The organism is Microvirga sp. (genome assembly GCF_014699075.1).
Lineage (GTDB): Bacteria > Pseudomonadota > Alphaproteobacteria > Rhizobiales > Beijerinckiaceae > Microvirga.
Genome location: NZ_JACXAB010000005.1, coordinates 167,089 through 223,573, shown reverse-complemented (window position 1 = coordinate 223,573; position 56,485 = coordinate 167,089). Strand labels below are relative to the sequence as shown.

Genomic DNA, 56,485 nt, shown 5'->3' with positions numbered 1-56,485 from the left:
GCGGTCATGCGGCCAAAAGGCTTCTCGGCCGCATCAGCTTCCTGCTCGACGAGTTCGAAGCCGTCCTTGCCTGCCCGCACGAACGGCACCGGGGCAAACGGCGCGAGACGCTCGGACAGCACCACCGGGCCGGAACCCGGACCGCCGCCGCCGTGGGGCGTCGAGAAGGTCTTGTGCAGGTTGATGTGCATGGCATCGACGCCGAGATCGCCCGGCTTCGCCTTGCCGACGATGGCGTTGAAGTTGGCGCCGTCGCAGTAGAAGTAAGCGCCCGCATCATGGATCGCCTTGGCGATCTCCGCCACCTGAGGTTCGAAGAGACCGCAGGTGTTGGGGTTCGTGAGCATGATCGCCGCCACGTCGGGGCCGAGGCGCTCCTTCACGTCCTCCACATGCACCCAGCCGTCCTCGCGGGCCGGCACCGGCTTCACCTTGAAACCGATGAGGGCCGCGGTCGCCGGGTTCGTGCCGTGCGCGGAATCCGGCACAAGCACCACGTTGCGGGTCGCGCCTTCGCCCTTGGCCTCGATGGCGGCCTTGATCGCCATCATGCCGCAGAGCTCGCCATGGGCACCGGCCTTCGGCGAGAGCGCCACGGCGGTCATGTTGGTGAGCGTCACGAGATAGCGGCCGAGCTCGTTCATCAGCTCCAGCGCGCCCTGCACGGTGGAGACCGGCTGCAGCGGATGCACGTCGGAGAAGCCCGGCAGACGCGCCATGCGTTCGTTCAGGCGGGCATTGTGCTTCATGGTGCACGAGCCGAGCGGGAAGAGGCCGGTATCGATGCCGTAGTTCTGCTGCGAGAGGCGCACGTAGTGGCGCATGGTCTCGGGCTCGGAGAGGCCCGGCAGGCCGATGGCCTCCTTGCGTTCCAACCCGCCGAGGCGCGGCTTGAAATCCTCCGGCTCGTCGAGATCGACGCCGGTGGTGTCATAGCGGCCGATCTCGAAGAGCAGCGGCTCGATCTGCGCCAGCGCCTTGTTGCCGGTGAAGGTCGGATGCTCGGTGGTGCCGGCCTGGCCGGCGGAAGAGGGTCGTCCCTGGCGGTTCAACATCACAGAACCTCCTTCAAGGCGGCACAGAAGGCCGCGCGATCATCATCGGTGTTCACTTCGGTCGAAGCGACGAGCAACAGGTTGTCGAGGCCGGCACCCGGCAGGAGGCGCGACACGGGCACGCCCGCGAGCACGCCTTTCTCGACGAGACGTTCCACCACTTCAGCCGCGGGTTTTGCGAGCCTCAACGTGAACTCGTTGAAGAACGCCTTGTTAAGCACTTCGACGCCCTTCACGGAAGCCAATTGGTCAGCCAGCTTCACGGCGTTCGCATGGTTGATGCGGGCGAGGCGCGAGAGGCCTGCTTCGCCGAGCAGCGTCATGTGAATGGTGAAGGCAAGCGAGCAGAGGCCCGAATTGGTGCAGATGTTCGAGGTCGCCTTGTCGCGGCGGATATGCTGCTCGCGAGTGGACAGCGTGAGCACGAATCCGCGGTTGCCGTCCGCATCCACGGTCTCGCCGCAGAGGCGGCCGGGCATCTGGCGCAGGAACTTCGACTGGGTGGCGAAGAGGCCCACATAGGGGCCGCCAAAGTTCAGCGCGTTGCCGATCGACTGCCCCTCGCCCACCACGATATCGGCGCCCATGCTGCCTGGGGATTGCAGCAAGCCGAGCGAGACGACCTCCGTGAACACGGCAATCAGCAGCACGCCATGCTGATGCGCCTTGTCGGCGATGGGCTTCAGGTCGCGCACGTTGCCGAACACATCCGGCGACTGCACGACGACGCAGGACACGCTGTCGTCGATCTGCGAGAGAATGTCCTCGGTGCCGGCCACGTCCGGCGCCATGGTGACGACGTCGTCGCTCGACATCTCGGAGAGCGTCCGCACCACATCGGCATAATGCGGATGCAGGCCGCCCGAGAGCACGGCCTTGCGGCGCTTGGTGACACGGTGCGCCATGAGCACCGCCTCGCCCGTGCCGGTGGAGCCGTCATACATGGAGGCGTTCGCCACCTCCATGCCGGTGAGCGCGGCCACTTGCGTCTGGAACTCGAAGAGATACTGCAGCGTCCCTTGCGCGATCTCCGGCTGATACGGCGTGTAGCTCGTCAGGAACTCGGAGCGCTGGATCAGGTGGTCGACGGTGGCCGGCACATGGTGCTTGTAGGCGCCTGCGCCCACGAAGAACGGCACTGACGAGGCCGGGATGTTTTTAGAGGACATCCGGGAGAGGATGCGCTCCACGTCCAGCTCGCCCTTGCGGCGCGGCAGGTCCACCGGCTCCTTGAGGAGCAGGTTCTTCGGCACGTCGGCGAACAGCTCATCGACGTGGTTGACGCCGATGCGCGCGAGCATCTCGCTGCGGTCGGTGTCGGACAAAGGCAAATAACGCATCGGCGAAAGAACCTTGTTTGTTAATGCGAGGGGATGCCCGCCACCACGATCTCCGTGAGCACGGAGTTGGCGATGAAGCATTCCTTGTGGGCGAGGTGGTGCATGTCGGCGATCTGCTCAGGGTTGGGCTGCTTGTCGCCTGAGAACGCGATCACCGGATCAAGAGTTACTTTGGAGACGAAGAGCTTGCCGTTCTCGTTCTTCGTCATGATGCCAAGCGCCTTGTCCTCATATCCATCGACGACGAAGCGCTTCTTGGCGGCGATCGACAGGAAGGTGAGCATGTGGCAGCTCGAAACAGCCGCCACGAACGCCTCTTCCGGATCGACAGCATCCTCCCGCGAGAGGGGCAACGGCACGACGGAGGGCGACGCGGAGCCGGGAACTGTGACGCCGCCATCGAAGAACCATGTATGGCCGCGTCTGTAGCGGTTGTCGGAGAAGCTCTCGTCTTCTCCCCGCCTCCAGCGGATTGTCGCCCTGTACTCGTGCGTCATGGCCGTGCTCTCTTTTTAAGAGATCGACTTCACGAATTCCCCGTACTGCTCTTCGGTCATGAGGCCGTCGAGCTCGCTCTCGTTCGTGAGACGGATCTTCATGAACCAGCCGCGGCCAGCGGGATCCTCGTTGACGGTGCCGGGGGAAGCCTCGAGCTCGCTGTTGACCTCGACCACCTCGCCGGAGACGGGTGCATAGACTTCGCTTGCCGCCTTCACGCTCTCGACGACGGCCGCCTCATCGCCCTTCGACAGGGTCTTGCCGACGCTGGGCAGTTCCACGAACACCACGTCGCCAAGCTGGCCCTGGGCGTAATCGGAAATGCCCACGATGCCGGCGTCGCCCTCGACGCGGATGTATTCGTGATCCTTGGTGTAGCGCGTGGTCATGATGAATTCCCTCTTGTTTGGTATCAGCGCTTGTAGCGATGGGGAGCGAACGGCATGGCTGCGACCTTGGCCGGCAGCGGCTTGCCGCGAACGATGAGATGCAGGTCGGTTCCGACGGCGGAGACGTCCTTGGCCACATAGCCCATGGCGACCGGGCCGTTGACCGTGGGGCCGAAACCGCCGGAGGTCACGATGCCGACCTCGCGCCCGTCAGGCGTGGTGATGACGCTGCCCTCGCGGGCAGGAGCGCGGCCTTCCGGCTTGATGCCGACGCGAACGCGTGAAGCTCCGTCCTTGATCTCGCGCTGAACGCGCGCGGCACCGGGGAAGCCCCCCTCCTCGCGGCGGCGCTTCTGGATCGACCAGATCAGGCCCGCCTCGATGGGCGACGTGGTGGTGTCGATGTCGTGACCGTAGAGGCAAAGCCCCGCTTCAAGCCGCAGCGAATCGCGTGCGCCGAGGCCGATGGCCTTCACCTCCGGATCGGCAAGGAGGGCGCGCCAGAGCTTCGCCGCATCCTCTCCCTTGCAGGAAATTTCGAAACCATCCTCGCCGGTGTAGCCGGAGCGGGAAACGTGGCACCAGATGCCGTCGATCTGAACGTCGGCGGACATCATGAAGGAGAGCCCGGCAGCTTCAGGTGAAAGCTTTGTCAGAACGGCTTCCGCGGAAGGTCCCTGCAGGGCCATCAGACCGAGGTTGTCCTTGCGGTTCAGGCTCACGCCCGTCGGCAGGCGCGCCTGGATGTGAGCGTAGTCCTGCTCCTTCATCGAGGCGTTCACGACGAGATAGAGCCAGCCCTCATGTCCCGGAGCGCCGACGCGGGTCACCATGAGATCGTCGAGGATGCCGCCGTCATCGGCCAGAAGCTGCGAATAGCGCTGCTGGTTCAGCTTGAGATTCAGCACGTCGGCAGGGATCAAGGCTTCCAGCGCCCTGGCCACGGTCTCGTGGCTCTTGTCCTCAGCGACGAGGAAAGCCTGGCCCATATGCGACACGTCGAACAGGCCCGCATGCTCGCGGGTCCAGTTGTGCTCGGTGAGGATGCCGGTGGGATACTGCACCGGCATGTCGTAGCCGGCGAACGGCACCATGCGGGCGCCAAGCGCCACATGCTCCGCATGGAGCGGGGTTTTCAGGAGCGGCTCGTCGCTATGCGCTGGCTCGGCCATCGGGTTCCCTCAAAGGTGCGCGTTCCATCGAGCCTTGCGGCCCGTTGCTCTGCGCCCCCTCTGTCCCGAGACCTGAGAGATTTCCCAAACGCTTCATGCGAAAGGTTACGCCCGTCGGTGGACGACGCTTTCAAACGTCGTCGCTTTCCAGAGTGCCAGCTCCCGCGCGGTCCTTTGGCCTGAGCGTTTCCGGGGCGGTTGCGCCTTCGGCGCCGGACGCTAAGTCCGGTCTCTTCCGCGGGGATCATCGGCTGGGATTAAGCTCTGAAGAGGAATTGGCCTCCTGTCAACAAAGCAAGGCCGGCCTGTTCACCCTTTAATTGACGCCACGCCCGTGAGGCTCCATCTTAGGGGCCATCTGTCACAGAAGGGGAGAAGCGCGGCCTGATCCGGTCAGCAGCTCCACGCATCGTTGCTCGAACTGATCATCGCTCTCGCTCTCGTCGCCCTTAACGGCGTCTTCGCTCTTTCCGAACTTGCCATCGTGTCAGCCCGCCGGCCTCGCTTGAAGGCCATGGCCGAGCAGGGCCGTTCCGGCGCCAACACGGCCCTCACCCTCATGGAGGATTCGGGCCGCTTCCTCTCCACGGTCCAGATCGGCATCACCCTGGTGGGCATCCTGGCCGGCGCCTTCTCGGGCGCGGCTTTGGGCAGCCGGCTGAGGGACATCTTCCTGGGCCAGGGCATGCCCGAGGGTGCGGCCGAGCCTCTCGGCTACGGCATCGTCATCGGCATCATCACCTACCTGTCCATCGTGGTCGGCGAGCTCGTACCCAAGCAGCTGGCCCTGCGCCACCCGGAGGGCATCGCCTGCGCCATGGCCCCGGTAATGCTGATCGTCTCGAAGGTGGCAGCCCCGGCCGTCTGGCTTCTGAATGCCTCCACCACCCTGATCTTCAGCCTCTTCGGCACCAAGTCCGACGATTCCTCGACCGTGACAGAAGAGGAGATCAAGATGCTCGTCGGCGAGGCCGAAAGCGCGGGCGTCATCGAGGAGGAGGAGCGCCGCATGATCTCGGGCGTGCTGCGCCTCGGCGACCGGACCGTGCGCGGTCTCATGACGCCCCGGACGGACGTGGACTGGATCGATACCGAGGACAGCGAGGAAACGATCCGCCAGCTGCTGATCGAGACCCCTCATTCGCGCCTGCCGGTGAGCGAAGGCACCCCCGACAACGTAATCGGCGTCGTTCAGTCGCGAGAGCTTCTGGCCGCCATGCTGTCCGGCCAGCCCCTCGAGATCCGCAAGCACCTGCAGCAGGCGCCGGTCATTCCCGACACGCTCTATGCGCTCGATGCTCTGGCAATCCTGCGGGACGCCGAAGTCCCCATGGCCCTCGTCCATGATGAATACGGTCATTTCGAAGGGGTCGTGACCCCGGCCGATGCCCTGGAGGCCATCGTCGGCGCCTTCCGGTCCGACGGCGAGGCGCCGGAACCCGACGCCGTCCGGCGCGAGGATGGCTCCTGGCTGCTCGCCGGCTCCATGCCGGTGGACGAGATGGCCGAGATCCTCGGCGTGACCCTGCCCGAGACCCGCAGCTATCACACGGTGGGCGGCCTGGTGATCAGCGAGCTGCAGCACCTGCCGACCACGGGCGAACACGTGGAGACCTTCGGCTGGCGCTTCGAGGTGATCGACCTCGACGAGCGCCGGATCGACAAGGTGCTGGCCGCTCCCCTCAACCAGAGAGCAGGCGCGGCCGTCCTCTATTAAGGTTTAGCCGCGGCGTCCGACCGTCGCACGGGTACCGAGACCGACCTCGATCTCGAAGTTGTTGGCCGACGCAGCCGGAACCACGATGCCTTCCTCGACGATCGAGACGGTCGTCTGGGTCTGGCCGGCCGGGATTGCGGCCGCAACCCGGCGGGAGCGGTTGGCGAAGACGGTCGAGCCGTCCTTGACGACGATCTGGACCGGAACGTCATAGCGGCCGGCCGATCCGCCTGCGCCGAGAAGCGCCCGGGCTTCCAAGCCGACCCTCACGAGGGTGCTGCCGTCCGGCTGGCCGACGCATTCACGGGCAAGGTCGCCCAGGGCGATCTGGCTGCGCACGGAGCCCGCATCGCCGGACCGGATGACCGAGCCGCCATCCATGACATCGACGGTCGGGCAATAGACGTCGCGGGTCTCGGCAGCCTGACGCGGCGTCTGGGTCGTTCCGGCCGTAAGCAGCATGTCGCCGACACCGAACCCGCCCTCGCCCGGCGCTCCGCAGCCGGCCAGGGCCGAGATCCCGAGCACGACGAAGGCCCGTCCGGCCCAGCGGTTCAATCCCTTGTTCATTTCTGTCCCCCACCCTCTCTTCATCGTTTACGGAAGGGCATCGAACCCGGCCGCGAACCCGTTCAGCGACACGGGAATCCCGATCCCCTCCTCGGGCGTCTGGAAGACGATGAAGGTGGCCTGCTGGCCGGTCTTCATCTGGTTGATCAGGTTGTCCTCCATGACGACCTCGGCGACGCAGCCCGATGCCAGGCAGCGCACGAAGCCGGCGCGGCCGATATCCGTCTGGTCGATCTTCAGGCCTAACCCTGAGGGCAGCAGAATACCCAGAGGCGCCACCACGCGCAGGAGGCGGCTTTTGCCATCGGCGGTTTTCAACATGATAATCACGAGGGTGACGTTGGGGCGGTCCTCCGCAACGACGTTCTGCACCAGGGCGCACTGCTCGGCGGTGGCGCCGGCCGGGGTCTCGCACCGCATCTGCCAGTCGCCGAAGGTGTTCCTCACCATCCCCTGAGCGCCCGCGCTGCTGGCGCCGAGCAGGGCTGCCAGCCCCAGGAAAGCTGCCGCGCTATGGCGAACCCATTGCGATGCGCCCATCGGTTTCTCCATTCCTTCAACCCTTACCAAGGGTCGCGGCATGCCGCCGCTCCAACTACAACTTTGGCCCGTTGGGACCATGTCAGGGGGCGCAATGTCAAGCGACAGGGCCGCTTTGGAAGGCTGAAACGCGTTTTGGCGGTTATGACGCACAGTTTGGAACGCTTCTACCGTTGCGCTTCCGCGCGTCCTGTGGTCTTTGACGCAGATCAAAGGTGATGGCGCAAGCCGGGCGCCGTTCTTCGCACGCCCGCGCTGTCCCCGATGCTTTCATGGCCCTGGGCCATCACATCTTTAGGAGCTTTGGAACGCCGATGCGGATCGAGACTGGACGTCGATCGGTGACCGCCCTCTCCACGGCAGCGGTCGCACTTGTGTTGGGCATAAGTGAGGCGTGGGCCGCCGCCGGGCAGCCCTCCCCATGGGAAACCGGCATGCAGGAGATGGTGACCGAGTTGGGACAGAGCGTGTCCAACTTTCACACCTACCTAACCTGGCTCATGGCCGCGATCTGCCTCTTCGTGCTGGCGCTGCTTCTCGTGATCGTTGCGCGCTTCAACGAGAACAAGAACCCGGCCCCCTCGAAGACCACCCACAACACCTTGCTCGAAGTCGCCTGGACCATCGTCCCGGTGCTGATCCTCGTGGCGATCGCCATTCCGTCCTTCCGCCTGCTGCGCGAGCAGCTCGTGCCGCCGCAGGCCGACCTGGTGGTGAAGGCGACCGGCTATTCCTGGTACTGGGGCTACGAGTACCCGGCCGATCAGGGTGGCGGCTTCAAGTTCGATTCGAACATGATCCCCGAAGACGGGAACCGGAAGCCCGACCAGCCGCGCCTGCTCGCCGCCGACAACGCGATGGTCGTGCCGGTGGGCAAGGTCGTGCGGGTCCAGGTGACCTCGGCCGACGTGCTTCATGCCTTTGCCTTGCCGTCCTTCTATATCAAGGTCGATGCCATTCCGGGCCGCCTGAACGAGACCTGGTTCAAGGCTGAGAAGGAAGGCGTGTATTACGGCCAGTGCTCGGAGCTCTGCGGCAACGGACATCCCTACATGCCCATCGAAATCCGCGTCGTGAGCGAGCAACAATATGCCGCTTGGCTGACCGAGGCGAAGCAGCGTTATGCTTCCACGGACAGCCCGGCTCCGACCAAGCTCGCGACCGCTCAGTAATCTGAAAGAAGGACCATAGAGGTCTATCATGGCACATGCAGCTGATGCCGCTCACGCGGATCACCACGATCACCTTCCGAGCTTCTGGCGCCGGTGGTTCTACTCGACGAACCACAAGGACATCGGAACGCTCTATCTCATCTTCGGCTTCACGGCCGGCATCATCGGCGGCCTTCTCTCCATCGGCATGCGCCTGGAGCTGCAGGAGCCGGGCCTCCAGTACTTCTCGAATCCGCAGGCCTACAACGTCTTCGTGACCGGCCACGGCCTCATCATGGTGTTCTTCATGGTGATGCCCACCCTGATCGGCGGCTTCGGCAACTGGTTCATCCCGATCATGATCGGCGCGCCCGACATGGCCTTCCCGCGGATGAACAACATCTCGTTCTGGCTCACCGTCTCGGCCTTCGCCCTGATGCTCTGCTCGCTCTTCGTCGAGGGCGCTCCGGGCTCGCTCGGCTTCGGCGGCGGCTGGACCGTGTATCCCCCGCTCTCCACCGTCGGCCATCCGGGCCCCGCGCTCGACTTCGGCATCTTCGCCCTGCACCTTGCCGGTGCGGCGTCGATCCTGGGCGCAATCAACTTCATCACCACGATCCTCAACATGCGCGCTCCGGGCATGACGCTGCACAAGATGCCGCTGTTTGCCTGGTCCATGCTGGTGACCGCGTTCCTGCTGCTCCTGTCGCTGCCGGTTCTCGCGGGCGCGATCACGATGCTGCTCACCGACCGCAACTTCGGCACCACCTTCTTCGATCCGTCGGGCGGTGGCGATCCGGTGCTCTACCAGCACCTGTTCTGGTTCTTCGGCCACCCCGAAGTGTACATCATGATCCTGCCGGCCTTCGGCATCGTGTCCCACATCATCTCCACCTTCTCCAAGAAGCCGATCTTCGGCTATCTCGGCATGGCCTACGCCATGGTGGCGATCGGCGTGGTCGGCTTCGTCGTGTGGGCGCACCACATGTACACCGTCGGCCTCTCGCTCCAGACACAGGCCTACTTCGTGTTCGCCACCATGGTGATCGCGGTTCCCACCGGCGTGAAGGTGTTCTCCTGGATCGCCACCATGTGGGGCGGCTCCATCCGCTTCACGGCGGCCATGCAGTGGGCCGTGGGCTTCGTGTTCCTGTTCACGGTCGGCGGCGTCACCGGCGTCGTGCTCGCGAACGCGCCCGTCGACCGCTACATGCACGACACCTACTACGTGGTGGCCCACTTCCACTACGTCCTGTCGCTCGGCGCGGTCTTCGTGATCTTCGCGGCCATGTACTACTGGTTCCCGAAGATCACCGGCTACGTGATGCCCGAGTGGATCGGCAAGCTGCACTTCTGGGTCGCCTTCATCGGCTCCAACGTGCTGTTCTTCCCGATGCACTTCCTCGGGCTCTCGGGCATGCCGCGCCGCTACGCGGACTACCCGGACGCCTTCGCGGGCTGGAACCTCGTGTCGTCCATCGGCGGCTACGTGTTCTTCGCCGGCCTCTTCATCTTCATGTTCGGCGTGGTCTATGCCTTCATCCGCAAGGAAAAGGCTGCTGCGAACCCGTGGGGCGAAGGTGCGACGACGCTGGAATGGACCCTGTCCTCCCCGCCTCCGTTCCACCAGTTCGAGACCCTGCCGCGCGTCATCGACACGCACCACTAAGACAGCTGAGCTGGGCGGCCATCGCCGCCCGGCTCCTCCCCAGAGGGCTTGCACGAGTTCAAGCCTTCCGGCGAGGAGCCGACCATTGGAGGCCGTTTCGGCCTCGTCACGGCATTTCGGAATTTTGTGATGAGCACCATGTCGAACTCTCTGGCCGAAACCCACGTCGAGAGCCTTGCCACGGCAGGCCTGTCGCAGGGTGACGTGTCCGACTTCTTCGCCCTCCTGAAGCCGCGGGTGATGTTTCTGGTCGTCTTCACGGCGCTCGTCGGCATGGTCGTCAGCCCGTCCAACGTTCACCCCATCGTGGCTTTCGTGTCGCTCCTCATGATCGCCGTCGGCGGCGGCGCCTCCGGGTGCCTGAACATGTGGTGGGACGCGGATATCGACGCGATCATGACCCGCACGGCCAAGCGCCCGATTCCGGCCGGCAAGATCCAGCCCGGCGAGGCCCTGGCCTTCGGGGTGACGCTTTCCGTCGGCTCGGTCATCATCCTCGGCCTCGTCAGCAACTGGCTGGCCGCAGGCCTCCTTGCCTTCACGATCTTCTTCTACGTGGTCGTGTATTCCATGTGGCTGAAGCGCACGACGCAGCAGAACATCGTCATCGGCGGTGCGGCGGGCGCCCTCCCCCCGATCGTCGCGCAGGCGGCCGTCACGGGTCACGTGGCCCTGGACAGCATCGTGCTGTTCGCCATCATCTTCATGTGGACGCCGCCTCACTTCTGGGCGCTCGCTCTCGTCAAGTCGGGCGACTACCAGCGCGCCGGCATCCCGATGATGCCGAACGTGGCGGGCCCGGACGCGACCCGTTTCCAGATCCTCGCCTACACGATCCTGCTCGCCCCGCTGGGCATGGCTCCGGTCGCCTTGGGCTTCGGCGGGCTGGCCTATGCCATCATCTCGCTCGTCGGCGGCTTCGGCATGCTGGCGCTGGCCCTCCAGGTCTACCGCCTGCGCCAGGGCGAGCCTGCCATGCGGGTGGCCCAGCAGCTCTTCGGCTTCTCGATCCTCTATCTCTTCCTGCTCTTCGCCACCCTTCTCGTGGAGCACGGCTTCGGCTTCTTCCGGCCGGTGTTTGGGTAGCGCCATGGCGGACCAAAAGTCATCACGGAGCCTCACCCCTGAGGAACAGAAGCGCCGCCGCACGCGTTCGCTCGCGCTGGCGCTCACCCTCGGAGTGCTCGTGGTTCTGTTCTACGTGGTCACGATCGCGAAGCTCGGACCGGGCGTTCTGCAGCGTCCCATGTGAGGTTTGGACATGGCTGAGAATCCGCACATCCAACGCAAGATGCACCGCACGGCCTTCGCCTGCGTGGGCCTCGTCGTGGGAATGGTTGGCCTCGCCTACGCGTCCGTGCCCCTCTACGACCTCTTCTGCAAGGTCACCGGCTTCGGCGGCACGCCTGTCGCGGTCGACAGCAACGGCTCCCAGGTGGTGAACCGGACGATCTCGGTGTGGTTCGACTCCAATGTGGCGCCCGGCCTGAACTGGCGCTTCGCGCCGGAAACCCCTGAGGTCAAGGTCAAGCTCGGCGAGACCACGACCGTTCTCTACAAGGTCACCAACAAGGGCGACAAGCCGACGACGGGCATTGCAACCTACAACGTGCAGCCCGACTTGGCCGGCACCTACTTCTCCAAGCTCGAATGCTTCTGCTTCACCGAGCAGACCCTGCAGCCGGGAGAAACCCTGGAATCCGCGGTCGTTTTCTACGTCGATCCCCGCCTGGCGGGGGACCGCGACGTGAAGGACCTCTCATCCATCACCCTCTCCTACACCTACTTCCCCTCCAAGGGGGGCAAGCCGGTGGCGGAGGTGACATCATCCACCACCCCCATCTCTCAATAAGACACGTGACAACTTAAGCGGAAACGTCTTAAAGCGAGTTCACCTTCGAGGCACGGAGACGACACGAAATGGCCGAGGCCCACGCCAAGAATCACGACTACCACATCCTTGAACCGAGCCCGTGGCCGCTCATCGGCGCGGTCAGCGCGTTCCTGCTGACCTCCGGGTTCGTGACCTGGTGGAAGGACATCCACATCGCCGGGATGGACCTCGGTCCCATCGTCTTCGGCGCGGGCGTCATCGGCGTTCTTTACACCATGCTCGCCTGGTGGACCGATGTGGTGAAGGAAGCCAACACCGGCTCGCACACCCGGGTGGTCCAGCTTCACCACCGCTACGGCATGATCATGTTCATCGCCTCCGAGGTGATGTTCTTCGCCGCCTGGTTCTGGGCCTATTTCGACGCCGCTCTCTATGCCGGCGACCCGCAGCTCTACTCGCGCATCGAGTCGCTTGGCGGCGTGTGGCCTCCGAAGGGCATCGAGACCTTCGATCCCTGGCACCTGCCGCTTCTCAACACCCTGATCCTGCTCACCTCCGGCACCACGGTCACCTGGGCGCACCATGCGCTCCTGCACAATGACCGCCAGGGCCTGAAGATGGGCCTGTGGCTTACGGTGATCCTCGGCTTCGTTTTCACCTGCGTGCAGGCCTACGAGTACAGCCACGCGGCCTTCGGCTTCAGCGGCAACATCTACGGCGCCACCTTCTTCATGGCGACGGGCTTCCACGGCGCGCACGTGATCATCGGCACGATCTTCCTGGCCATCTGCCTGCTGCGCGCCTATCGCGGCGACTTCACGCCCCAGCAGCATCTCGGCTTCGAGTTCGCCGCCTGGTACTGGCACTTCGTCGACGTGGTGTGGCTCTTCCTCTTCGCCGCCATCTATGTGTGGGGCTACGGCGGAAGCGGAGCCGGCCACTAAACCGCTTGGCGGATAATCAATCAGCAGGGGCGGCTTCACGGCCGCCCTTCGCATTTTCGGGGTTGCGACACCATCTGTCAGCGCATCGTGCGGAAAAGTGGCCCCGGTTTTCCGTACCGAACGATGCGCTCTTCTAAGAAGGGAACATCGGATGGGTCCCAAAAGTGGAATCCACTTTTGGGTCCGATGCCAGCCCCGCCGGACCAATCTGGAGAAAAGCCGTGGCTCATGATCCGTCTGCCCCCTCGCCCATCACCACCGGCCTCAAGGGGCTCTGCCCCCGCTGCGGCAAGGGGCATGTGTTCAAGGGCTTCCTCACGGTGCAGCCGAAATGCGAGGTCTGCGGCCTCGACCTCGCTTTTACTGACACTGGCGATGGCCCGGCGTTTTTCGTGATGTCGTTTGTCGGAATCGTCGTGGTGGCCCTGGCGCTGTGGACCGAGTTCACCTACGAGCCGCCGATCTGGCTCCACCTCGTCATGTGGACGGCTCTCAGCATCATCTTGAGCCTCCTCCTGGTGCGTCCGCTCAAGGGCGTTCTGATGAACCTGCAATACCACCACAAGGCCGAGGAAGGACGCTTCGAGAAGTGACCGCCTCCCGCCTGCACAAGAGCCGATCCCTTATTATTCCGGGCCTAGCGGCCCTGATGGCGCTCGCCATCCTAATCGGCCTCGGCACCTGGCAGCTCCAGCGCAAGGCCTGGAAGGAGGACTTGATCGCGCAGATCGAGACCCGCGCCTATGGCGAGCCCGGCGCCATTCTGCCCGAAGCGGAATGGCCCAGCTGGCGCGCCGACCAGGACGAGTTCCGGAAAGTCCGGGTAACCGGCGCCTTCCTTCATGAGTTCGAAGCGCCGGTTTACGGCCTCGCCCGTGGCGAACGGCAGGGCGCGCCGATCCAGGGCTATTACGTAATCACGCCTCTCAAGCTTGCCACCGGCGCCGTCGTGATGATCAACCGCGGCTTCGTGCCGACGGACCTGCGCGATCCGGCCACTCGTCCCGAGGGCCAGCCCCAGGGAGAGGTCATGGTCACCGGCCTCGTGCGGGCGCCCGAGATCCGCAATGCGTTCACGCCCGATGACGATCCTGCCCGCAACCAATGGTTCGCCCGCGATCCTCAAGGAATGGCGGCAGCCCGCAACCTCGAGCGGGTTGCTCCGTTCCTGATTGACGCCAATGCGAGCCCCAATCCCGGCGGCTGGCCGCGGGGCGGGCAGACGCCCCTGACCCTGCCGAACAGCCACCTGCAATACGCGGTGACCTGGTATGGCATCGCGCTGACCCTGATCGGCGTCTTCGCGGCCTTTGCCTTGCGGCGCCTGAAGGGGCCAGATTCAAACGAGCTGACATAGGACGTTTGTCATTTCAGCCGAGCGGAGCTATTCTACGCTCATGTTCACGCTTCTCACGACCGTAACCCATCTCACCATGCGCCTTGCAGGGCGTACGGGAGAGGCTTTGCGCGTCTAGGACAAGCGTCGAGCATACCCCGAAGCCCTGCGGAGACGAGCAGGGCTTCTTGAAGAGTTCCGTTCGCCTCCGCCTTCATCCAGAGGAGAGCGATATGGACATTCAACCTGAACTTCACCCACCCAGTCCCACCGACGACATCGTCATCCGCGCGGCGCGCCCGAGCGATTGCGATGGCATCGCGGCACTCGGCAACATGCCCGGCTATCGTTGGGGCACCTTGCGCCTGCCCCACCAGACGCCCGAGGCCACCCGGAAATGGCTTGAGGGCATCAACCCAACGAACAATGTCAGTCTCGTGGTGGAGAAGGACGGACAGATCATCGGCAATGGTGGCTTCGAGCGCCACCAGGGCCGCCGCTCGCACGTGGCCTATCTCGGCATGGGCCTGCACGACGATTTCCACGGTCGGGGCATCGGCTCCCGGCTGCTGCGCGAGATCATCATGATCGCCGACGACTGGATGAACCTGCGTCGTATCGAACTGACCGTCTATGTGGACAATGCGCCGGCGATCGCACTCTACAAGCGCAACGGTTTCGACATTGAGGGCACACACAAGGATTTCGCCTTCCGGGGCGGCGCCTTTGCCGATGCCTATGCGATGGCCCGGATAAAACCTTGAACTCTGCGACCGGATGCGGCTTGCCGTCTCCGGCTGCGGCTCCTAATGTCCGGCCGAATTTCCAGGAGATCGACATTGCTCCATGTCTCGACCCGGGGAGAAGCCCCGGCGCTCGGTTTCACTGACGCCCTGCTGACCGGCCTCGCCCGGGACGGCGGCCTGTACATGCCGCAAAGCTGGCCGACCTTGACCACGGAAACCATCGGCAGTTTCGCCGGCAAGCCTTATGCGGAAGTGGCGAAAGCCGTGCTCGGGCCGCTCGTCGACGGCGACATCCCGGAAGCAGCACTGTCACGCATGATCGACGAGTCCTACGCCTCGTTCCGTCACGCGGCCGTTTGCCCGCTAACACAGCTCGGCGACAACCTGTTCGTGCTCGAGCTTTTCCATGGCCCTACGCTCGCCTTCAAGGACGTGGCCATGCAGCTGCTCGGGCGCCTCATGGACCACGTTCTGAAGGCCCGCGGCGCCCGCGCGACCATCGTGGGCGCGACCTCAGGCGACACCGGCAGCGCGGCTGTGGAAGCTTTCAAGGGTCTCGATCAGGTCGACATCTTCATCCTCTACCCGCATGGCCGCGTGTCGGACGTACAGCGCCGGCAGATGACGACAGTGGCCTCGCCCAACGTCCATGCGCTCGCGGTGGAAGGCACCTTCGACGATTGCCAGACCATGGTGAAGGGCATGTTCAACCATGCCCGCTTCCGCGATGAGCTGCAGCTGTCGGGCGTGAACTCAATCAACTGGGCCCGCGTGGCGGCGCAGGTCGTCTACTATTTCACCGCCGCCGTTGCGCTGGGCGCCCCCCACCGTCCGGTGTCGTTCTCGGTTCCAACAGGCAATTTCGGCGACATTCTCGCCGGTTGGGTGGCCAAGCGCATGGGCCTGCCCATCGAGCGGCTGATGATCGGCACCAATGCCAACGATATTCTGGCCCGCACGCTAGGATCCGGCACCTACGAGATGAAGGGCGTGCATCCCACGACCTCGCCCTCCATGGACATCCAGATCTCGTCCAATTTCGAGCGTCTGCTGTTCGAGGCTTACGGTCGGAATGGCGAGGCGGTCCGCCGCCTCATGGCGAGCCTCCACCAGTCCCGCGCCTTCCTGATCGACGCGGAGCCGCTGGCGCGCATCCGCGAGGAGTTCTCGGCCCAGGCCGTCGATGAGGATCACGTCTTGGCAGAAATGGCCGGGACCTATCGCAGCACCGGCTACGTGCTCGACCCGCACAGCGCCGTCGGCACCCGCGCCGCCCGCGCCTTGCTGAAGCAGAATCCCGAAACGCCCGTGGTCGCCCTCTCCACCGCCCATCCGGCGAAGTTCCCGGATGCGGTCGAGCGCGCGACGGGCGTGCGCCCCGCACTTCCGCCGCACATGGCGGATCTGATGGAGCGCAAGGAGAGCTTCACCGTTCTTCCCAACGACCAGGCTGCGGTCGAGCGCTTCATCCGTGAGCGCGCGCGGGCGGTCAAAGGCGCTGCCGCATGAACCAGCACTTCGTCCGCGAGAAGCGGATCGACATCACCACCCTGTCCAACGGACTCATGGTCGCCACCGAGCAGATGCCCGAGATCGCCACCGCGACGCTGGGCGTCTGGGTCGGCACCGGCTCGCGCCATGAAGAGCCGCATGAGCACGGCCTGTCGCACCTCATCGAGCACATGGCGTTCAAGGGCACGGCCCGGCGCTCCGCCCGGCAGATCGCCGAGGACATCGAGAACGTAGGCGGCGACATCAATGCGGCCACCAGCGTCGAATACACGAGCTACACGGCCCGCGTTCTCGGCGAGAACGTGGACGTTGCCCTCGACGTGCTCGGCGACATCCTCATCCACTCGGCTTTCGACGCGGGCGAGCTTTCCCGCGAGAAGGGCGTGATCCTGCAGGAATACGCCGCCGTCGAGGATACGCCGGACGATCTCATCTACGACGCCTTCATGGAAACCGCCTTTGCGGGCCAGGCGGTCGGCCGCCCGATCCTCGGCACGCCGGAGACCATCAAGAGCTTCGACGAAGCGACGATCCGCGCATTTCTCGCGCGGGAATACACCCCGGGCAAGATGGTGCTGGCGGCTGCCGGCGATGTGGAGCATGCCCAGATCGTCGACCTGGCCGAGCGCCTGTTCGGCGCCATGCCGGCTGTAGAGGCGCGCCAGCCCGAGGCAGGCCGCTATACCGGCGGCGAGCGGCGGATCTCCCGCAAGCTCGAACAGGCCAATCTGGTGCTCGGTCTGCCGGGGCTCTCGTTCAAGGACCCGAACTACTACGCCGCACACCTATTCGCCCATATGCTGGGCGGTGGCCTGACCTCGCGGCTCTGGCACGAAGTACGCGAGACCCGGGGCCTCGCCTATTCCATCGATTCCTTCCACTGGCCCTTCTCCGATTGCGGCCTCTTCGGGATCGGTGCCGGAACGGCGGGCTCGGACGTGCGCGAGCTGATGGACGTGACGCTCGCCTGCATGGTCCAGGCGACGGGGGACATCAGCGAGATCGAGCTGATCCGCGCCAAGGCGCAGATGAAGGTGGCCCTGCTCACGGCCCTGGAGACGCCGGGCGGCCGCATGGAACGCGTGGCCCGTCAGCTCCTGTCCTGGGGCCGGGTGGTCGACAGCGAGGAGATCGTCCGCAAGGTCGATGCCCTCGAGGTGGAGCATGTGCGCGAGGCGGGCCGCGCGCTCCTGCAGGGTGCGCCCACGATGGCGGCCATCGGTCCCATCAAGGCGCTGCCGTCGCTGGAGAGCATCGCGTCCGGGCTGCGCGGCTGATTTTCTGCCGCGCCTGCCTTTAGGTCACGCTTGATTCTCCTCAATCCCGCCGCAAACGCACCCCATGGCCCGCTGGTAACAATAACCAATGAGTCCTGCGGACAAGTGGGGGCCTGTTCCGGCTCTGCCTTGCTCTCAAGCCTCCTGACCGGTACCAATCCTGTTCCATTGTCTTAGTACCGGACGAAAGACCGAAGCATTGCGGATCGTATCTTTCGCCATAACCCTTCTTTTGGCGACATTCCTGGGGCTCGCCTGGCCGACAGCCGGCTGGGCCGTCGAGTCCGTGCGCGTCGATCCCAAGATGAAGGCCATCGACCTCACCCCGGCCATCGAGCGCTACAACTCGGACGGGGACGAGATCCGCATTTCCACCGCTCCCGGACGAGATGGCATCGTGCGCCGCATCGCCGTGAAGGCGCGCGAGACCGGCACCCGGCCGGACTGGATGGTCTTCGCGCTCACCAACGACACCGACGAGCAGATCGAGCGCCTTCTGGTCGCGCCGCATTTCCGCCTCACCGGCTCCGGGGTCATCTGGCCTGATCTCGGCGCGACCCGCATCGCGGCGATCACCGCGAGCCAGGGCATCCGGCCGGAACGCGACGACAGCGAGGATGCCGACCTCTTCCTCATTACCCTCGACCCCGGCACCACCGTCACCTTCGTGGCGGAGCTGCGCTCCGACAACCTGCCCCAGGTCCATCTTTGGGATGCGGAAGCCTATAAGGACCGGGTCAACGGCCTGACGCTCTACAAAGGGATCATCATCGGCATCGCGGGCCTCCTCGCCCTGTTCCTCACCATCGTGTTCGTGGTGAAGGGCGCCCTGATCTTCCCGGCGGCCGCAGCGCTCGCCTGGGCGGTGCTCGCCTATGCGTGCATCGATTTCGGCTTCTTCCAGCGCGTCTTCCCGATCACGGAAGCCACCGAGCAGATCTACCGCGCCGGCGCCGAGGCGGTGCTCGCCGCAACGCTCCTCGTCTTCCTCTTCGCCTATCTCAACCTCAACCGCTGGCACGTGCGCTACAGCCACGTCACGGCGTTCTGGCTCCTGTTCCTAGGCGGCCTGATGGCGCTGGCCATCGTCGATCCTCCCATGGCCTCTGGCGTGGCGCGCATGTCCATCGCGGCGGTGGCCGGCATCGGCTTCGTGCTCGTGATCCATCTGGCGACGCACGGCTACGACCGCGCCGTCATGCTCGTGCCCACCTGGCTGCTCCTGGTGGCCTGGGTGACGGCGGCGAGCTTCACCGTGGTGGGCCAGCTCTCCTCCGATCTCGTTCCCCCTGCCCTCGTCGGCGGCCTCGTCCTGGTCGTCATGCTCATCGGCTTCACGGTCATGCAGCATGCCTTCGCGGGCGGGGGCTTCGCGCGCGGCTTCGTCAACGACACGGAGCGCCGGGCGCTGGCCCTTACGGGTGCCGGCGACATCGTGTTCGACTGGGACGTGGTCTCGGACAACATCTTCGTCAGCCCCGAGGTCGAGCATCAGCTCGGGCTCAAGCGCGGCTCCCTGGAAGGTCCCGCCTCCGCCTGGCTCGACCTGATCCATCCCTTCGACAAGGACCGCTACCGGCTCGCCCTCGATGCGGTCATCGAGCAGCGCCGCGGGCGCCTGACCCAGGATTTCCGCCTGCGTTCGTCAACAGGCGCCCACAACTGGTTCCGCCTCCGGGCCCGCCCGGTGATCGGCTCGGACGGCGAGGTGCTGCGCATCGTCGGCACGCTTGCCGATGTCATGGACAGCAAGACCGCGGAGGAGCGTCTGCTGCACGACGCCGTGCACGACAACCTGACCAGCCTGCCGAACAGGCAGCTTTTCTATGATCGTCTGGAGGCGGCCCTCACCTTCGCCAGCCAGGATGATAACTTGCGTCCGACCGTTGTCGTCATCGACATCGACAAGCTGAAGGACGCCAATGCCACCGCTGGTTATGCGGCCGGCGACTCGATCTTGCTCACCCTGTCGCGGCGCCTCAGCCGTCTGCTGAAGCCGCAGGACACCCTGGCGCGCATCTCGGGCGACGAGTTCGCGATCATCCTGCTCTCCGAGCGGGAGACCGACCGCATCATCTCCTTTGCCGACATGGTCCGGCGCGTGGTCACGACGCCGTTCACCTACTCCGAGCGGGAGTTCTTCCTCACCGCGTCCATCGGCATCGCGCTGCATGACCCGCAGATCGCCGCGCGGCGCGAGGAGGTGCTGCGCAACGCCGAGATCGCCATGGCTCATGCACGGCGCAACGGCGGCGACCGGATCGAGGTGTTCCGGCCCACCATGCGGTCCGACCGCAGCGATCATTTCACCATGGAAACCGACCTTCGCCACGCCCTCGACCGGGGCGAGATGAAGGTGCTGTTCAAGCCGATCGTGCGCCTGGAGGACCGGACCATCGCGGGCTTCGAGTCGATGCTGCGCTGGGATCATCCGCGCCTCGGACGTGTTGGCCCCGAGGACTTCATGTCGATTGCCGAGGAGACGGGTCTCATCGTCAAGCTGAGCGTGTTCCTGCTCGAGCAGACCGGCCGTGAGCTTGCCGCCTGGCAGAACGCCCTTGAGGTGGAGCCGCCGATCTTCGCCAGCGTCAACATGTCGAGCCACCATCTGCTGCGCCACGATCTGCTGCAGGATGTGAAGACCGTGATCGCCCGCTCCGGCGTCATTCCCGGCACGCTCAAGATCGAGATGACCGAGAGCCTCGTGATGGAGAACCCGGAATACTCGGCCCAGATGCTGTCGCGCCTGCGCGACCTCGGCGCCGGCCTGTCGCTCGACGATTTCGGCACGGGCTATTCGGCGCTTGCCTACCTGCAGCGCTTCCCGTTCGACACGATCAAGGTGGACGAGTCCTTCGTGCGCCAGATGGCGGGCGGCAGGCCCGTCATCCTGCGCTCCATCGTCAAGATGGCGCACGAGCTCGGCATGGAGATCGTGGCGGAAGGTGCGGAGAGCGAATCCGAGGCGATCGAGCTCTACCAGCTCGGGTGCGAATACGCCCAGGGTCCCGTGTTCGGCGAGCCTATGTCGACGCTCCAGGCGCGCCAGCTGGTGGGAGCTGCCCCAGCGGCGGCCTGATCAGGCGTGGCCGGCCTCCATGGACAGCATGGCGGGCTCGATACCGATCCGGCGCAGGGCCATCTCGTAGCGCACGTCGGCGGCCGTGTTGAACACGATTTCCGCATCGGCCGGCGTGTTGAGCCAACCGTTGGCCTGCAGCTCCATCTCCAGCTGGCCCGCACCCCAGCCGGCATAGCCCAGCGCCAGTACGGCGTTCTCGGGTCCGCGGCCGGCCGCGATGGCGCGCAGGATGTCGATGGTGGCCGTCAGGCAGATGCCGTCGTCGATGGGCAGGGTCGATTGAGCCAGGTGGAAATCAGGCGAATGGAGCACGAAGCCGCGACTCGTTTCCACCGGGCCGCCCATGAGCACCTGCATGGTCCCTACCTTCTGCGGCAGGCGGATGCGCTCCACCTCGGGAACGATCTCAAGCTGAACCAGCAGGTCGGGCATGGTCACGTTGGCGGCAGGGCGGTTGAGGATGATGCCCATCGCCCCCTCCGACGAATGCGCGCAGATGAAGACGACGGCCCGGGCGAAACGCTCGTCCATCATCCCCGGCATCGCCACGAGAAGCTGCCCGTCGAGGTAGGTTGAATCAGTGCCGTATGGTGAAAGGTGAGAGCCCATATCCTACAATCTGCCTTGCCGGGCTCGCCCGCCCGATCACAGGATCGTGGATGGCAGACCCGAGAATAAACGCATAAGTGAAGTGCCTCAGGGAGGCGTCAGTTCCATGGCATCCATGTTCCGCGCCGCTTCGGTTGCGTTTTTTTGTGTTTTGTCCTTTGCCGCAGCCGTCGCGCAACCCGTCAAGCCTTCCGCCTCAACCCAAGGGTTCCATTCCCGGGCCCGCCTGATCGGTGGAGGGCAGCATGGAGAGCATTGGCTTGCCGGAGTCGAGATCACCCTCGACCAGGGCTTCAAGACCTACTGGCGCAATCCGGGCGATTCCGGCCTGCCACCACGGTTCGACTGGTCGGGATCGGAGAACGTGGCGAGCACCGAGATCCGGTGGCCTGCCCCCAAGCGGCATGTGGATGCGGCAGGCGTCGCCTATGTCTACGGCAAGCAGGCCGTGATCCCGATCCTCGTGAAGGCCAAGGATCCGGCAAAGCCTGTCAAGCTCGTCCTGGCGCTGGAATACGGGGTCTGCAACGACATCTGCATCCCGGCCCATGCGGACATGACCTTGGATCTAACCGGCGCCGATTCCGAACGCAAAGCCATCGAGACAGCCCTGGCCAAGGTTCCCCTCCCTCAAGCCTTGGGAGCCCAGGCCGATCTGTCGATCCTGTCCGTCGCTCCCCTCGCCCAGGACAAGCCGGCCTTTGCGGTTACCGTCCGGGCGCCGCCGGGCACGAAGCCCGCCCTCTTCCCCGAGGGACCGGAGAACTGGTTCCTGTCCACCTCCCATCCGGTTGACGGCGACCGCTTCACCGTCACGGTCGAGGAGAAGCCCAAGGACGCCTCAGGCTCCGTTCCCGTGCGCCTGACGCTGGTGGCCGGGGACAAGGCCATCGAGACGGAAGTCAGCCTCGACGCGGGGGGCCTGCCGCGCTAGGAATCATGCATTCAACGGCATAGCTTTGGAGAACCATCCATGCCCATTCAGGTCGGCGAACGCCTGCCCCAGGTTACCTTCCGCGTCATGACATCCGATGGACCCGTGGCGAAGACCACGGACGACCTCTTCAAGGGCCGGAAGGTGGTTCTCGTCGCCGTCCCCGGCGCCTTCACGCCTACCTGCCATCGCAACCACCTGCCCGGCTACGTGCAGAAGAAGGACGAGATCCTGGCCAAGGGTGTCGACGCGATCCTCGTGACCTCGGTCAACGACGTGTTCGTTCTGGAAGCCTGGGGCAAGGCCTCCGAGGCCGAAGGCATCGAGTTCCTCTCCGACGGCAATGCGGATTTCGCCAAGGCCATCGGCCTGTCCATGGACGGGGCTGGCTTCGGCCTCGGCACCCGCTCGCAGCGCTATTCCATGGTGGTCGAGGACGGCGTGGTGCAGGCGTTGAACGTGGAGGACGCCCCCTCCAAGGCGCAGCATTCCGGCGCCGAGAACCTTCTGAAGGATCTCTGATCCTTAACGGTCGGAGGGCTAGGCGCTCGCCCTCCGGCCGTTTTTCTTGAACGGCTGCATCGCAGCCACCGCCAGCTCGTCGACGCGGATATTGATCGGGTCGTCCGCGTGGCCCTTCACCCAGTGCCAGGCGACGTCGTGGCGGGAAGCCGCTTCGTCCAGTTCCCGCCAGAGATCCTCGTTCTTCACCGGCTTGTTGTCGGCGGTGCGCCAGCCGCGCCGCTTCCAGTTGTGCATCCACTGGGTGATGCCCTGGCGCACATACTGGGAATCCGTGAACAGATCGACCGCGCAGGCGCGCTTGAGGGCGTTCAGCCCTTCGATGGCGGCCCGGATCTCCATGCGGTTGTTGGTGGTATGCGCCTCCCCGCCGGAAACTTCCTTCTCGCGTCCGTCGAAGAGCAGGATCGCGCCCCAGCCGCCTGGCCCGGGATTTCCCGAGCAGGCGCCGTCGGTATAGATCATCACGCGCTTGGTATCACTCATGCTTCAAGTCCATATTCTCGCGCGTGTTTCACATGCCGGTGGAAGTTGAGCTTGCGGTCATATTCCAGCGGATCCTTGGGCTTCACCAGCGCGCCCGGCGGCACGTTGAGCCAGTCCACCAGCCGGGTCAGCATGAAGCGCATGGCCGAGCCGCGGCAGAGAGTCGGCAGCGCCTCGACCTCCTCCGCATTCAGACGGCGCACAGCCTGATAGCCCGCCAGCATGGCTTGGCCCTTGGTGAGGTTGAACGAGCCGTCGATCTCGAAGCACCAGGCATTCAGGCAGATGGCCACGTCATAGGCGAAGGCATCCGTGCAGGCGAAATAGAAATCGATGAGCCCCGACACCTCGGAACCGATGAAGAACACGTTGTCGGTGAAGAGATCCGCATGAATGATGCCGGAGGGCAGGCCACGGGGCCAGGAGGCCTCGAGATTCGCCAGCTCCCGCCGGGTCCGCTCAACCAAGCCTTGGGAGACTGTATCGGCCTGGGCCTCGGCCTGGGCGAAGAGCAGCGCCCAGGCCTCAACGGTGAGGGCATTGGGCCTGTGCCCATCGAAATCCTGCCCCGCCAGGTGCAGCCGCGCCAAGGCGCCGCCGAGGGCCCCGCAATGCTGGGCCGTCGGGCGACGCACCGCGATGCCTTCCAGGAACGTGATGATGACGGCGGGCCGCCCGGAAACCCGGCCCAAGGGCTCGCCCCGTCGGTTGTTTACCGGCAGCGGGCAGTTCAGCCCCTTGCGGGCCAGATGCTGCATCAGGCCGAGGAAGAAGGGCAGATCGGCCTCCCGCACCCGCTTCTCGTAGAGGGTCAGGATGTAGGAGCCCTTCGTGGTGTGGAGGAAATAATTGGTGTTCTCCACCCCCTCGGCGATGCCCTTGTAGGAGAGTACCGTGCCGATATCGTAGGTTTCGAGAAAGCCTGAGAGCTCCTCGTCGCTGACTTCCGTATAGACCGCCACCGTTTACTCCGCCGCCTGCTCACGCAACTCGCGCGGCAAAGGAAAGAACACGCTCTCGTCCGCCGTCGTCACACTCTCGACGGAGACCGTGTAGCGCTCGGCGAAGGCATCGATGATCTCCTCCACCAGGACCTCAGGCGCGGAGGCGCCTGCCGTGATGCCGAGGCTCCGGATGTTGCCGTACAGGCTCCAGTCGATGTCCTCGGCCCGCAGGATCAGGCGGACGACGGGGCAGCCCTCGCGCTCCGCGACCTCCCGCAGGCGCTGGGAGTTGGAGGAATTGGGCGAGCCCACCACGATCATGGCCTCGACCTGCGGGGCCACCCGCTTGACGGCGCCCTGCCGGTTGGTGGTGGCGTAGCAGATGTCTTCCTTGTGCGGTCCAACGATGGAGGGGAAGCGGCCTTTGAGGGCGTACACCATGTCCTGAGTATCGTCCACGGACAGGGTTGTCTGGGTCACGAAGGCGAGATTGGTGGGGTCTATCGGCTCAAGCCGGGCAATGTCGTCCACGGTCTCGACCAGGGTGACGGCGCCTTCGGGCAGCTGGCCCATGGTGCCGACGACCTCGGGGTGGCCGGCATGGCCGATCAGGATGATGTGACGGCCACGCTTGAAATGGACCTGCGCCTCCCGGTGGACCTTGGTCACCAGCGGACAGGTGGCGTCGATGGCAAACAGGTTGCGGGCCTGAGCCGCCTCGGGCACCGACTTGGCGACGCCATGGGCCGAGAAGATCACCGGGGCATCCGTATCGGGCACCTCATCGAGCTCCCGGACGAAGACGGCACCCTTCCGCTTCAGGTTTTCCACCACGTATTTGTTGTGCACGATCTCGTGGCGCACATAGACCGGTGCCCCATGGATCGCCAGCGCCTTTTCGACAGCATCGATGGCACGGACGACCCCGGCGCAGAAGCCGCGCGGGGCACAGAGCAGAATGTCGAGGGGTGGCTTCGTCATGATGAGGCGATGTGGCGAGACGAGGCCCCTCCTGTCAAGCGGGAGCGACGCTTATTCGCGGCGGGGATGATGCGCTGCTCCCTCCCCTTGCGGGGAGGGGTGGTCGCGGCAGCGACCGGGGTGGGGGTCGAAAAGTCGGAGCGCTGTGTCTGCTCCATAGAGTGACCTGTCAATACAGCGCCTGACTGAATAGGTCGCACACCCAGTCTCACCACCCCCACCCCTGCCCCTCCCCGCAAGGGGGAGGGAATAGAGCGTGCGATGCGGCACGAAACAGACTTGGGCCCCATCAAGAAACGCTCGCGCCTGCGACCAAGAATCCCTACAACGGTGCAACAGTCCCTCACCACCTTTGATCCCCATGGCATCCACCGCATCCCACGTCAGCTTTCTTCCACCCATCCTGACCTTCTGCGGGGCCGCGGTCGTGGCCGTGCCGGTGTTCCGGCTCTTGGGCTTGAGCGCAGTGCTCGGCTATCTGGCGGCCGGTGTCGCCATCGGGCCGTCTGGCCTGAGCCTGGTGGAGGATCCGCAGACGATTGCGACCGTGGCCGAGCTCGGGGTGGTACTTCTGCTCTTCATTATCGGGCTTGAGCTCAAGCTGTCCCATCTCTGGGAGATGAAGCGCGACATCTTCGGTCTCGGCTTTGCCCAGCTGACGATCACGGCGATCCTCCTCGGCGCTGCGGCCATGGCCATCGGATTCTCGCCGCCGGCCTCCTTTGTGACCGGCGTTGCCGTCGCGCTCTCGGCCACGGCCATCGCTCTCCAGATGCTGGGGGAGCGCAACGATCTGCCGACGCCCTATGGCCAGCGCTCCTTCGCGATCCTGCTGTTTCAGGACCTGTCTGTCGTTCCGCTCCTGGCCATTCTGCCGCTGCTGGCCTCGCGGGTTGGGGACCAGGGCTCTCTCACGGACAGCCTTCTGGCGGTTGGCATAGCGCTCCTCGGTATCGCTGCCGTCGTGCTGATCGGCCGTTACGGGCTCAACCCCTTCTTCCGCATTCTCGCCCGCAGCGGTGCCCGTGAGGTCATGACCGCATCGGCCCTGCTTGTGGTGCTCGGCGCGGCGCTCCTCATGCAGGAGGTCGGCCTGTCCATGGCCATGGGCGCCTTCCTGGCAGGCCTGCTGCTCGCCGAATCCAATTTCCGGCACCAGCTGGAGGCCGATATCGAGCCCTTCCGCGGCATGCTGCTGGGCCTCTTCTTCATGAGCGTGGGCATGTCGATCGATCTTGCCCTCGTCCGCGAGCAGTGGGTGATGCTCGCCCTTGCAGCTCCTGTCGTTCTCCTGGGCAAAACCTTCATCATCGCGGTCCTGTCGCGGCTGTTCGGCGCAAGCTGGCGCGACGGTCTGCGGTCCGGCACGATTCTGTGCACGGCCGGCGAATTCGCATTCGTGCTGATCCCGGTCGCGGCAGGCCTCGGCATCATGTCGCCAGCCGAGGCGCAGCCGCTGACCGCCCTTGCCGCCATTACCATGCTGTTGGGGCCGCTCCTGTCGACGCTCATCGAGAGGCTTCTCAGGAACCATCATGCGGGCGCAGACGAGCCGGATCTGCACGGGCTGAACGTTCCCGAAGGCGAGCTCGAGAGCCGCGTTCTCGTGATCGGCTTCGGGCGGTTCGGGCAGATCGTGAACCAGGTTCTGTTGACCCAGGGCATCCAGGCGACGGTGATCGACAGCGATGTGGAGCGCATCCGCGACGCAGGGCGCTTCGGCCTTCAGGTCTATTACGGCGACGGAACCCGTCTCGACGTGCTTCGCGCAGCAGGCGCCGAGAAGGCCGAGATGATCTGCATCTGCATCGACAATCAGGAAGCCATGGTGAAGATCATTGAGATCATTCACGAGAATTTCCAGAACGCCCGCAGCTTCGTGCGCGCCTACGACCGCATTCACGCGATCGAGCTCATGAACCGGGATGTGGATTACCAGATCCGTGAAGTGTTCGAATCCGCCATCGTGTTCGGGCGCGCGGCCCTGGAGGAACTCGGGACGGATCCCGAAATGGCCGCCCAAGCTGCCAACGATGTCCGCAAGCGCGACATTGCCCGCCTTGTCCTGCAAAAGGAGGTTGGCACGATGGGTGGAGCGGAACTCATGGTGGGCTCCAAGATTACCCCCGAGCCGCTCACGGCTCCCGCCGGCAAGGCGAGGGCTCTCAGCCCTGAGACACGCGACATCCTCGGCGAAGGGGTCATTTGATGGACGCAAGTCCTTCGACGGAAGAATTGGGCCGCAAGGCCGATACGCCGCGCTTTGTCGTCGGTTCCACCATGCGTCATGTGCTCGTCATGACGGGAACCAGCGCGGCTGGACTTGTGGCGATCTTCATCGTCGATCTGGTATCGCTCCTCTACATCTCGTGGCTCAACGATCCGAGCATGACAGCGGGCGTCGGCCTCGCCACTGTGGTGATGTTCTTCACCATCTCGATCAATGTGGGCCTGATGATCCCCATCGGAGCGCTCGTCTCGCGCGCGCTCGGCGCGCGCCGGCCCGATGATGCGCGACGGCTGGCGACATCATGCAGCATTCTCATGACGCTGATTGCTGCCGTGGTCAGCGTGATCGTTCTGCTCATGCTCCCCGTTATCCTGAAAGCATTGGGCGGACATGACCGGACCTACGACGTTGCCCTGAGCTTTCTCTGGATCGCACTGCCGTCCAACGCCGTGATGGCACTCAGCATGGGCCTCTCCACGGTATTGCGCGCCGTGGGCGACGCCAAACGCGCCATGTACGCCACCTTGTCCATCGCGGTCGTGACGGTGGTTCTCGATCCGGTTCTGATCTTCGGTCTCGACATGGGGTCGGACGGCGCAGCGGTGACGATTGGAATCGCGCGGTTCGTGACGGCTTATGTGAGCTTCCGGTATGTGACGCGCATCCACAATCTGCTGGCCTTCCCCACCTGGAAGGGATTGCGGCATGATGCGCGGCCCTTCCTGGCCATTGCGATTCCCGCCATCCTGACCAACATCGCGGCTCCTGCGGCGAATGCGTTCTTCACGGGCGTCGTCGCCCGGTTCGGGGACGAGGTCATTGCGGCCTCCGCCATCATCGATCGGGTAACGCCGGTGGCCTTTGCCGGCCTGTTCGCGCTCGCGGGCGCCATCGGCCCCGTGCTCGGACAGAACTGGGGTGCGCAGCGCTACGATCGCATGAAGCAGATCCTGAAGGATGCCCTCACCATCACGGTGGTCTATGTAGCTTGCGTCTGGCTCATCCTGTTCCTCGTGCAGGTGCCGCTGACCCGTGCCTTCAATGCCCCCCAGCAGACGGCCGAGCTCGTACAGTTCTTCTGCCAGCTCAGCGGCTTCATCTGGCTGTTCATCGGCCTCGTCCTGGTGTCGAACGCCTCGTTCAACAATCTCGGCCATCCCCTGCTGTCGACCTTCTTCAACTGGGGCCGCGCGACCCTCGGCATGATTCCATTCGCCTATTTCGGCGCCCAGATGGCAGGCCCGAAGGGGGCTCTCGTCGGCATCGGACTCGGCTCCGTTGCGTTCGGCATTGCAGCCATCATCACGGCGTTCTGGACAATCCGGCGCCTGGAGAGGCAAGCTGTTCCTGCCGCCTGACTGTCAGGTGTGGGCATCTGTTTGGAGGAGGCTGCAATGTTCAACTGGTTCGATCTAATGCGACAGGCGCAAACCAGTGCAGCCCTGGATGCGCTCGCACGGCAGTTCAATCTCTCCGACGACCAGCCGCAGCGGACCATGGCGGCCTTCATGCCGGCTTTTGCCATGGGGCTCCAGCACGCCATGGCCTCGAGCGATCCGACGCGCGTGCTTCAATCCATGATGGGAGGGGCCTATCAGAATTTCTGGCAGGCGGCCGGCAACCCTTTCACGCCTCAGGCGCAGGAGCAAGGCCAGCAGCTGCTCGACCGGATCTTCGGCTCCGACGAGGTCAGCCGACGCGTGGCGCACCAGGCTGCCGGCTACGCAGGCATCAGCGCCGACACCATGCAGCAATTGCTGCCGGTGCTTGCCGGAATCCTGGCAGGGGGGACATCCCAGTGGATGATGGCGCACACGCAGGCATTCCAGAATTTCGCTAAGCCGAAGGATAGCCAGCAGGTTCCGTCAGCCACCAATCCGTGGGCCGATCTCTGGACGAACTGGATGAAGGCCGCTTCGCCTGAGAAGAAGCCGGCCAATCCTTTCGAGGAGATGTTTGCTGGCTTCTTCCAGATGCCTCCGCCGGCGGAGCCGCCGAAACCGGAGCCGCAATCCTCGCCCACTTCCCTCGATGAGATGATGGAGAAAGGACGCGAGATGCAGATGCAGTACCTCGCGTCCCTTCAATCAATCTTTTCCAACGCCGACAAGAGTGGCGACGACAGGTCCTAGGCGCAGTGCTTCGCCTGCGTCAGGATCGGCACGACCGGACGAACAGGCCGGCTCGAACGATCAGGTCGTTCGCCACGCGTGTGTCGCCCGGCGCTTCGAACCAACACCCAGGACGGGTTCCGCAGAAGCGGCTCCGACAGAGCGCAGGACACATCGCTGCGGGTGAGCCCGATGTCCTTGAGCATCCGGTCATCGAACTCGGCAAGATGCCTGATCTCCCCACGGTGCCGGAGGGCCCTGGAGAGATCCGCAAGCGAGCGGACGAACTGCCCCAGAGCGGTCATGCCGGTGAAGGTCATTCTGTCTGGTATCGTTTTGCTCATCGCTGTTCTCCTTGCTCTCACCGTCAGCTCATCAGCCCTGGAACGCCTCGTATGCCCTGGAACGGGCGTTCCAAGCGTTCCAAGGGTATTCCAGGGTGTTCCAAGACCCGTTCCAGGGGATTTCCTTGGAACGTTCCAAGGCACCTAATGAGAGCTCTTGCCAGAAGCCCTCAGCTAAGTCTTTGATTTATGTAGCAAATTTCTATGTTTCACAAGGTAGGTTGTACCAGATGCGTCCTATCACTTGAAACGATTGTTTGAGATATGTATCATCAATGGGATTGATGATGGGGTTTGCGCCATGCACCTGCTCGACATTGACCAGCTGAGAACGTTCGTCGCCATTGCCGATACCGGCTCGTTCACCCGCGCGGCGGAGATCGTGCACAAGACGCAGAGCGCGGTGTCCATGCAGATGAAGCGGCTGGAGGACCGGGTCGGCAAGACGATCTTCGAGCGCGACGGGCGCCTGTCGAAGCTCACCGACGAGGGCGAGCGCCTGCTGGATTACGCCCGCCGGATCGTGCGGCTCAACGCCGAGTGCATCGCGTCCTTCAACGACAACGAGCTCACCGGCCGCGTGCGCCTCGGGCTTCCCGACGATTACGCCGACCGCTACCTGCCGGAGATCCTGGCCCGCTTCTCGCGCTCCAACCCGAAGGCCGAGGTGACGGTGATGTGCGAGCCCACGCACAACCTGATCGAGCGGGTGCAGCACGGCGACATCGATCTGGCGATCATCACCCATGTGGACCGGCGCGGCCCGTCCGAGATCGTGCGCATCGAGCAGCTTTTATGGGTCACGTCATCGCGCCATGGCGTGCACGAGGAGACCCCGATTCCGCTGGCGCTCGGCCGCCCCAACTGCGACTGGCGCCACTCGGCCACGGAGGCGCTGGAGAGCGCCGACCGGCCGTTCCGCATCGCCTATGTGAGCTGGCATTCCACCGCCGTGGGCGCTGCCGTGCTGGCGGGGCTTGCGGTCTCCGTGCTGCCGGAAAGCGCCGTGCGCCCCGGCATGCGGATCTTAGGCCCCTCCGACGGCTTCCCGGCCCTGCCCTCGTGCAAGATCGGCCTCATCCGCGCCCGCGGCGAGGAGAACCCGCTGGCGGATGCGCTCGGCTTCCACATCAAGCAGTCGTTGGACAACCTCGGCTCCACCCGCACGATGCAGCCGATCGCGGCGGAGTAGCGCGCTGTCCGGCGAAGTGGGGACCGGTTCGCCGATCAGGCAACGCGCCAGCAACAATCCTTATTTAGCGGAAGGCCGCCGCAGCACGAGCACGTTGCCCACGAGCGCCAGCACGACGCCGATGACGGCGAGCCACGTCCACACATAGCCCTCGATCAGGGTCGAGACCGTGAGCGCCACGATGGGAAACAGCACCGTGGCGTAGCCCGCCCGCGCGGCCCCGAGCCGCCGCAGTAGGGTGAGGTACGACATGAAGGCCAGCACCGACGCGCCGACCGAGAGATAGAGCAGCGAGCCCACATACTTCACCGTGGGCTCGATGATGAAGGCGTTGCCGCGCACCAGGTTTAATGCCAGCAGCACCGCGCAGCCATAGGTCATGCCCCAGGCGGTGGCCGACAAAAGCGGCGCGCCCCGGCGCTGCACCATGGTGGAGATCATGTTGCCCGAGCAGAAGAACAGGGTGCCCATCACGCAGAGCGCCAGCCCCTGCAGCGCCGCCGCGTTGAAGCCCGCGCCGGTGATCTCCGGCCAGAACAGGAACACGATTCCCAGCACGCCGATCACGCCGCCGAGCGCCACCCGGGCCTCTGGCCGCTGCCGAAAAATCACGAAGCCGAGCACGAGGTTGAACACGGAGGCCAGCGAGAACACCACCGAGAGCAGGCCGGACGGGATGCTCAAACCACCGTAATAGAACGAGATGAAGTTGAACGAGAACAGGCAGCAGCCCACCGCCGCGAAGCGCAGATGGTCGGCCAACGCGAAGCGCACCTTGTGCCCGGTGGCGAGCACCCAGCCCCACATGAGCACGGCCGCCAGCAGGAAGCGCCACAGCACCGACATCTCCGGCGCCACCACCCCGAGCTGCGCCCGGATCCCGATCCAGCTCACGCCCCACAGGAACACGGTGGCGGCGTAAAGGCCGAGGGTCGAGCCGTCGATCCGGTTCAGGTTCTGCGCGGGCATGGCGGCGGTGGCGTGGCTCATGGAATGTCGTCCTCTCGGGACCATCCGAATACGCCGGGCCGGCCATCAGGACAAATGATGATATCTGATCATTTGCCCTTGGAACGGTGATGGAACGCGCCGATTCCGGGCCTCCACCCTGGAACGCCCTTGGAACAAACCCTGGAACAGCCTGGAACAGCGTTCCAAGCGTTTCATCCCTCAGGGCGCCCTCATGAACCTTGACAATTGTCCCCTGAACGACATAATGTTCTTCTTTTGTTCTGATTTGAAGAAGCCATTGCGATGCCGTCTTTGCCCCCTGTCCCTCTCCCACCCCTGCCCTCCAGCCAGAACCCCGCCTCCGCCGCGTCGGATGCCGCCGCGAGGGAGCCGGGGCGGCTGCGCGACAAGCTGACCCCCAAATTGGTGGCTCGGATGCGGGAGATGGTGGAGGGCACCGACTGGCCCTACCGACGCATTGCCGGAGAGCTCGGCCTGTCCATCGCCACCGTGTCCCGGTATGTGGCGGAAGGCGGCTGGAAGCGCCCGCCGGCCGGATCGCCGCCCCGGGCCTCGACGGCCCTTTCCCGCCAGCGGCTCACCCAGAAGCTCTGGCGCCTTGCGGAGCGTCAGGCGGAGGAGCTGGAGCACCAACCGCTGGCGGTCGCAGGGCGCGCCCTCCAGCCCCTCGCCCGCCTCACCCGGACGCTGGGCGAGATGGACAAGCACGCCCACCCACCCCTCTCCCCAGGCGAATACGAGATCGACAACCAGCCCCGCCGCAGCCTCCACGAGCTGCGCGACGAACTCGTGACTCATCTGGAGCGCATCGAGCGCGAGGAGCGGGAGTATGAGGAGCGCTACTACTGGACGTTTGAGAATGGGGCGGGGATTTAGAGGATTTGTCTGTTATTGCGGACGACGAACTCGAAGACCTGCAAATCCCAACCGCTTCGTTGCGAACAATTGGCACGCTCTACCTACAATGGCGGTGCAAAGCCTGACCAGTAGGATTGTCGGAACCTACCCTTTCGGCAAAGCTTACCCCTAAGGTCTTGCCATCTAAGAAATACGTCTTATGGGCTCGATTAAGGTGAATGCTTAAGCTATCTGCGCTATCTCGATCATATAGGAACACGCGGCACTGCAAGCCATGGCAACCAAGCGACAGCAGAAGATCGCCCCTCCAGAAGCGATCAACAAAACCCATCTAGGTTCGCTGAACGCTGCTCGGATCATGGCGCGCGCGCTCGCTGACGCCGTACCTGAGAGTGAGCGCCTGCAGCTCGCTCGTGCCTTCTGCTATCGTCTGGTCTACGCATGGTGGAAAAGGATCTCGGAGAACGATAGCCGCTTTCCCCTCCGTAGCCTGCTCCAGCCCGTCGTCTTTGCCGACCTACCTGAGCCGGCAGCAGCCTCAGCCGACAGCATCGGGGTCGCCGCTGCGGCTGTGGCCCCGGAGGACGCTGCCTATGCAATAGGCCTCACCTACACGGGGATGCTCGCGCCGACCTACCGGGCTGACTATGGCGTGTTCTATACCCCGCCTCAGTTGACTAGGCGCCTGATTGCCCAAGCCACGGAAGCAGGTGTCGATTGGAGAAAGGCGCGAGTCCTTGATCCGGCCTGCGGTGGTGGAGCCTTCCTTGCACCTATCGCCAGCCGTATTCTCGAAGCCCTGCCCAACGTCGAACCGAAGATTCTCGTCAAGAACATCGGCGAGCGGCTGCGTGGTTTTGAGATCGATCCATTCGCGGCTTGGCTCTCACAAGTGACCCTGGACGCCATCATGCTCCCCGTCTGCCGCAGAGCCAATGCGCGGCTACCGGTGGTCGTGACCGTCTGTGATAGTCTCCAGCGTAGTACGCCGCGCGAGAAATTCCATCTCGTTATCGGCAACCCGCCCTATGGCCGCGTGAAACTTTCGGCCGAGGACCGCGCCCGATTCAGCCGCAGCCTGTACGGACACGCCAATCTCTATGGTCTGTTCACTGACCTCGCCCTGAAGCATGCGCGCTCCGGGGGTGTTATCGCCTACGTCACACCGACTAGTTTCTTGGCTGGCGAGTATTTCAAGAACCTGCGATCGCTTATCGGCAACGAGGCCCCGCCGGTGACAATCGACTTCATTGCAGCTCGGAAGGGCATCTTCGACGATGTCCTGCAGGAAACCCTGCTCGCCACCTACCGTCGCGCGAATACCGAGGCCGCCACGATCCATGAAGTCATGCCGACCGGTGAAGACTATCTCAAAACTGTCGCTGTTGGCACTTTCGAGGTTCCGCAGGAGCCTTCTGAGCCCTGGATCATCCCCCGCAACTCGGACCAAGCCGAACTCGTCGACCGCCTCCACCACATGCCGCACCGGCTAGCTGACTGGGGTTATGAGGTCAGCACCGGCCCACTCGTGTGGAACCGGTTTAAAGATCAACTCCGTAGCCGACCTGGTCGCGGCCACCTGCCACTGATATGGGCGGAAGCAGTCACTGCCGATGGGAGATTTGTATTCAGGGCGGACAAGAAGAACCACGAGCCGTATTTCGAACCAAAGGGAGGTGACGAATGGCTCGTCACCTCGCGGCCATGTGTTCTACTGCAGCGGACCACTGCCAAGGAGCAGAACCGCAGGCTGATTGCAGCAGCTCTTCCCAACGATTTTTTAACTGAACACAAGGCCGTCGTGATCGAGAACCACCTCAACATGATCCGGGCAACCGCCGCCAAGCCCAAAGTGCCGCCGGCTACCCTCGCTGCATTTCTAAACAGCGCCGCTGCCGACCGGGCCTTCCGCTGCCTCAGCGGCAGTGTTGCCGTCTCCGCCTACGAGCTCGAAGCCCTACCGCTACCGGATCCGGCTCGTGTCAAGACGCTAACTAAGCTCGTTGACGCCCGCGCCGGCCGGGCGCGGATAGAAGCAGAATGCGAAGTTCTTTTTAATCTCGGTGGTCCTGCGGAATGAGTCTGCCGACCTATGTGCCTCTTGAGGTCGTCTCCGAGCGGCTGCCATTGATCTTCCCCGAAGGGACGCCAAACCGGGCATACTGTATCCGCGACTTGGCGGCCAGCACTGTGTTCACCGCGCTTTACATCGGCGCGGTAGAAGGCTCCGGCCGCTATCTGGGGCCTGTCCATGTCTATCGCATGACCGAAGAGCAATCGGTCTTGGCAAACGACTTCGACCGGCAGGCTTACAGCTCGGGAGTGCTGAAGAAATCTTATCAAGCCGGCGACACCCGCTGGTACGCCGACAACACCCGTGAACCGATTCGCGACGAGACACTTCGGGACGGCCTCGTCGCGGTAGGCGCGGTGCTCCGCCGCGAGGATCTGCCGACAACATCCAGTGCGCCGCGCTACGCCCTTAAGACAGATTTTGCAGCTCTATTCGATCCAGCATTGACCGGACCAAGCCTCGAGGCTCTCATCGCAGCATTCCAGACGGCGCATCTCAGTAAGAGCGCCCTGACCCGCGTATCTATCATGTTGTCAGGCGCTGCAGGCAGCGCGGCTAGCGTCCTCGTGACTTTTCCTAGCAAGGAGACGAGGTCGCTTGCGCCCGGCCCGAGCTCGATCATCACGAAGGCCGTTGTCGAGGACTTCGCCTCTCGGTTCCTGGAAAGCCCAGCCGTCCTCTGGCTCAGCGAGAGCGGCAACAAAGTCGTTGCGAGAGACGACAAACTCGCAGCCATGATCGGATTGAAGATCGAGGCCGATAAGAACTTGCCCGATCTTATCCTCGTCGATCTTGGATCCAAGGACCCGCTCCTCGTCTTTGTCGAAGTGGTGGCCACGGACGGCGCGATCACTGAGCGGCGGCAGGAGGCCATCTTCAAGCTCACTGACACAGCCGGATTCCCTCGATCTCACATTACCTTCCTGACGGCTTACCAGGATCGCGGCTCCGCCGGCTTCAAGAAGACTGTGTCCGCCCTTGCATGGGGGTCGTTCGCATGGTTCGCTTCGGAGCCTGAAAACATCGTGCATCTACGCGAGGGCACTACGACGGCCGCACGCCTCAGTGATCTCCTGTAGGCTTTACTCAACATGCTATCGGTGACGACAATCTCCCCGATGCGAAGAGCCCCGCCTCACGCCACGCTGTTCACCTGATCGCGTCAGCGCCCGTCAAAGCCCCTGCTTGTCCCGGTGGGGGGCGTATCCGCGCTCTGTTCGGCCGTAATCCGGCACGTCAGGGTCTCGGTTTCTCCTCTCGCCGTGGAGCAGCCAGGCGAGGGCGTAGCCGGCCGCTGCCGCCGTGAACAGCGCGAGCAAGGGGTTGCCTGTCACCTGCTGCGTCACGGCGCGCCGGCCTTGGCGGAGGTAGCGCTCCGCCTCCGGATATTGCTCGCGCGCCTGCCGGGCGTAGTGCTCGCCGCGCTCGTACACGTCGCGGGCGACGCCCGACGCTTGATCCGAGACCTCGTGCAGGGCGTCCCGCACCTGATTGAGAACCTGCTCGGTGGAGGCCTGGGGCGGATCGCCGGATCGGTCGCCCGCCGCCGGGCGGGGTTCGCGCTCGGGCTCGGGGCCTTTGGTGATGGTCACGGAGACCGGATCGCTCGTGGGAAAGGTCTCCTCGATGGCGTGGTCGAGCCTCGCGTCGAGGTTCTCCTGCGAGTTCTCGGCGAGATCGTGGTCCAAGAGCTGCTTTGCAGGCCTGTTCCCTTCCCTTTCAGGGGCGGATGGGCTGCCGGCATGAGGGGGGTTCGCCATGTGCGTTCTCCAGGGCGCTCCGGTGGGTCCGTCGCTAACCGTCTTCCTTGTAACGCCAGGGCTTCGAAGCCTGTTCCGGCCCTGCTCGATCCATGCAGGCAGCCTTGACCGAACGTGGCGCCCGCCCGGCGGGCTGCGGACCCGCGCGGCGGGTTGCGGCCGGGACCGGCGTTGACCTGTCCCCTGCTCCATGTAAACTCGGCGTCCATCAATGAGGGAATAAAGTCCATGGCCGGCAAAGCGCGTACCAGACCGTCGTTCAAGAAGAAGACCCGCCGCTACAAGGCGGTGATCGCCCCGGCCAAGGTGCTCGAAGGACAGAGGAACCTCACGAAAAAGCGCCGCTACGCCAGCCGCCACGGTTAGCGGAACGACAGGCCCGGGAAGGATCACGGGCCGCCCCTCTCAAGCCTTGCTTTCGCGCCCGTCGTCAGAGGTAAAAATCCATGGCGGCGAGTGCGGACAAGCCCGCAACATAAATCTGAAAATCGGCGACCTTGTCGCCGTTCACATCGCCCGACAGCATGTGATTGGCAAAGTTCAGCTGCCCCGCCTGGCCCGTGAAGGATCTGGCGGCAATGAACGAGAACGCCTGATCTCCGGCGGCCCCCGCACTGGCGTCGATCGTGCGCAGGTCGATGCGGTCAGCACCCTGGACGAAGTCCTGGATCGTATCCCGCGCACCCGGAGACGTCTCCTTGACGGCGTTGATGTCGAAGACATCGCTTCCCGCCCCGCCGAAGAGCGTATCGGTTCCCAGGCCGCCATCCAGCGTGTCGTTGCCGGACAAGCCATACAGCTTGTCCTGCCCGGCCCCTCCTTTGAGCACATTGGCCGTCTCGTTGCCCGTCAGCGTGTCGCTGCCGGAGCCGCCGACGGCATTCTCGATGAGCGAGCGTGCATCTTTTTGGAACAGCAGCGCATTGGCGATGTTTCCGGCAGCGATCTTCGCGCCGTCCGCGGACAGCTTCGCCAACTGGTTCGTGGCCGTCGTGGTCCAGGCGCCGGGACGAAGGTCGACTTTCAGTTGGCCGGCATAGTTCGAAAAGTCGTAGGTATCGTTGCCGCCGCCATCCCAGATGGTGAGAAGAATCCTGTTGGCTCCAGGAGCACCTTGCCCCACACCGTTGATGAGCATGTGGCCGGTGCTCGGGCTCCATGAATAGAGGCTGTTGCCGCTGTTGGTGGCATAGTTGGCCCCATAGAGATGCTGAAGGGCCGCGATGTCATACAGCATCGGCGACTGCGCATAGCCCCAGGTCTCGTTCGTGAGGCCTGCGGTCGTGGAGGCCCCGACGTAGGAGCGGTAGCTCATGACCGTGTACTCCATCGAGTCACGATCGAGCGGCATGCCGTCCTCGTGAGGATGCCCCAGACCGAGCGCATGCCCGATCTCGTGCATGAACGCATAGGAGGCGTAATTGCCCTTCATCGGGTTCGTGTACAAACCCGTTGCTTCGCTGAACCAAACATCGCCACCTTCAGCAGCCGTGGTCGGGTGGTAGGCCCAACCGCTGCCCGGCCTGTCCGACATGGCCATGCGAAGATCCGCGTGCTGGGTTGCCGTTTCAGCCAGTTCGGTGAAGCGGAGATTCGCAACCGATGCGACCATGGCCAATGCAGAGCGAGCCATCGTCTGCTGCGCAGCGTTCATGGCTCCGAAATTGGTGAGGTTCTCCGCCGAGCCGTAGGCGGTGCCGTAGTAGGAGCCCTGCGTTGGGAAGCTGTAGGTTAGGCTGTTGGCTGCCCATTTATATTCGCTGATCATGCCATCGATGTAGGCGTTTCCAGACAAGCTGTTGGACGCGATAGCAGGCATGAAACCATCCAATTTGGAAAAATTCAGGAGGATGAAATTGGTGAACTTTGGAATGGTTCAGGTTCTGCACTAATCTGAGAGCTGGCAACTGCTCCGAAGGGGTAGTTGCTCAATTTGCGGCCTGGATTTCGCATGCGCCTCGGTTTGCGCGCAGAGCGTTAAGCCCGTCTATGGCAGACAAAGCGCCGCGCCGGATTGTTCGGCAGCAGGCTTCAGGATTCTTGGGAGAGACTCGTTCTGCGTGCCGAGTGCATGACATCGGCTGCCCGGAGCATCGGTGAGGCGTGATTCACGCGCTTACGAGATCGCCAACGCATCGACCCGCTCGGCAACGGCGGCATCGAACGTTTCGCTGAACGTCTCGTAGGAGAACGGCTTGAGGAGCACGGGCGCGTGCTGATAGGGCGCGGGGACGATGCTCGGATCGTAGCCGGTCACGAAGATGAACGGGATGCCGCGGTGGCGCAGGATGTCGGCCACGGGATAGACCGCGAGACCCGCCATGTTGACGTCGAGGATGGCGAGGTCGAGATCCTCCTCAGCGGCCAGAGCCGCCGCCTGTTCGAATGTGGCGGCAGGGCCGACGACCTGTCCGCCGCAATCGCACACCATGTCCTCGATCAGCATCGACACCAGGGTCTCGTCCTCGACGATGAGAACGCGGGGACTGCGGAAGGTCTGCATGGGCGCTCCCCCTGTGGTCCGGATGTGATGAATGGATCCCTGCATGTGAGCCCGACCGCGTTGGATGGATCGTGATGGATGAGGTGTACTGCCGCCGGTCGGCGGCAGGACGTCGTGCACGTTTAAGGCTGGGCCGCCTGGATCTCGCGGGCTTCGTTGACGATGTCATCGAACAGAGCGGATTCAGGATCGATCTCGAGCCCGAGCTTTTCGTTGAGCACCTTGACAGGCTCTTCCGGCACACCCTGCTTCGACAGTTGAGCCAAGGCCGTGGCGGCTGCGGTGATCTCCGCGTCGGTGATCTCGTCCTCTGGGATCGTGCCGAGCGTCAGCGCCTTCTCGTAGGCCGCGATCAGGCCGACCGTCGAGTTCGGTGCGGCATTCAGCCGGGCCGTCGCCGAGGCATTCACCGCGTTCAGGCGGCCGAGCTTGGCGGTGTCGAGGCCGATCGTCCTGGCGCTGGAGGCTGCCTTCTTCGCGTCGGTGGAGACTTTCGTCCCGGCCTCCCTAGCCTCGCGCTTGGCATCGCGGGTGCTGCGCGCCTCCTCGGCCCTCGCCTGCCCCTTCGCTGCGGCATCGCCCGGGCCGGAGCTGCGGCCGCTGCGCTCGCCGCCACGGGAATTCTCGCCGCCGCCACGTGACTCGCCACCGGACTTTCCGCCGCCACCGCCACCGCCACCGGAGTTGCCGCCGCCGTTTCCGCCACCATTGCCACCGCCGTTGCTGCCACCGCCGCCGCCGTTTCCACCGCCGTTGCCGCCGCCGTTACCACCGCCATCACCGCCTTTGGCCTGGGCCTGGGATTGATCGAGCTGGAGCGAGGTCAGGTCGAGCGACAGCGGTTGCAGGCTGACGGCGAGACCAAGAGCCAGTGCCGAAGCAGTCAGAGCAAGACCTCGTGTCATGAGGTTTCCTTCCAAAACGTATGAGCCTGTCAGCCCCCTTGGCTTAAGGATTATGTGAGAAATTTTCCCACGTCAACCTGGATGTGGGATTGATTCCCACGATTGATCGGCCTACTTAGACACCATGTCCGGCGACGCCCCCCGCTCCCTTGAACCAGCCAAGCTGCATGCGCCCCTCGCGCGCCTGCTGCGCCCCCTCGTGCGGCTGCTGATCCGCAGCGGCATCACGTTCCCCATGCTGGCGGAGCTGCTGCGCGAGCTTTACGTGAACGTCGCCGAGTACGACTTCGCCCTTCAGGGCAAGGAGCAGACGGACAGCCGCGTCAGCCTGCTGACCGGCATCCACCGCAAGGAAGTCCGCCGGCTGCGGGGCGCGGGAGCTCCGGTCAACACGGTGCCGGCGACAGTCTCGCAGACGAGCCGCATCCTGGCCCGCTGGCTTGCGGACCCGGACTTCACCGGCAGCGACGGGCGCCCCCTGCCCCTCCCCCGCACGGCCGAGATGCCGCAACCGTCCTTCGAGCGCCTTGTCGCTTCGGTCACGCGGGACGTACGGCCCCGCGCGGTGCTGGACGAATGGCTCGACCGCAAGCTGGTGGTGCTGGACGACGAGGATCGCGCCGTCCTGGCCGAGGCGGCCTATGTGCCGCGCGGCGGAGACGACCAGCAGCTCTATTATCTCGGACGCAACCTGCACGACCACATCGCCGCCGCGGTGGCGAATGTGGAGGCCGGCTCACCGCCCTTCCTGGAACGGGCCGTCCACTATGACGGGCTGACCAAGGAACTGGCCGAGCAGCTGCAGCGGCGCTCCCGCGACGTGGCCATGGAGGCTCTCCACACGCTCAACCGTGAGGCCCATTCCGCCAGCGACCAAGCTCCCTCGGGACAGTGGCGCTGGAACTTCGGCGTGTATGTCTATTCGGAAGAGGTCGTGCCGCCACCCGCTGCGGCAGCATCCACCGACAAGGGAGCCAAGCCGTGAAGACCCACGCCGCTTCGCTCGCACGAACCCATGCCCTCTGGCTCGTGGCGCTGGTTCTGCTGGTCGCCTCACTCACCCTAGCTTGGGGCCAGCAAGGACAGGACCGCGGCATCGGCGGCACCGGGGTCGTGGCCGATGACCAGGACGGCGACCGGGGCATCGGCGGCACCGGCATGATGGGCCGCATCCGCGGCTTCGGCAGCATCATCGTCAACGGCCAGCATGTGAACTACGCGCCCGACGTGCCGGTGCGGATCGACGGACAGGCTCGTGCGGTGTCCGACCTGAAGATCGGTCAGGTGGTGCGGGTGGTTGCCGAGAACCGCAACGGCGTGCTGGCCACGCGGCAGATCGACGTGACCAGCGAGGTTGTCGGCCCGATCGAGACGACGGGCAGGACGACCCTGACGGTTCTTGGTCAAACCGTCTCTACGCAGGCGCTCAGCGACGCAGGCCGGTGGCAGCGCGGAGAGCGCGTGGCGGTGTTCGGCCTGCGGCGGCCGGATGGCACGATCGTCGCAAGCCTGATCGAGCGACGGGATAGCGGGCCGGAGAGGATCGCCGGTCAGGTCGTCCGAGCGCGCAACGGCGGCCCCGGGATCGGGACGTTGAAGCTCGCCGGATTGGACCCTGCCCTTGTGGGCACCCGGGCCGTGCTCGAAGGGTCCTATGCCAACGGCACGCTCCAGGTGACCCGGACGGCCCGGGAACGGGATCTCCTGGGAACGAATATCCGGCGGTTCTCCATCGAGGCCTATGTGGAGCGGACGCGAAGCGGGCTACGCCTCGGCTCGGGGCTCGAGGTGGCAGGCCGCTCCTCGACCCTGCCGGTCGGGTCCTATGCCCCGGCGGTGGTGACGGTCGTGACCGATCAGAGAGGACGTCTCGGCATCGAGGGGGTGTCCCTCGAAGGAAAGCCGACGTCATTGCGCGGATCACCCCAGGCGGCAGATCGCGAAGATTCGCGCAACACGCCGGCGGATGCACGGGGACGCGGCGGTGCCCCGCGTGATGCGCAGCCGGGATCCGGCTCGTCCCGTCGGGATTCATCGCCGGGCGACGCGCGCGGGCGCGACGGCCAAGGCGGATCATCGGGCAATCGCTCCGGCGGCAGCGGCAATAGCGGCGGCGGCAACCAGGGGGGCGGACGCGGCGGCGATCACGGCGGAGGCGGACCCGGTGGTGGCTCTGGCGGCTCCGGTGCAGGCGGCGGTGGCGGCAATGGCAACGGCGGCGGGAATGGCGGCGGGGGCGGCAATGGTGGCGGAGGCGGAGGCGGAGGCGGAGGCGGAGGCAAACGCTGACATCACCGGCATGATCCCCGCCCCTCCTATATGCTGCACCATGCGGCTCGCATCATGAGGATCGGCGACAAGACCGAAGGGGCGAACAGCTGAGCATCCCTGGCCTCCACACCCTCGGGGTCAGATCGGTCAACTCATGAGACCTCCCACGAACCGCATGACGTTCTCGTGGTTCATCTCAAACACATGTGGAGTGTCCAGCAAGACACATGAGCGGACCGCTACAGACCGCCATTCCACTTCCGCTTTTGACCTAGTCGGACCTTCATGCTCAACCGGGAGAATGACGGTTCATTACACCGGCTAATAATCCAGGAACGAGCGGTTCTGGTTGTCCGTGTAGATGTCGTGGGGTTCGTCCTCGAGCCTGCCTGCAAGATAGAGCACGCTCGCAACGCTGCCGGTGCGCGTCTCGGGAAGAAGCTGGCGGGTGACGAACGGAAACACGCTGCGGATCGTTGCATCGATGCTGCGGCTGAAGCGATCGGCAAAGTCCGGCGAGGTGATGATGTTCATGACCACCTGACCGTCCGGCGCCACGGCCTGCTTCACGGCCGCAAAGGCCTCGCGGGTGATCAGGTCAGGCGGCAGGCTGATCCGGTTGGTGAAGGCATCGAGCACCACGACATCATAAGTCTGGGTGTTGCGGCGCAGGAAGGCCCGGGCGGATTCAGGCACGAAGATCTTGTTCGCGGACAAAGGCTGGCGAAGAAAGTGCTCCTCGCTCACCGCCCGCAAGGCCGGGTCGATATCGACATAGGTGTAGGCATGGAAGCGATCCTCCAAGCCGATGGTGAAGCCTCCGGCCCCGATCACCAGGACGCGCCGGGGGCGGTCGGTGTCGAGCCTCCTGAGAACTTCCTTCTCGATGAACTTCAGGTAGGCGAAGCGGTACTCCGGATGCTCCGCGATCTTGGAGGATGGGCTGTTGTTGATGACCAGGAGGCGGCTGTTCTCGGCCGGATTGGGAACGATCCGCACCTCGCTGTAGAGATTGTTGCTGACAATGCCATACGCCTTGACCGCCGCGGGACTGTTGATCGCAACGATGTAGAGGCCGAGCGCACCGGCTGTGAGAACCAGCTTCCTGTGATCTTCGACCCGCCAGCCGATAAGACCCGCGAGCAGCACCAGGAGCCCAAGGGTGAGGGCTACCGTGATGTGGACGCCGAAGAAGGTCATGAACACGAGGGTCGACACCACCGAGCCCAGGAACGACCCGAGGGTGGACAGGAAGAGCATCAGGCCCGTGGAGCGGGGCAGACTGGCGCCTGTGGAGCAATAGGCGACCAGCGGGATGGTCTGTCCCAGGAGGTAAATCGGGTAGACCAGAAACAGGGAGGTGTGAACGGCGGCCTGAACCAGGCGGTGCGTGAGACCAAGGTTGTCGAGGATCTGGAAGAAAGCCGCCAGGAAGGGATGGGACAACCCGAGGCTCAGAAGGAAGGCGGCAATCAGCAGGTTCCGGGTGAGCTGCCGGCGCACGCCCGCCTCATCGCCGGGCACAAAGCTCGCCCGGCCACCAGCCTCATAGCCGAGTGCCAGCGGGAGCAGCACCGCGGCAATCACGATGGCAACGGTGTCGGTGGCATTGCCCACATAGGGAGTGAGCTGACGAATGGCGAGGAGTTCCACCGCGAGAACAGCATAGCCCTCAATCGCAATGGCACTCAGGAGCAGCGGAGAGGGAAACATCAGGTTTCATCAGCCTTTGATCGGGGAACGATAAGCGTTGCCATGGCATTGCCACACAGCTTCATCAACACGCATAGGAATGGCAACAACCATGTTCGACACTCTGCCGGCTGTCTTGCTCACACTCTTTCTGGCCGTGTGTGTGCTCTGGCTGATCTGGCAGGCCTTCCGCCGCCTCTTCTCTCCCCGGAAGAGACGGGTGGAGCCGTCTCTTGCCGATGAGCCCGGCAACAGCCGTATCGAACCGGCTGTTAGCCGGACGGGCGCTGCGGTGTCGACGATTCCGGACGCAGCCGATGTTCTCGCTCTCAAGGCCGCCATCGATAACCTGGCGCGGCAGGTTGCTGCTCTGGAGCAGCGTCTCGCGGCCGGTCAGACAAGCCTCCCACACCAACCTGCGCCGAGGGATAGAAGCGTCGACCATAGCCCTGTGATCCCTCCCGTCTCGCCCGACCATCGGATCTGACGCGGGATTACGGCAGGCTGGCTCATATCTGCACGTCGCCTGGTCATCCTTGCAGTGCGTGCAGATCAGTCTTGCGCCAGTCGAGGAGACCAAGCACTGTCATGAGCCTATAGACGTCCTAGCTTGTGCACAAGGAAGCTCAACTGCCAAGCTGGTCACGGGCGCCGGAAGCGATCTTGAAGGTATGAATCATCACAACGCCGCAGCGGCTCGGCCTGCCGTGAAGCCCGGCCTTGTTGCGCTGCTCATCGCTGTCTCAGCCGTGAGCCCGCTGGGCATCAATATGTACCTGCCGTCGATGCCCGGGATGGCACGGGCGCTCGGTGTCGATTTCACCACCATCCAGCTGACCCTGTCGCTCTATCTTGGTGCAATGGCTTTGGGACAGCTGATCATCGGTCCGCTGTCCGACCGGTTCGGGCGCAGGCCCGTGCTCCTGATCGGGCTTCTGACATTCGTGGCGGGATCCGTCCTGTGCCTGCTGGCTCAGAGCATCGGCATGCTGATCTTCGGCCGCATCGTGCAGGCCATCGGAGGCTGTGCCGGGATCACGCTCAGCCGTGCCATCGTGCGCGATCTCTATGGGCGCAATCAAGTGGCGAGCATGATCGCCTATGTCACTATGGGCATGGCGGTCGCTCCCATGGTCGCGCCGACTATCGGCGGCCTGCTCGAAACGTTCTTCGGATGGCGCGCCTCGTTCGCTTTTCTGGTCGGCTTCGGTGGGCTCGCCCTCGTGTTTGCGTATGGGCGCCTGCACGAGACCAACCACAACCGCGCCTCAGGAGAGACTGCTCGCGAACTCCTGCAGGGCTACAGGAGCCTGTTTCGCTCCCGCCAGTTCTGGGGCTACACCCTGGTGACCAGTTTCGTGTCGGCCATGTTCTTCGCCTTTCTGGCGGGCGCCCCGTATGTGATGATCGAACTGTTGAGACGCAGTCCAGCGGAGTACGGATTCTATTTTGCCATGGTGCCGTGCGGCTACATCCTGGGCAACTTCGCCACGGGCCGCCTAGCAAGCACTATGGGACCGAACCGGATGATCCTGGCAGGCACGCTCCTGTCTCTCGCGAGCATCGGAACCATGGCCGCTTTGATCGCTTCAGGCTTCCTGGTGCCGGTTGCCCTGTTCGGGCCAATGCTCTTCATCGGCGTGGCGAACGGGCTGGTTCTGCCGAGTGGCATTGCAGGTGCCGTGAGCGTGAGGCCGGATCTCGCAGGAGCCGCCTCTGGCCTGTCGGGCAGCTTCCAGATCGGGTTTGGTGCGCTTGTTGCTCCCATCGTTGGCGCGGCCCTCAGTTCAACCGTCTGGCCACTGATCGTGATCATGGCGATCTGCTCATTGCTGGCGATTGTCTCGCTCGTCTTGGTTGCAGGCCAGCGCATGCCTGTGGCCGGCGGCTAGACCCGTGCAGATCGCGCATAGCGCCTCGTCGCAAAGTCCGGGTTCGGCGCAACTCGGAAGTAGACCTAGCGTCTGCCTTCGCAGGGTGCGCTCACCTTCACAGGGCATTGTTCAACGCAGAATTTGGCCCGAAGCGGAGACCCATGGTTCGGCGCGGTGCTCCTCATGGACGTGACCGGCTCTAGTTTATGCCAAACCCCGCCCATAGGGCCCTGACTTGCCAATCGCGCCGTGAGACGGCAATCTCCAGCTTAACCAAGACAGTCAGCGGGTGGTTGCCGGAGCTTTGGCTCGTCGGGCGCCAGGACAAGGGAAACGGCCGATCATGAACATGGACGTGAAGAACGCCGGTGCCGGCGAGACGGACGAGGCGGCTTTGCTTGAGCGCCGGGCGGGGCTTCTCAGCCGCCGGAGGTTTCTGGCCGGCTCGGCCGCCGGGCTCGGTGCCCTGGGGCTCGCCGGCTGCGTGACCTCGGACGGCATGAGCCTGGCCGAGGCATCAAAGGTCTACGGGCCGGTGCCGGACGAGAAGTTCCCGATCCCGGCCATCGATGTCAGCAAGGTCGATCCGAAATATTTCCGCAAGACCGTCCGCTACGACACCAAGGAAGCGCCGGGCACGATCATCGTCGATCCGGGCAATTACTACGTCTACCGCATCGAGGAAGGCGGCAACGCCACCCGCTATGGGGCCAATGTGGGCCGCGACGGGTTCCGGTGGAACGGCGACGCCTATGTGGGGCGCAAGAGCGAATGGGCGACCTGGACCCCGCCCGCGGCGATGATCAAGCGCCAGCCCGAGGCGGCCAAATGGGCCCGCGGTATGCCGGGCGGCCTCGACAACCCCCTCGGCGCGCGCACGCTTCATCTCTACCAGAACGGCGCCTACACGCTCTACACGATTTATGCCAGCCTCGACGCGGAATCGATCGGCAACGGCATCACCAGCGGCTGCGTCGGCCTGCTCACGCAGGACATGATGCACCTCTACGACCGCACGCCGGTCAAGACCAAGGTGGTCGTGCTGCCCGCTTGATGCATCGGCGGGGCCGGCGCGTCAGCGCCAGCCCATCGCCGGGGCGACGTGCTTGAGGATCGCCTCGATCACATGAGCGTTGTAGGCGACGCCGAGCTGGTTCGGCACGGTGAGAAGCAGCGTGTCGGCCTCCGCGATCGCCTCGTCGGCTTTCAGCTCCTCCACGAGCCTGTCCGGCTCCGCCGCATAGGAGCGGCCGAAGATCGCCCGCATGTTGTCGATCACGCCGATCTGGTCGCCCTCCTTGCCGCGTCCGAAATAGGCGCGGTCGCGGTCGTCGATGAGCGCGAAGATGGAGCGTGAGACCGAGACGCGCGGTTCGCGGGCGTGCCCCGCCTCTTTCCAGGCCTCCCTGTAGCGGCGGATCTGCCGGGCCTGCTGCACGTGGAAGGGCTCGCCCGACTCGTCTTCCTTGAGGGTCGAGCTCTGGAGGTTCATCCCCTGCTGCGCGGCCCACACGGCCGTGGCGTCGGACGCGGATCCCCACCAGATGCGCTCGCGCAGGCCCTCCGAATGCGGCTCGAGGCGAAGCAGGCCGGGCGGGTTGGGGAACATCGGGCGTGGGTTCGGCTGGGCAAAGCCCTCGCCGCTCAGCACGCGGAGAAACACATCCGTATGCTGGCGCGCCATGTCGGCATCGCTCAGGCCTTCCTCCGGCGCGTAGCCGAAATAGCGCCAGCCGTCGATCACCTGCTCGGGCGAGCCGCGGCTGATGCCGAGCTGGAGGCGCCCGCCGCCGATCAGGTCGGCCGCGCCCGCATCCTCGGCCATGTAGAGCGGGTTCTCGTAGCGCATGTCGATGACGGCGGTGCCGATCTCGATGCGGCTGGTCTTCGCCCCGATGGCCGCCAGCAGCGGAAACGGCGAGGCGAGCTGGCGCGCGAAGTGATGGACGCGAAAGTAAGCGCCGTCCGCACCGAGTTCCTCGGCCGCTACGGCCAGGTCGATGGACTGGAGCAGTGTGTCGCGGGCGGAGCGGGTCTGCGAGCCGGGCGAAGGCGACCAGTGCCCGAACGAGAGAAAGCCGATCTTCTTCATGAGGCAGTTCCTGTGCAAAGGCCTTCAGCCGGTTTGGGACCTCGTACGCCCGCCGGTGCGGCAGATCAACCGGACTGAGCAATCCGCATCGAGTGCAGCCAGGCCGGCGGTTCCTGTTGCGCTCGGCCGCTGCAGGCGGCCTCCACGCATGCGGCCATGCTGCCGAACCTGACCCCGCGCCCGACGAGGCCGGGCGCATAATGCGCGTATTTGCCGGAGTTCGTCATCAGCGTTCGCACAGCCGGAGGGATCACCGGCTCGCCGAGCATGCACCAGCACGTATCCGTCACGAACTGCACGCCGAAGGCTTCGGCCTCGGCCACATGACCGGCCTGCGAGGCGGCCTCATGCACGGCCCGGCTGCAGGTCACGATCAGCGCAACGTCCGGCGACTTGGTTCGCCCCCGCACCAGCGCGGCAAGCTGCGCGCACTCGCTCAGGGAGAAGTGCGGATTGCCGAGGCTGACAAGCCCGACCTCCGGCGATGCCGCCGTGTTGAGCGCCTCCCAGGCCTGCTGCAACGCGCCCAGTTCGATGCGTGCTTGGCGCTCAGGCGTCTGCCCGTCCGCCTCCGGGGTGATCCCGGCAATGTGGAACATCGGTGCGGCCGCCACCGTGGCGAAGGCCGCGCCAAAGGCCTTCAACGCGTCCGGCCCTGCGGCGCTCGTCTCAAGCCCGCGGATCAACGGGATCTCGGAGCCGCAAATGGCGCCGCAGCAATAGCCGAGCAGCGGCCAGACGCTGTCATCGGCATCGAGAGGCATCTCGACATCCAGGGCGAGCGTCGCCCGCCGTCCGGCATCGCGATGGCAGCCGGCGAGCGGCGCTCGCCCGGTCAGGGCGATGCAGATGTCCAGGTAGTCCGGGTATTTCATCGTCCGGGCGCCGAGCACGCTGTTGGCATAGACCACCGCGTTCGACTCCGCCCAGCCAACCTGCTCGCCAAATCGGGGCGCAGTCTCGAGCAGGTACGGCGCACAGGTGAAGCTGGGCTCCGCGCCCATGGCCAGATAGGCGTCCGCCAAGGCGCTCGCCGGGTTCCCTAAGCTGTCGGCCACGCCCTGCTCACGCCAGCGGCGCTTGTCCACCGAGATAGCGTTGAGGGTCGTCGGCACCCGCACGCGCGCTCCCTGCCCGACCAGCATCTCGGCAAAGCGCAGGCTTGCCGGACCGGTGTAGATGCAGCCGTCCACATGCACCTGGGAGACATCCATGAAGGCCTCGGCCTCCTGAACGGCGGCCATCCGGATCAGCAGGCGCATGGCAACCTGCGCTGCCTTGCCGTGCCGGCCTGAGAGGAATGCTTCGTCGATCGCATCCAATCGGACCGGCGTGTCCTCGCTTCTCTCATGTTGCGCCTGGTCAGGTTGCCAATCCTCGGCAGGCGCATCGTGGAGAAGCTGAAGGCAGCCTCCCGCCACTCTGGCGTACCGGTACTCACCTAGGCGCGCGAACACCTGCCGGTCCACCCGCAGCACCGGGATCGACCAGTCGAAGACCACCTCGGCGATCATTGCCCCGAGGGTGAGGATCTCCTCGCGCTCGCAGATGACGATGGCCGCCGGCGCATGGCCGTTTAGGATCAGCTCAAGCAGCACGCCGCTTCCGGAGCAAGATCCGCGGCCGCTCGGGATCGCAAGCACCCGCCCGGCCAGGCTCCGGTTGCGCAGAGGATGATGCTGGTCGATCACGATTCCCGTTTGAGGATCCACGCCGCCCCAGAAGCTGAGACCAACCTCCGCGCTGAGCAGTTCGCCTCCCGCCTCACCGGCTACCAATGCCTTGCCGTCAATGGTGAGATTCACGCGATCGCTCCTGGCTCAACGGAATGGTCCGGCCGAAGCCTTTGTCCTGCGATCCGAGGCCTTGTGCAAGGCTGGTTCGGGCTGACATCGTAAAGGGCATGAACTTCAATGCCTGAGCCCGTACGATCATTGCAACCGATCCACCCCGCGCCCGCGCATATAGGCCTGGGGGCTGCATCCCATCTCGGTGCGGAACGCGTAGACGAAGGCCGATGTGGAGCCGTAGCCGAGCTCCAGGGCCGTGCGGGTCACGTCGAGCCCGCCGCCCATGAGCTCGATCGCCTTGAACAGCCGCAGGCGGCGGCGCCAGGAGCGCAGGCTCATGCCCATCTCGGCTTCGAAGCGCCGGGTGAGCGTTCGTTCCGACATGGCAAGGTCCCGCCCCCACGCCTCCGTCCCGCGCGGGTCGGCCGGGTCCGCATAGAGCGCCTCGCACAGGACCATCAGGGGAGATCCCCCGCGCGGCCATGGGAGCGCGCCCGGCAGGGGCGTCGCGCGCCGGAGCTGGTCCAGGATCAGCTCCGTCACCCGGCCGGCATAGCCGTCGCGATCTTCCTCGCCCCCGATGGCTGTGGCCTCGACGATGAGCGCCTTGAGCAGGGGCGTGACGGCGAACACGGTCGGACTCGTGGGCAGGCCGTGCCCGGCCTCATGGGCAATCCAGAGGCTGCGGAACTCGGCCCCGAGCAGGGACCCGGTCCGGTGCGGCAAGCCCGTCGGCAGCCACACGGCCTGCTCCGGCGAGATCACGAAGGAATGCCCCTCAACAGCCACCGTCAGGACGCCGGAGATCGCGTAGACCATCTGGTGCCAGCGATGGGCGTGCTCGGGAAAGGAGTGGCGGGCCGGGATCGACTGCGCCCGCACGGTGATCGGCCGGGGCGGCTGTAAGCCGGGCGGTGCCTGGATCGTCTCCCATGCCATGCGCGGCCTCCGGTTTGGCGTTTATTCTACACAAAATGGCAGAGCGTCAAAATACGGCCAGGCCGGGATGGCGTATAGAGCCGGGAACACGGGCGGATGCCTGCCGTTCCCGACATGAGGAATCTTGCATGACCCGCTTCGACAGCCGCAGCCTGCCCGTCTCGACCACGTCGGACCTTGCGGCCGAGCGCTACCGCCACGGAATCGACCTGCTGCTTTCGGCTTGGCCCGGTGCCGGTGAGGTTCTGGACGAGGCCATTGCGGCCGACCCGGACTTCGCCCTCGCCCACGCGGCCCGCGCCCGCCTGCACGCGATCCGCACGGAGGCGGCGAAGGCCAAGGCGCGGATCGCAACGGCGGAGGAGATCGTCGCCAGGCGCGGCACCGAGCGCGAGCGCAGCCATGTGGCGGTTCTGTCGCTTGCGATTCACGGACAATCGGCGAGAGCCCTGGAGCGGGCGCTCGCCCATGCCGATGCCTGGCCCCGCGATGTCCTGATCCTGTCGCTGCCGCTCGGTGCCTTCGGGCTTCTCGCCTTCTCGGGCATGGCGGATCACGATCAGGCGCGCGTGGATCTCTGCGAGCGTCACGCCCGGCATTTCGACAACGACGACTGGTGGTTCCTCACCTACCGCGGCTGGTCGCATGCGGAGAACGGCAACGTGGCGCACGGCCGGGCGCTCACGCAGCGCGGCTACGACCTGCGCCGAAACAACGCCAACGCGGCGCACGCGCTCTCGCACGCCCTCTACGAAGGCGGCGCTCACGACGAGGCGGAGCGGCTGATCGCCGATTGGCTGCCGGGCTACGACCGCAGCGGCGTCCTCCACGGCCACATCGCCTGGCACTCGGCGCTCGGCGCCCTGGAGCGCGGCGATCCGCAAGGGGCGCTCGCGATTTACGCCGATCACATCCAGCCTTCGGTGACGGCCGGCATGCCGGTGAACGTGGTGAGCGACACCGCGTCCTTCCTGTGGCGGCTGAAGGCCTACGGCCACACGGTGCCGGCGGGATTGTGGGAGGACGCAGCGGCTTATTCCGGGGGCTACTTCCAGAAGGCCGGCTTCGCCTTCGCCGACGTGCACATGGCTCTTCTCGCAGCCGCGGCCGGCGACAAGGCTGCCGTCGAAGAGCGCGTGAAGGCTCTGATGGCGCTGATTGAGACGGGCGCCTTGCCGGCAGGCCCGGTGGTGCCGGCGATCTGCCGTGCGGCTCTCGCCTTTGCGGACGAGGATTACGCGGCCTGCGCGCGCATCCTGGAGCCGGTCGCGGCCGAGGTCGCGCGCATCGGCGGCAGCGGCGCGCAGCGCGAGATGATCGAGGACATGCTGCTGCTCTCGCTCATGCGCAGCGGCGAGGCCGTCAAAGCCGGCCAACTGCTCGACCGCCGCCTGCACCGCCGCCCGTCGTCACGCGACACGCACTGGCGCGGCCTGCTCGCGGCCTGAGGGATCCATGCACACTTTCATGCCATTGCTCCAACCAGGGTTGCGGTTGAAGGGTAGGCTCGTGTTCGCTCCCTTGGCTCCAATATAAACCGGGATAAGCCTGGGGCACCCTTGCTGGTCTAAGGCGGCTAGATCACGAAGAAGTCGGTTGCCGTGATGGTGGCCCTGTTGGTCAGCGTTGCAAACAGCGTCTGGTTGTCGCGAGCACCGCCATCGGCGTCGAAGAACAGGTTGCCTGTGCTCTGATCGTAGATGACCCGGTCGTCGGCCTCCACGGCGGCGCTCGACAGAGCGAAGGCGGTGGCGCTCAGGGCTCCGTCCGTCAGCCCGACAAAGACGGCGTTGTCCAGCCGCAGCGTGTCGTCACTGGCGCGGAAGTCCCGGATCCTGTCGACATTGCCTGCTGCGTCGAGAGGAGCGGCAAAGATGAACGCGTCATCGCCTGTGCCGCCGGTGAGCACGTCGTTTCCGCCGCCGCCGATGAACGAGTCGTCGCCGCGCCCGCCGCTGAGGCTGTCGTTGCCGGCACCGCCCACCAGGAAGTCGTCGTCTCTCCCGCCCGTCACCCGGTCATTGCCCAGGCCGGCATTGAAGTAGTAGGCGTCGCCCGACTGAACGGCCGTGAGAGTTCGGCGCTTCTGGTGCCGAGGCTCACAACGTCGAACTGATCGCCGCGGGCTGCGCCCGAGACGAGGTCGCGCACGTCGAAGGTCAATCCCGACCTGGCCGCATCGAACGTGATCCCTTCGTCGTCGAAGCGGCTGATGCTGCCCACGAGATCGCCGGAGGCGTTCTCGGACTGGAGACGAACCGCGAGGCCGCCATCCTGATTGGTCATCGTACCGGCATCGGTCGCGGTTCCGTTGCCGACCTCCGCGCTCGTAAAGGTGAGACGAACCTGCCGCGCCGAGGAGGCGGTGACGCTGACCGTGTCGGAGCCCGTGCCCAGGTTGACGACATCCGAGCCGCCGGACGAGACATTGAAGGAGGCCCGGTCGTTGCCCGTGCCGCCGAAGAGATGATCGTGACCGGATCCGCCGGACAGCTCGTCGTTGCCCGACCCGCCGACAAGATGGCCATCGCCTGATTGGCCGAACAGCCTGTCATGGCCCGAGCCGCCGTCGAGGTAGTCGTCGCCGGAGCCGCCGTAGAGCGTGTCCCGGTCCGAGCCGCCGTTCAGGTAGTCATCGCCCGCCCGGCCATCCAGGACATCGCGGCCGCCGCGGCCCTGGAGATTATCGCCGCTCCCCGTCCCTCTCAGCGTGTTGTTGCCGCCATTGCCGACCACGGCGTCGCGAAGCTGGAGGGAAACCGCAGCCTCGAAGGACGCAAGGGCGCTGTTGAAGGAGAGTTCCCGGATCTCACCGGACGCGATCGGCAGCAGGAGCTTGTAGCCTGCCGTTCCATTCACCTCGCCTGTCGTGCCCTGCCCATGCCCAGCCAGAACCGTCTTGCCGTGCAGAACGATTTCCCGCCTGTTCAGCGACACGTCGTCCAACAGCCTTGCAAGTTCACCATTGCGTGGATCGGTTAAGTCGTAGGTTTGGGAGAACAGGAACGAGGTACCGGTGGGATTAGGGAGCCCGGCAGCACCAGAGCCAGGAGGGGACGTGAGGTCGAGGAGCACGGGACCATAGGTATCCAGACCCTCGGCCAGCTCGATGAAACCATCCCGGTCATCGTCCTGAGCCAGGGTCGGCACCGTTGCGTTGCTTCCGTCCACGAAGCCGTGAATATGCTGCGGGTGGATCTGGCCAGCCTCCACACCACGGGCAGCCGTGATGACGGTGAGCCGGTTGCCCTTGAGCAGGAGCAGAGCACCGCCCTCCGCCTCGGAATTGTTCAGCTCGTTCAGGTCCGCGAAGAACACGCGGTCTGCGCCGGCGAAGGCCTGAAGGGCCGCATTGAGGTTGGCGCTGTTGAGTTCCAGCGAACCATGCGATCCGCTGGCTCCGCCGGCAGACAATCCGGCGTGAGCCGTATGGTTTTGCTCAGTCATCGATGACTCCCATGTTGGTAGCGAGTGAGCTTCAGGGGAGTGGCGTGGCCGTGGCCCTCAGACAGCCGCACGCAAGACAAAAACGAAGCCCGCATTCACCCCGAGCAGACACTACACGGCAAATCAGCGATCAGATGCAGATTACCCAAAATAACCTGATGAACGGCTGCCAAGCTTGACGTTGTTTCTACTGAAACTTGACTGCCGATTTCGACGACAGCCGAAAGATCGATGGCCCGTTGTTTAAGATTATTTTTTATATAACTTTACATTAGGAGCCGACTGAGCCGATTACGAGATCGCCAGCCACTCGCCTCGCTCGGGCGTCGAACGAGGGGATCAGCGTGCATCCCCCATGTGAACGACGAGCCCTTGAGTGGGACTTGGAAGTTTTCTTCACCGATGAACAGGATCACCAATCCACTCTCCCCAAGGCTTGCCAAATCGTCGCGCCGCCGTAACAGTGCCCGCCCCGCCAGGATGAGAGTCGGTTCATGCAGGAACAGGTTACCGTTCAAGACCAGCCGCTTGCCGGGCGTCGCGAGTGGATCGGGCTCTGCGTTCTGTCGGTCGCCTGCCTGATCTACTCGATGGACCTGTCGGTGCTCTTCCTGGCGATGCCCGCCATCGTGGCGGATCTCGACCCGTCGGCATCGGAACTGCTCTGGATCAATGACATCTACGGCTTCATGGTCGCGGGCTTCCTTGTGACCATGGGCACGCTCGGCGACAGGGTCGGCCGCAGGCGCGTGCTGCTCATCGGAGCCTTCGCGTTCGGTGTGGCGTCCGCAGTGGCCGCTTTTGCCAGCACGGCGCAGCAGCTCATCATGGCGCGTGCGCTGCTTGGCGTTGCCGGCGCGACGATTGCTCCGTCGACCCTGTCCCTGGTGGTCAATCTCTTCTCGAACGAACACGAGCGGAATCGCGCCATCGGCATCTGGGGCACCGCCTTTGCCCTGGGGGGATTGGTGGGGCCTCTCATCGGCGGCGTGCTGCTGCAATATTTTCACTGGGGATCGGTGTTTCTGATCAACATCCCGATCATGCTCGCGCTGCTGGTCGTGGCGCCTTTCCTGCTGCCGGAATACCGGAGCGAGGGCGGCGAAAGGCTCGATCTCATCAGTGTGGCTTTGTCGCTCGGAACCGTGCTGCCTGTCATCTACGGCTTCAAGCACATGGCGGCCGACGGCTTCGCGCCGCGCCAGCTCGTTGCCATCGCGGCCGGCGTGCTGGTGGGCGTGCTGTTCGTGCGCCGCCAGAAGAGCCTTGCGCATCCGCTGATCGACCTGCGCCTGTTCCGCATCCCGGCGTTCACCGCCTCGCTGATCGTCAATCTGGCCGGCATGTTCTTCGTGTTCGGCGTGTTCCTGTTCCAGAACCTTTTTCTGCAACTGGTTCTCGGCCTGTCGCCGCTCGAGGCGGCCGTGTGGTCGGTGCCGTCCGCCCTCGTCTTCACGATCATGTCGTTGCAGGCCTATCGGTTCACGAACCGTCTCGGGCCGGTCAAGACCGTTCTCTCTGGGCTGCTCGTCTATGCGGTCGGCGTCACCGCGATGGCCGTTGCCGCCTATGCGGAGAGCCTCGTCGGCGTTCTTACGGCCAGCATGCTGGTGGGGCTCGGCTTCGTGCCCGTCGTCCTCACCACGACGGGCCTGATCGTCGGGACGGCGCCACCGGAGCAGGCAGGCTCTGCCTCCGCTATCTCCGAGACGAGCGCGGAGTTCGGCGGAGCGCTCGGCGTTGCGCTGCTCGGAAGTCTCGGAACGCTGGTCTATCGCATGAGCATGGACGGCGTGGACCTGAGCGGGCTGAACGCCGCCCAGCAGTTCGCCGTGTCCAGCACGCTCGCAGGCGCGGTCGAGACCGCGAAGGCGATGGGCACCACCACACCGATATGGTTGGAAACGGCACGGAGCGGCTTCTCGCTCGGCTTTGCGGCCTGCTGCGCTCTCGCGGCGATCACGCTGCTCGGCCTCGCCGCCTTGGCTCACAGGATCTATTCCAGCGCGCATATCGATGAGAAGGCCGCCCTGCCTCACTAGCCTGGCCTCACCCTGAACGCTCTTCGCGCGGGAGCGACAGGATCAGTGCAGCATCGGGTCCAGCGGAATGGACAGCAGGAC

Annotated in this window: 54 protein-coding genes and 1 riboswitch (2 of these 55 running past the window's edge); of the genes, 30 read left to right on the top strand and 24 right to left on the bottom strand. The window is 64.7% G+C overall.

Annotation, left to right across the window (positions count from 1 at the left end):
* The 5 genes in view from gcvPB to gcvT are tightly spaced (at most 23 nt apart) and all read right to left on the bottom strand, a layout consistent with a single transcriptional unit that may run on beyond the window.
* Nucleotides 1–1,055 carry the 5' portion of an aminomethyl-transferring glycine dehydrogenase subunit GcvPB gene (gene gcvPB, locus IC232_RS10750; RefSeq protein ID WP_190844919.1) on the bottom strand. It extends 514 nt beyond the left edge of the window, so the window shows 1,055 of its 1,569 coding nt (coding positions 1–1,055); the start codon lies at nt 1,053–1,055; its stop codon lies beyond the left edge, outside the window.
* Nucleotides 1,055–2,395, bottom strand: a complete 1,341-nt coding sequence (gene gcvPA / locus IC232_RS10745) for an aminomethyl-transferring glycine dehydrogenase subunit GcvPA (RefSeq protein ID WP_190844918.1) — start codon at nt 2,393–2,395, stop codon at nt 1,055–1,057. The genes gcvPB and gcvPA overlap by 1 nt, the downstream gene beginning before the upstream one ends.
* A gap of 20 nt (nt 2,396–2,415) precedes the next feature.
* Nucleotides 2,416–2,892 carry an OsmC family protein gene (locus IC232_RS10740; RefSeq protein ID WP_190844917.1) on the bottom strand — a complete coding sequence of 159 codons (477 nt, stop codon included), beginning with the start codon at nt 2,890–2,892 and terminating at the stop codon, nt 2,416–2,418.
* Nucleotides 2,893–2,907: 15 nt separating this feature from the next.
* Nucleotides 2,908–3,282, bottom strand: a complete 375-nt coding sequence (gcvH, locus tag IC232_RS10735) for a glycine cleavage system protein GcvH (protein WP_036357800.1) — start codon at nt 3,280–3,282, stop codon at nt 2,908–2,910.
* Nucleotides 3,283–3,305: 23 nt separating this feature from the next.
* Nucleotides 3,306–4,454 carry a glycine cleavage system aminomethyltransferase GcvT gene (gene gcvT / locus IC232_RS10730; RefSeq protein ID WP_190844916.1) on the bottom strand — a complete coding sequence of 383 codons (1,149 nt, stop codon included), beginning with the start codon at nt 4,452–4,454 and terminating at the stop codon, nt 3,306–3,308.
* 157 nt (nt 4,455–4,611) lie between these two features.
* Nucleotides 4,612–4,702, bottom strand: a riboswitch (glycine riboswitch).
* Between the two features lie 164 nt (nt 4,703–4,866).
* On the opposite strand from gcvT, the gene IC232_RS10725 reads away from it, so the two are divergent.
* A complete protein-coding gene (locus tag IC232_RS10725) occupies nt 4,867–6,171 on the top strand; it encodes a hemolysin family protein (RefSeq protein WP_190844915.1) in 1,305 nt (434 codons plus the stop codon).
* Between the two features lie 3 nt (nt 6,172–6,174).
* On the opposite strand, the gene IC232_RS10720 is transcribed toward IC232_RS10725, so the two are convergent.
* Together IC232_RS10720 and IC232_RS10715 are read right to left on the bottom strand one after the other, a co-directional pair.
* Nucleotides 6,175–6,741: a hypothetical protein gene (locus IC232_RS10720; RefSeq protein ID WP_190844914.1), complete on the bottom strand. Its 567-nt coding sequence runs from the start codon at nt 6,739–6,741 to the stop codon at nt 6,175–6,177.
* Nucleotides 6,742–6,768: 27 nt separating this feature from the next.
* Entirely contained in the window at nt 6,769–7,281 is a 513-nt protein-coding gene (locus IC232_RS10715) for an invasion associated locus B family protein (RefSeq protein WP_190844913.1), read from the bottom strand.
* 314 nt (nt 7,282–7,595) lie between these two features.
* On the opposite strand from IC232_RS10715, the gene coxB reads away from it, so the two are divergent.
* The 12 genes from coxB (at nt 7,596) to IC232_RS10655 (ending at nt 20,829) form a co-directional block, all read left to right on the top strand.
* The gene (coxB, locus tag IC232_RS10710) at nt 7,596–8,453 is read left to right on the top strand and encodes a cytochrome c oxidase subunit II (protein WP_190844912.1); all 858 of its coding nucleotides are present in this window, start codon (nt 7,596–7,598) and stop codon (nt 8,451–8,453) included.
* Between the two features lie 28 nt (nt 8,454–8,481).
* On the top strand, nt 8,482–10,101 hold the full coding sequence (gene ctaD / locus IC232_RS10705) for a cytochrome c oxidase subunit I (RefSeq protein ID WP_190844911.1): 1,620 nt from the start codon (nt 8,482–8,484) through the stop codon (nt 10,099–10,101).
* A 129-nt stretch (nt 10,102–10,230) separates the two neighbouring features.
* Complete coding sequence (locus IC232_RS10700; RefSeq protein WP_190844910.1) at nt 10,231–11,187, top strand: heme o synthase; 957 nt, start codon at nt 10,231–10,233, stop codon at nt 11,185–11,187.
* Nucleotides 11,188–11,191: 4 nt separating this feature from the next.
* Entirely contained in the window at nt 11,192–11,353 is a 162-nt protein-coding gene (locus tag IC232_RS10695) for a hypothetical protein (RefSeq protein ID WP_190844909.1), read from the top strand.
* A 9-nt stretch (nt 11,354–11,362) separates the two neighbouring features.
* Entirely contained in the window at nt 11,363–11,953 is a 591-nt protein-coding gene (locus IC232_RS10690) for a cytochrome c oxidase assembly protein (RefSeq protein ID WP_190844908.1), read from the top strand.
* Nucleotides 11,954–12,021: 68 nt separating this feature from the next.
* A complete protein-coding gene (locus tag IC232_RS10685) occupies nt 12,022–12,879 on the top strand; it encodes a cytochrome c oxidase subunit 3 (protein ID WP_190844907.1) in 858 nt (285 codons plus the stop codon).
* A 221-nt stretch (nt 12,880–13,100) separates the two neighbouring features.
* Nucleotides 13,101–13,472, top strand: a complete 372-nt coding sequence (locus tag IC232_RS10680; protein ID WP_190844906.1) for a DUF983 domain-containing protein — start codon at nt 13,101–13,103, stop codon at nt 13,470–13,472.
* A 56-nt stretch (nt 13,473–13,528) separates the two neighbouring features.
* Entirely contained in the window at nt 13,529–14,236 is a 708-nt protein-coding gene (locus tag IC232_RS10675; protein ID WP_190845056.1) for an SURF1 family protein, read from the top strand.
* A 212-nt stretch (nt 14,237–14,448) separates the two neighbouring features.
* Complete coding sequence (locus IC232_RS10670; RefSeq protein ID WP_190844905.1) at nt 14,449–14,979, top strand: GNAT family N-acetyltransferase; 531 nt, start codon at nt 14,449–14,451, stop codon at nt 14,977–14,979.
* 75 nt (nt 14,980–15,054) lie between these two features.
* Nucleotides 15,055–16,470: a threonine synthase gene (thrC, locus tag IC232_RS10665; protein ID WP_190844904.1), complete on the top strand. Its 1,416-nt coding sequence runs from the start codon at nt 15,055–15,057 to the stop codon at nt 16,468–16,470.
* Complete coding sequence (locus IC232_RS10660; protein WP_190844903.1) at nt 16,467–17,750, top strand: M16 family metallopeptidase; 1,284 nt, start codon at nt 16,467–16,469, stop codon at nt 17,748–17,750. The genes thrC and IC232_RS10660 overlap by 4 nt, the downstream gene beginning before the upstream one ends.
* Before the next feature lie 199 nt (nt 17,751–17,949).
* Nucleotides 17,950–20,829, top strand: coding sequence for an EAL domain-containing protein (locus IC232_RS10655; RefSeq protein WP_190844902.1), 2,880 nt, complete (start codon nt 17,950–17,952; stop codon nt 20,827–20,829).
* Here the strand turns inward: IC232_RS10655 and IC232_RS10650 are convergent, their stop codons facing one another.
* On the bottom strand, nt 20,830–21,441 hold the full coding sequence (locus tag IC232_RS10650) for a YqgE/AlgH family protein (protein ID WP_190844901.1): 612 nt from the start codon (nt 21,439–21,441) through the stop codon (nt 20,830–20,832). It abuts the gene before it with no gap.
* A gap of 106 nt (nt 21,442–21,547) precedes the next feature.
* Between IC232_RS10650 and IC232_RS10645 the strand changes: the two genes are divergently transcribed.
* On the top strand, nt 21,548–22,375 hold the full coding sequence (locus tag IC232_RS10645; RefSeq protein WP_190844900.1) for a protein-disulfide reductase DsbD domain-containing protein: 828 nt from the start codon (nt 21,548–21,550) through the stop codon (nt 22,373–22,375).
* 39 nt (nt 22,376–22,414) lie between these two features.
* Nucleotides 22,415–22,897, top strand: a complete 483-nt coding sequence (locus IC232_RS10640; protein ID WP_190844899.1) for a peroxiredoxin — start codon at nt 22,415–22,417, stop codon at nt 22,895–22,897.
* Nucleotides 22,898–22,915: 18 nt separating this feature from the next.
* Here IC232_RS10640 and rnhA read toward each other — a convergent pair whose 3' ends face one another.
* From rnhA to ispH, 3 genes are read right to left on the bottom strand one after another with little or no spacing between them, the layout of a single operon-like run.
* On the bottom strand, nt 22,916–23,383 hold the full coding sequence (rnhA, locus tag IC232_RS10635; RefSeq protein ID WP_190844898.1) for a ribonuclease HI: 468 nt from the start codon (nt 23,381–23,383) through the stop codon (nt 22,916–22,918).
* Nucleotides 23,380–24,345, bottom strand: coding sequence for a homoserine kinase (locus IC232_RS10630; protein ID WP_190844897.1), 966 nt, complete (start codon nt 24,343–24,345; stop codon nt 23,380–23,382). The genes rnhA and IC232_RS10630 overlap by 4 nt, the downstream gene beginning before the upstream one ends.
* A gap of 3 nt (nt 24,346–24,348) precedes the next feature.
* Nucleotides 24,349–25,308, bottom strand: a complete 960-nt coding sequence (gene ispH / locus IC232_RS10625; RefSeq protein WP_190844896.1) for a 4-hydroxy-3-methylbut-2-enyl diphosphate reductase — start codon at nt 25,306–25,308, stop codon at nt 24,349–24,351.
* A gap of 361 nt (nt 25,309–25,669) precedes the next feature.
* Here ispH and IC232_RS10620 point away from each other — a divergent pair, with 361 nt between their 5' ends.
* From IC232_RS10620 to IC232_RS10610, 3 genes are read left to right on the top strand one after another with little or no spacing between them, the layout of a single operon-like run.
* On the top strand, nt 25,670–27,517 hold the full coding sequence (locus IC232_RS10620; RefSeq protein ID WP_190844895.1) for a monovalent cation:proton antiporter-2 (CPA2) family protein: 1,848 nt from the start codon (nt 25,670–25,672) through the stop codon (nt 27,515–27,517).
* Entirely contained in the window at nt 27,517–28,896 is a 1,380-nt protein-coding gene (locus IC232_RS10615) for an MATE family efflux transporter (protein WP_190844894.1), read from the top strand. Before IC232_RS10620 ends, IC232_RS10615 begins: the two co-directional genes overlap by 1 nt.
* A 36-nt stretch (nt 28,897–28,932) precedes the next feature.
* Complete coding sequence (locus tag IC232_RS10610; RefSeq protein WP_190844893.1) at nt 28,933–29,670, top strand: DUF937 domain-containing protein; 738 nt, start codon at nt 28,933–28,935, stop codon at nt 29,668–29,670.
* Here IC232_RS10610 and IC232_RS10605 read toward each other — a convergent pair.
* Nucleotides 29,667–29,993 carry a DUF1127 domain-containing protein gene (locus IC232_RS10605; RefSeq protein ID WP_190844892.1) on the bottom strand — a complete coding sequence of 109 codons (327 nt, stop codon included), beginning with the start codon at nt 29,991–29,993 and terminating at the stop codon, nt 29,667–29,669. The genes IC232_RS10610 and IC232_RS10605 overlap by 4 nt on opposite strands.
* Nucleotides 29,994–30,294: 301 nt before the next feature.
* Between IC232_RS10605 and IC232_RS10600 the strand changes: the two genes are divergently transcribed.
* Nucleotides 30,295–31,185, top strand: a complete 891-nt coding sequence (locus IC232_RS10600) for a LysR substrate-binding domain-containing protein (protein WP_190844891.1) — start codon at nt 30,295–30,297, stop codon at nt 31,183–31,185.
* Nucleotides 31,186–31,245: 60 nt separating this feature from the next.
* Here IC232_RS10600 and IC232_RS10595 read toward each other — a convergent pair whose 3' ends face one another.
* Complete coding sequence (locus IC232_RS10595) at nt 31,246–32,199, bottom strand: DMT family transporter (protein WP_246812144.1); 954 nt, start codon at nt 32,197–32,199, stop codon at nt 31,246–31,248.
* Between the two features lie 240 nt (nt 32,200–32,439).
* On the opposite strand from IC232_RS10595, the gene IC232_RS10590 reads away from it, so the two are divergent.
* The 3 genes from IC232_RS10590 (at nt 32,440) to IC232_RS10580 (ending at nt 36,168) form a co-directional block, all read left to right on the top strand.
* Complete coding sequence (locus IC232_RS10590) at nt 32,440–33,033, top strand: hypothetical protein (protein WP_190844890.1); 594 nt, start codon at nt 32,440–32,442, stop codon at nt 33,031–33,033.
* Nucleotides 33,034–33,289: 256 nt separating this feature from the next.
* Nucleotides 33,290–35,095 carry a class I SAM-dependent DNA methyltransferase gene (locus IC232_RS10585; protein WP_190844889.1) on the top strand — a complete coding sequence of 602 codons (1,806 nt, stop codon included), beginning with the start codon at nt 33,290–33,292 and terminating at the stop codon, nt 35,093–35,095.
* Complete coding sequence (locus IC232_RS10580; RefSeq protein WP_190844888.1) at nt 35,092–36,168, top strand: BsuBI/PstI family type II restriction endonuclease; 1,077 nt, start codon at nt 35,092–35,094, stop codon at nt 36,166–36,168. Before IC232_RS10585 ends, IC232_RS10580 begins: the two co-directional genes overlap by 4 nt.
* Before the next feature lie 93 nt (nt 36,169–36,261).
* Here the strand turns inward: IC232_RS10580 and IC232_RS10575 are convergent, their stop codons facing one another.
* On the bottom strand, nt 36,262–36,849 hold the full coding sequence (locus IC232_RS10575; RefSeq protein WP_190844887.1) for a hypothetical protein: 588 nt from the start codon (nt 36,847–36,849) through the stop codon (nt 36,262–36,264).
* 228 nt (nt 36,850–37,077) lie between these two features.
* On the opposite strand from IC232_RS10575, the gene IC232_RS10570 reads away from it, so the two are divergent.
* A complete protein-coding gene (locus tag IC232_RS10570) occupies nt 37,078–37,215 on the top strand; it encodes a hypothetical protein (RefSeq protein WP_190844886.1) in 138 nt (45 codons plus the stop codon).
* Between the two features lie 64 nt (nt 37,216–37,279).
* Here IC232_RS10570 and IC232_RS10565 read toward each other — a convergent pair whose 3' ends face one another.
* The 3 genes from IC232_RS10565 to IC232_RS10555 form a co-directional block, all read right to left on the bottom strand.
* Complete coding sequence (locus IC232_RS10565) at nt 37,280–38,668, bottom strand: M10 family metallopeptidase (RefSeq protein WP_190844885.1); 1,389 nt, start codon at nt 38,666–38,668, stop codon at nt 37,280–37,282.
* 297 nt (nt 38,669–38,965) lie between these two features.
* A complete protein-coding gene (locus IC232_RS10560; protein WP_190844884.1) occupies nt 38,966–39,352 on the bottom strand; it encodes a response regulator in 387 nt (128 codons plus the stop codon).
* Nucleotides 39,353–39,474: 122 nt separating this feature from the next.
* Nucleotides 39,475–40,257, bottom strand: coding sequence for a hypothetical protein (locus IC232_RS10555; protein WP_190844883.1), 783 nt, complete (start codon nt 40,255–40,257; stop codon nt 39,475–39,477).
* A 124-nt stretch (nt 40,258–40,381) separates the two neighbouring features.
* Here IC232_RS10555 and IC232_RS10550 point away from each other — a divergent pair, with 124 nt between their 5' ends.
* Both IC232_RS10550 and IC232_RS10545 read left to right on the top strand, forming a co-directional pair.
* Nucleotides 40,382–41,242, top strand: coding sequence for a DUF6502 family protein (locus IC232_RS10550; RefSeq protein WP_190844882.1), 861 nt, complete (start codon nt 40,382–40,384; stop codon nt 41,240–41,242).
* Nucleotides 41,239–42,546 (top strand): DUF5666 domain-containing protein, encoded by a 1,308-nt coding sequence (locus IC232_RS10545; protein WP_190844881.1) that lies wholly within the window; start codon nt 41,239–41,241, stop codon nt 42,544–42,546. Before IC232_RS10550 ends, IC232_RS10545 begins: the two co-directional genes overlap by 4 nt.
* A gap of 303 nt (nt 42,547–42,849) precedes the next feature.
* Here IC232_RS10545 and IC232_RS10540 read toward each other — a convergent pair whose 3' ends face one another.
* Nucleotides 42,850–44,241: a fused MFS/spermidine synthase gene (locus IC232_RS10540; RefSeq protein ID WP_190844880.1), complete on the bottom strand. Its 1,392-nt coding sequence runs from the start codon at nt 44,239–44,241 to the stop codon at nt 42,850–42,852.
* Between the two features lie 91 nt (nt 44,242–44,332).
* Here IC232_RS10540 and IC232_RS10535 point away from each other — a divergent pair, with 91 nt between their 5' ends.
* From IC232_RS10535 to IC232_RS10525, 3 genes are all read left to right on the top strand, one after another.
* Nucleotides 44,333–44,707: a hypothetical protein gene (locus tag IC232_RS10535; protein WP_190844879.1), complete on the top strand. Its 375-nt coding sequence runs from the start codon at nt 44,333–44,335 to the stop codon at nt 44,705–44,707.
* A gap of 184 nt (nt 44,708–44,891) precedes the next feature.
* Complete coding sequence (locus tag IC232_RS10530; RefSeq protein ID WP_190844878.1) at nt 44,892–46,112, top strand: multidrug effflux MFS transporter; 1,221 nt, start codon at nt 44,892–44,894, stop codon at nt 46,110–46,112.
* A gap of 325 nt (nt 46,113–46,437) precedes the next feature.
* A complete protein-coding gene (locus IC232_RS10525) occupies nt 46,438–47,148 on the top strand; it encodes a L,D-transpeptidase (RefSeq protein ID WP_190844877.1) in 711 nt (236 codons plus the stop codon).
* Nucleotides 47,149–47,169: 21 nt separating this feature from the next.
* Here the strand turns inward: IC232_RS10525 and IC232_RS10520 are convergent, their stop codons facing one another.
* The 3 genes from IC232_RS10520 to IC232_RS10510 all read right to left on the bottom strand — a co-directional run bounded on the left by IC232_RS10520 (nt 47,170) and on the right by IC232_RS10510 (nt 50,915).
* Nucleotides 47,170–48,186 carry an LLM class flavin-dependent oxidoreductase gene (locus tag IC232_RS10520; protein ID WP_190844876.1) on the bottom strand — a complete coding sequence of 339 codons (1,017 nt, stop codon included), beginning with the start codon at nt 48,184–48,186 and terminating at the stop codon, nt 47,170–47,172.
* 65 nt (nt 48,187–48,251) lie between these two features.
* On the bottom strand, nt 48,252–49,991 hold the full coding sequence (locus IC232_RS10515; protein WP_190844875.1) for an aconitase X: 1,740 nt from the start codon (nt 49,989–49,991) through the stop codon (nt 48,252–48,254).
* Between the two features lie 126 nt (nt 49,992–50,117).
* The gene (locus IC232_RS10510) at nt 50,118–50,915 is read right to left on the bottom strand and encodes an AraC family transcriptional regulator (RefSeq protein WP_190844874.1); all 798 of its coding nucleotides are present in this window, start codon (nt 50,913–50,915) and stop codon (nt 50,118–50,120) included.
* 128 nt (nt 50,916–51,043) lie between these two features.
* Here IC232_RS10510 and IC232_RS10505 point away from each other — a divergent pair, with 128 nt between their 5' ends.
* Nucleotides 51,044–52,363 (top strand): tetratricopeptide repeat protein, encoded by a 1,320-nt coding sequence (locus IC232_RS10505; RefSeq protein ID WP_190844873.1) that lies wholly within the window; start codon nt 51,044–51,046, stop codon nt 52,361–52,363.
* A gap of 128 nt (nt 52,364–52,491) precedes the next feature.
* Here the strand turns inward: IC232_RS10505 and IC232_RS32350 are convergent, their stop codons facing one another.
* Nucleotides 52,492–52,929 (bottom strand): M10 family metallopeptidase C-terminal domain-containing protein, encoded by a 438-nt coding sequence (locus IC232_RS32350; RefSeq protein ID WP_312895144.1) that lies wholly within the window; start codon nt 52,927–52,929, stop codon nt 52,492–52,494.
* On the bottom strand, nt 52,926–54,362 hold the full coding sequence (locus IC232_RS10495; protein WP_190844872.1) for a calcium-binding protein: 1,437 nt from the start codon (nt 54,360–54,362) through the stop codon (nt 52,926–52,928). The genes IC232_RS32350 and IC232_RS10495 overlap by 4 nt, the downstream gene beginning before the upstream one ends.
* 494 nt (nt 54,363–54,856) lie before the next feature.
* On the opposite strand from IC232_RS10495, the gene IC232_RS10490 reads away from it, so the two are divergent.
* The gene (locus IC232_RS10490) at nt 54,857–56,404 is read left to right on the top strand and encodes an MFS transporter (protein ID WP_190844871.1); all 1,548 of its coding nucleotides are present in this window, start codon (nt 54,857–54,859) and stop codon (nt 56,402–56,404) included.
* Between the two features lie 42 nt (nt 56,405–56,446).
* On the opposite strand, the gene IC232_RS10485 is transcribed toward IC232_RS10490, so the two are convergent.
* A protein-coding gene (locus tag IC232_RS10485; RefSeq protein WP_190844870.1) for a DUF6894 family protein crosses the window boundary here: on the bottom strand, nt 56,447–56,485 show its 3' end. Its footprint extends 189 nt past the window's final position; only the last 39 of its 228 coding nucleotides appear in the window; its start codon lies beyond the right edge, outside the window; the stop codon is at nt 56,447–56,449.

Bases quoted from the DNA above. Each gene is read 5' to 3' on its own strand.
- gcvPA (WP_190844918.1), bottom strand. From the start codon at position 2,395: ATGCGTTATTTGCCTTTGTCCGACACCGACCGCAGCGAGATGCTCGCG.
- IC232_RS10740 (WP_190844917.1), bottom strand. From the start codon at position 2,892: ATGACGCACGAGTACAGGGCGACAATCCGCTGGAGGCGGGGAGAAGAC.
- gcvH (WP_036357800.1), bottom strand. From the start codon at position 3,282: ATGACCACGCGCTACACCAAGGATCACGAATACATCCGCGTCGAGGGC.
- gcvT (WP_190844916.1), bottom strand. From the start codon at position 4,454: ATGGCCGAGCCAGCGCATAGCGACGAGCCGCTCCTGAAAACCCCGCTC.
- IC232_RS10720 (WP_190844914.1), bottom strand. From the start codon at position 6,741: ATGAACAAGGGATTGAACCGCTGGGCCGGACGGGCCTTCGTCGTGCTC.
- IC232_RS10715 (WP_190844913.1), bottom strand. From the start codon at position 7,281: ATGGGCGCATCGCAATGGGTTCGCCATAGCGCGGCAGCTTTCCTGGGG.
- coxB (WP_190844912.1), top strand. From the start codon at position 7,596: ATGCGGATCGAGACTGGACGTCGATCGGTGACCGCCCTCTCCACGGCA.
- ctaD (WP_190844911.1), top strand. From the start codon at position 8,482: ATGGCACATGCAGCTGATGCCGCTCACGCGGATCACCACGATCACCTT.
- IC232_RS10700 (WP_190844910.1), top strand. From the start codon at position 10,231: ATGAGCACCATGTCGAACTCTCTGGCCGAAACCCACGTCGAGAGCCTT.
- IC232_RS10695 (WP_190844909.1), top strand. From the start codon at position 11,192: ATGGCGGACCAAAAGTCATCACGGAGCCTCACCCCTGAGGAACAGAAG.
- IC232_RS10690 (WP_190844908.1), top strand. From the start codon at position 11,363: ATGGCTGAGAATCCGCACATCCAACGCAAGATGCACCGCACGGCCTTC.
- IC232_RS10685 (WP_190844907.1), top strand. From the start codon at position 12,022: ATGGCCGAGGCCCACGCCAAGAATCACGACTACCACATCCTTGAACCG.
- IC232_RS10675 (WP_190845056.1), top strand. From the start codon at position 13,529: ATGGCGCTCGCCATCCTAATCGGCCTCGGCACCTGGCAGCTCCAGCGC.
- IC232_RS10670 (WP_190844905.1), top strand. From the start codon at position 14,449: ATGGACATTCAACCTGAACTTCACCCACCCAGTCCCACCGACGACATC.
- IC232_RS10660 (WP_190844903.1), top strand. From the start codon at position 16,467: ATGAACCAGCACTTCGTCCGCGAGAAGCGGATCGACATCACCACCCTG.
- IC232_RS10650 (WP_190844901.1), bottom strand. From the start codon at position 21,441: ATGGGCTCTCACCTTTCACCATACGGCACTGATTCAACCTACCTCGAC.
- IC232_RS10645 (WP_190844900.1), top strand. From the start codon at position 21,548: ATGGCATCCATGTTCCGCGCCGCTTCGGTTGCGTTTTTTTGTGTTTTG.
- IC232_RS10640 (WP_190844899.1), top strand. From the start codon at position 22,415: ATGCCCATTCAGGTCGGCGAACGCCTGCCCCAGGTTACCTTCCGCGTC.
- rnhA (WP_190844898.1), bottom strand. From the start codon at position 23,383: ATGAGTGATACCAAGCGCGTGATGATCTATACCGACGGCGCCTGCTCG.
- ispH (WP_190844896.1), bottom strand. From the start codon at position 25,308: ATGACGAAGCCACCCCTCGACATTCTGCTCTGTGCCCCGCGCGGCTTC.
- IC232_RS10620 (WP_190844895.1), top strand. From the start codon at position 25,670: ATGGCATCCACCGCATCCCACGTCAGCTTTCTTCCACCCATCCTGACC.
- IC232_RS10615 (WP_190844894.1), top strand. From the start codon at position 27,517: ATGGACGCAAGTCCTTCGACGGAAGAATTGGGCCGCAAGGCCGATACG.
- IC232_RS10610 (WP_190844893.1), top strand. From the start codon at position 28,933: ATGTTCAACTGGTTCGATCTAATGCGACAGGCGCAAACCAGTGCAGCC.
- IC232_RS10605 (WP_190844892.1), bottom strand. From the start codon at position 29,993: ATGAGCAAAACGATACCAGACAGAATGACCTTCACCGGCATGACCGCT.
- IC232_RS10600 (WP_190844891.1), top strand. From the start codon at position 30,295: ATGCACCTGCTCGACATTGACCAGCTGAGAACGTTCGTCGCCATTGCC.
- IC232_RS10595 (WP_246812144.1), bottom strand. From the start codon at position 32,199: ATGGTCCCGAGAGGACGACATTCCATGAGCCACGCCACCGCCGCCATG.
- IC232_RS10590 (WP_190844890.1), top strand. From the start codon at position 32,440: ATGCCGTCTTTGCCCCCTGTCCCTCTCCCACCCCTGCCCTCCAGCCAG.
- IC232_RS10585 (WP_190844889.1), top strand. From the start codon at position 33,290: ATGGCAACCAAGCGACAGCAGAAGATCGCCCCTCCAGAAGCGATCAAC.
- IC232_RS10580 (WP_190844888.1), top strand. From the start codon at position 35,092: ATGAGTCTGCCGACCTATGTGCCTCTTGAGGTCGTCTCCGAGCGGCTG.
- IC232_RS10575 (WP_190844887.1), bottom strand. From the start codon at position 36,849: ATGGCGAACCCCCCTCATGCCGGCAGCCCATCCGCCCCTGAAAGGGAA.
- IC232_RS10570 (WP_190844886.1), top strand. From the start codon at position 37,078: ATGGCCGGCAAAGCGCGTACCAGACCGTCGTTCAAGAAGAAGACCCGC.
- IC232_RS10565 (WP_190844885.1), bottom strand. From the start codon at position 38,668: ATGCCTGCTATCGCGTCCAACAGCTTGTCTGGAAACGCCTACATCGAT.
- IC232_RS10560 (WP_190844884.1), bottom strand. From the start codon at position 39,352: ATGCAGACCTTCCGCAGTCCCCGCGTTCTCATCGTCGAGGACGAGACC.
- IC232_RS10555 (WP_190844883.1), bottom strand. From the start codon at position 40,257: ATGACACGAGGTCTTGCTCTGACTGCTTCGGCACTGGCTCTTGGTCTC.
- IC232_RS10550 (WP_190844882.1), top strand. From the start codon at position 40,382: ATGTCCGGCGACGCCCCCCGCTCCCTTGAACCAGCCAAGCTGCATGCG.
- IC232_RS10540 (WP_190844880.1), bottom strand. From the start codon at position 44,241: ATGTTTCCCTCTCCGCTGCTCCTGAGTGCCATTGCGATTGAGGGCTAT.
- IC232_RS10535 (WP_190844879.1), top strand. From the start codon at position 44,333: ATGTTCGACACTCTGCCGGCTGTCTTGCTCACACTCTTTCTGGCCGTG.
- IC232_RS10530 (WP_190844878.1), top strand. From the start codon at position 44,892: ATGAATCATCACAACGCCGCAGCGGCTCGGCCTGCCGTGAAGCCCGGC.
- IC232_RS10525 (WP_190844877.1), top strand. From the start codon at position 46,438: ATGAACATGGACGTGAAGAACGCCGGTGCCGGCGAGACGGACGAGGCG.
- IC232_RS10520 (WP_190844876.1), bottom strand. From the start codon at position 48,186: ATGAAGAAGATCGGCTTTCTCTCGTTCGGGCACTGGTCGCCTTCGCCC.
- IC232_RS10510 (WP_190844874.1), bottom strand. From the start codon at position 50,915: ATGGCATGGGAGACGATCCAGGCACCGCCCGGCTTACAGCCGCCCCGG.
- IC232_RS10505 (WP_190844873.1), top strand. From the start codon at position 51,044: ATGACCCGCTTCGACAGCCGCAGCCTGCCCGTCTCGACCACGTCGGAC.
- IC232_RS10495 (WP_190844872.1), bottom strand. From the start codon at position 54,362: ATGACTGAGCAAAACCATACGGCTCACGCCGGATTGTCTGCCGGCGGA.
- IC232_RS10490 (WP_190844871.1), top strand. From the start codon at position 54,857: ATGCAGGAACAGGTTACCGTTCAAGACCAGCCGCTTGCCGGGCGTCGC.